General features: G+C 57.5%; 62 protein-coding genes (2 of these 62 only partly in view). 24 read left to right on the forward strand and 38 right to left on the reverse strand.

The annotated features are described in order from the left end of the window. Window positions 1-313, reverse strand: the 5' end (the start) of a protein-coding gene (locus HW561_RS17720) for a TIGR03862 family flavoprotein (protein WP_235962969.1). The gene continues 836 nt to the left of window position 1, outside the view; 313 of the gene's 1149 nt are visible here — the first part of the coding sequence; the start codon lies at window positions 311-313; the stop codon falls past the left edge of the window. A gap of 78 nt (window positions 314-391) precedes the next feature. On the opposite strand from HW561_RS17720, the gene HW561_RS17725 reads away from it, so the two are divergent. Beyond that, window positions 392-700, forward strand: a complete 309-nt coding sequence (locus tag HW561_RS17725; RefSeq protein WP_176866772.1) for an HNH endonuclease — start codon at window positions 392-394, stop codon at window positions 698-700. Here the strand turns inward: HW561_RS17725 and HW561_RS17730 are convergent, their stop codons facing one another. Genes HW561_RS17730 through HW561_RS17740 form a run of 3 tightly spaced genes read right to left on the reverse strand, consistent with a single transcriptional unit; the run spans window position 701 to window position 2783 of the window. Continuing rightward, window positions 701-1438: a VOC family protein gene (locus HW561_RS17730; protein WP_176866703.1), complete on the reverse strand. Its 738-nt coding sequence runs from the start codon at window positions 1436-1438 to the stop codon at window positions 701-703. It abuts the gene before it with no gap. Continuing rightward, the gene (locus tag HW561_RS17735) at window positions 1435-2043 is read right to left on the reverse strand and encodes an enoyl-CoA hydratase/isomerase family protein (protein ID WP_176866704.1); all 609 of its coding nucleotides are present in this window, start codon (window positions 2041-2043) and stop codon (window positions 1435-1437) included. Before HW561_RS17735 ends, HW561_RS17730 begins: the two co-directional genes overlap by 4 nt. Beyond that, entirely contained in the window at window positions 2040-2783 is a 744-nt protein-coding gene (locus HW561_RS17740; RefSeq protein WP_176866705.1) for an SDR family oxidoreductase, read from the reverse strand. Before HW561_RS17740 ends, HW561_RS17735 begins: the two co-directional genes overlap by 4 nt. A gap of 140 nt (window positions 2784-2923) precedes the next feature. On the opposite strand from HW561_RS17740, the gene HW561_RS17745 reads away from it, so the two are divergent. Continuing rightward, a complete protein-coding gene (locus HW561_RS17745) occupies window positions 2924-4447 on the forward strand; it encodes a DUF2125 domain-containing protein (RefSeq protein WP_176866706.1) in 1524 nt (507 codons plus the stop codon). Window positions 4448-4496: 49 nt separating this feature from the next. Here HW561_RS17745 and HW561_RS17750 read toward each other — a convergent pair whose 3' ends face one another. After that, window positions 4497-5177, reverse strand: coding sequence for an FkbM family methyltransferase (locus HW561_RS17750; RefSeq protein WP_176866707.1), 681 nt, complete (start codon window positions 5175-5177; stop codon window positions 4497-4499). Between the two features lie 224 nt (window positions 5178-5401). On the opposite strand from HW561_RS17750, the gene HW561_RS17755 reads away from it, so the two are divergent. From HW561_RS17755 to lpxK, 4 genes are read left to right on the forward strand one after another with little or no spacing between them, the layout of a single operon-like run. Beyond that, the gene (locus tag HW561_RS17755; RefSeq protein WP_176866708.1) at window positions 5402-6748 is read left to right on the forward strand and encodes a TldD/PmbA family protein; all 1347 of its coding nucleotides are present in this window, start codon (window positions 5402-5404) and stop codon (window positions 6746-6748) included. After that, entirely contained in the window at window positions 6735-7535 is an 801-nt protein-coding gene (locus HW561_RS17760; protein WP_176866709.1) for an inositol monophosphatase family protein, read from the forward strand. The genes HW561_RS17755 and HW561_RS17760 overlap by 14 nt, the downstream gene beginning before the upstream one ends. Beyond that, on the forward strand, window positions 7532-8767 hold the full coding sequence (locus HW561_RS17765) for a 3-deoxy-D-manno-octulosonic acid transferase (RefSeq protein WP_176866710.1): 1236 nt from the start codon (window positions 7532-7534) through the stop codon (window positions 8765-8767). Before HW561_RS17760 ends, HW561_RS17765 begins: the two co-directional genes overlap by 4 nt. After that, window positions 8754-9752 carry a tetraacyldisaccharide 4'-kinase gene (lpxK, locus tag HW561_RS17770; protein WP_176866773.1) on the forward strand — a complete coding sequence of 333 codons (999 nt, stop codon included), beginning with the start codon at window positions 8754-8756 and terminating at the stop codon, window positions 9750-9752. The genes HW561_RS17765 and lpxK overlap by 14 nt, the downstream gene beginning before the upstream one ends. A gap of 41 nt (window positions 9753-9793) precedes the next feature. On the opposite strand, the gene HW561_RS17775 is transcribed toward lpxK, so the two are convergent. Continuing rightward, the gene (locus HW561_RS17775) at window positions 9794-10456 is read right to left on the reverse strand and encodes a DsbA family protein (RefSeq protein WP_176866711.1); all 663 of its coding nucleotides are present in this window, start codon (window positions 10454-10456) and stop codon (window positions 9794-9796) included. 14 nt (window positions 10457-10470) lie between these two features. Then, entirely contained in the window at window positions 10471-10977 is a 507-nt protein-coding gene (locus HW561_RS17780; RefSeq protein WP_176866712.1) for a DUF721 domain-containing protein, read from the reverse strand. 105 nt (window positions 10978-11082) lie between these two features. Here HW561_RS17780 and mutY point away from each other — a divergent pair, with 105 nt between their 5' ends. Together mutY and HW561_RS17790 are read left to right on the forward strand one after the other, a co-directional pair. Beyond that, the gene (gene mutY / locus HW561_RS17785) at window positions 11083-12114 is read left to right on the forward strand and encodes an A/G-specific adenine glycosylase (protein WP_176866713.1); all 1032 of its coding nucleotides are present in this window, start codon (window positions 11083-11085) and stop codon (window positions 12112-12114) included. A 60-nt stretch (window positions 12115-12174) separates the two neighbouring features. Next, a complete protein-coding gene (locus HW561_RS17790) occupies window positions 12175-13311 on the forward strand; it encodes an alkane 1-monooxygenase (RefSeq protein WP_176866714.1) in 1137 nt (378 codons plus the stop codon). 85 nt (window positions 13312-13396) lie between these two features. Here HW561_RS17790 and HW561_RS17795 read toward each other — a convergent pair whose 3' ends face one another. From HW561_RS17795 to HW561_RS17810, 4 genes are all read right to left on the reverse strand, one after another. Further along, entirely contained in the window at window positions 13397-14779 is a 1383-nt protein-coding gene (locus HW561_RS17795) for an adenylate/guanylate cyclase domain-containing protein (protein ID WP_176866715.1), read from the reverse strand. 146 nt (window positions 14780-14925) lie between these two features. Next, a complete protein-coding gene (locus HW561_RS17800; RefSeq protein ID WP_176866716.1) occupies window positions 14926-16029 on the reverse strand; it encodes a site-specific DNA-methyltransferase in 1104 nt (367 codons plus the stop codon). A 106-nt stretch (window positions 16030-16135) separates the two neighbouring features. Continuing rightward, complete coding sequence (locus HW561_RS17805) at window positions 16136-16753, reverse strand: ribonuclease HII (protein ID WP_176866717.1); 618 nt, start codon at window positions 16751-16753, stop codon at window positions 16136-16138. Between the two features lie 107 nt (window positions 16754-16860). Then, entirely contained in the window at window positions 16861-17322 is a 462-nt protein-coding gene (locus HW561_RS17810; protein ID WP_176866718.1) for a hypothetical protein, read from the reverse strand. Window positions 17323-17497: 175 nt separating this feature from the next. On the opposite strand from HW561_RS17810, the gene HW561_RS17815 reads away from it, so the two are divergent. The 3 genes from HW561_RS17815 (at window position 17498) to HW561_RS17825 (ending at window position 20139) form a co-directional block, all read left to right on the forward strand. Beyond that, window positions 17498-17785 carry a hypothetical protein gene (locus HW561_RS17815; RefSeq protein WP_176866719.1) on the forward strand — a complete coding sequence of 96 codons (288 nt, stop codon included), beginning with the start codon at window positions 17498-17500 and terminating at the stop codon, window positions 17783-17785. Further along, window positions 17757-18458, forward strand: a complete 702-nt coding sequence (locus HW561_RS17820; RefSeq protein ID WP_176866720.1) for a winged helix-turn-helix domain-containing protein — start codon at window positions 17757-17759, stop codon at window positions 18456-18458. Before HW561_RS17815 ends, HW561_RS17820 begins: the two co-directional genes overlap by 29 nt. Before the next feature lie 106 nt (window positions 18459-18564). Beyond that, window positions 18565-20139 (forward strand): DUF427 domain-containing protein, encoded by a 1575-nt coding sequence (locus tag HW561_RS17825; RefSeq protein WP_176866721.1) that lies wholly within the window; start codon window positions 18565-18567, stop codon window positions 20137-20139. Between the two features lie 145 nt (window positions 20140-20284). On the opposite strand, the gene HW561_RS17830 is transcribed toward HW561_RS17825, so the two are convergent. The 6 genes from HW561_RS17830 to HW561_RS17855 form a co-directional block, all read right to left on the reverse strand. Further along, window positions 20285-21049, reverse strand: a complete 765-nt coding sequence (locus HW561_RS17830) for a DUF1217 domain-containing protein (protein WP_328803303.1) — start codon at window positions 21047-21049, stop codon at window positions 20285-20287. 29 nt (window positions 21050-21078) lie between these two features. Continuing rightward, window positions 21079-21480 carry a flagellar biosynthesis repressor FlbT gene (gene flbT / locus HW561_RS17835; protein ID WP_176866723.1) on the reverse strand — a complete coding sequence of 134 codons (402 nt, stop codon included), beginning with the start codon at window positions 21478-21480 and terminating at the stop codon, window positions 21079-21081. Further along, on the reverse strand, window positions 21480-21854 hold the full coding sequence (flaF, locus tag HW561_RS17840; protein WP_176866724.1) for a flagellar biosynthesis regulator FlaF: 375 nt from the start codon (window positions 21852-21854) through the stop codon (window positions 21480-21482). The genes flbT and flaF overlap by 1 nt, the downstream gene beginning before the upstream one ends. Window positions 21855-21932: 78 nt before the next feature. Then, on the reverse strand, window positions 21933-23180 hold the full coding sequence (locus HW561_RS17845; protein WP_176866725.1) for a flagellin: 1248 nt from the start codon (window positions 23178-23180) through the stop codon (window positions 21933-21935). 209 nt (window positions 23181-23389) lie between these two features. After that, a complete protein-coding gene (locus HW561_RS17850; RefSeq protein ID WP_176866726.1) occupies window positions 23390-23749 on the reverse strand; it encodes a flagellar export chaperone FlgN in 360 nt (119 codons plus the stop codon). Beyond that, window positions 23739-24014, reverse strand: coding sequence for a rod-binding protein (locus HW561_RS17855; RefSeq protein WP_176866727.1), 276 nt, complete (start codon window positions 24012-24014; stop codon window positions 23739-23741). Before HW561_RS17855 ends, HW561_RS17850 begins: the two co-directional genes overlap by 11 nt. 111 nt (window positions 24015-24125) lie before the next feature. On the opposite strand from HW561_RS17855, the gene HW561_RS17860 reads away from it, so the two are divergent. From HW561_RS17860 to HW561_RS17870, 3 genes are read left to right on the forward strand one after another with little or no spacing between them, the layout of a single operon-like run. Continuing rightward, a complete protein-coding gene (locus tag HW561_RS17860; RefSeq protein WP_176866728.1) occupies window positions 24126-25373 on the forward strand; it encodes a flagellar hook-length control protein FliK in 1248 nt (415 codons plus the stop codon). Between the two features lie 3 nt (window positions 25374-25376). Then, window positions 25377-26039: a flagellar hook capping FlgD N-terminal domain-containing protein gene (locus tag HW561_RS17865; protein WP_176866729.1), complete on the forward strand. Its 663-nt coding sequence runs from the start codon at window positions 25377-25379 to the stop codon at window positions 26037-26039. A 25-nt stretch (window positions 26040-26064) separates the two neighbouring features. Then, on the forward strand, window positions 26065-26961 hold the full coding sequence (locus tag HW561_RS17870; RefSeq protein WP_235962970.1) for a phosphotransferase family protein: 897 nt from the start codon (window positions 26065-26067) through the stop codon (window positions 26959-26961). A gap of 5 nt (window positions 26962-26966) precedes the next feature. On the opposite strand, the gene HW561_RS17875 is transcribed toward HW561_RS17870, so the two are convergent. The 5 genes from HW561_RS17875 to HW561_RS17895 form a co-directional block, all read right to left on the reverse strand. Next, complete coding sequence (locus HW561_RS17875) at window positions 26967-28268, reverse strand: NAD(P)/FAD-dependent oxidoreductase (RefSeq protein WP_176866730.1); 1302 nt, start codon at window positions 28266-28268, stop codon at window positions 26967-26969. Next, window positions 28265-29083 (reverse strand): ABC transporter permease, encoded by an 819-nt coding sequence (locus tag HW561_RS17880; RefSeq protein ID WP_176866731.1) that lies wholly within the window; start codon window positions 29081-29083, stop codon window positions 28265-28267. Before HW561_RS17880 ends, HW561_RS17875 begins: the two co-directional genes overlap by 4 nt. Then, on the reverse strand, window positions 29080-29970 hold the full coding sequence (locus HW561_RS17885; protein ID WP_176866732.1) for an ABC transporter permease subunit: 891 nt from the start codon (window positions 29968-29970) through the stop codon (window positions 29080-29082). The genes HW561_RS17880 and HW561_RS17885 overlap by 4 nt, the downstream gene beginning before the upstream one ends. Continuing rightward, a complete protein-coding gene (locus HW561_RS17890; RefSeq protein ID WP_176866733.1) occupies window positions 29970-31097 on the reverse strand; it encodes an ABC transporter ATP-binding protein in 1128 nt (375 codons plus the stop codon). Before HW561_RS17890 ends, HW561_RS17885 begins: the two co-directional genes overlap by 1 nt. A gap of 75 nt (window positions 31098-31172) precedes the next feature. Continuing rightward, on the reverse strand, window positions 31173-32258 hold the full coding sequence (locus HW561_RS17895) for a polyamine ABC transporter substrate-binding protein (RefSeq protein ID WP_176866734.1): 1086 nt from the start codon (window positions 32256-32258) through the stop codon (window positions 31173-31175). A gap of 140 nt (window positions 32259-32398) precedes the next feature. Between HW561_RS17895 and HW561_RS17900 the strand changes: the two genes are divergently transcribed. Both HW561_RS17900 and HW561_RS17905 read left to right on the forward strand, forming a co-directional pair. After that, entirely contained in the window at window positions 32399-33082 is a 684-nt protein-coding gene (locus tag HW561_RS17900) for a GntR family transcriptional regulator (RefSeq protein WP_235962971.1), read from the forward strand. A gap of 75 nt (window positions 33083-33157) precedes the next feature. Next, window positions 33158-34555: an aspartate aminotransferase family protein gene (locus HW561_RS17905; protein ID WP_176866736.1), complete on the forward strand. Its 1398-nt coding sequence runs from the start codon at window positions 33158-33160 to the stop codon at window positions 34553-34555. 51 nt (window positions 34556-34606) lie between these two features. On the opposite strand, the gene HW561_RS17910 is transcribed toward HW561_RS17905, so the two are convergent. Both HW561_RS17910 and HW561_RS17915 read right to left on the reverse strand, forming a co-directional pair. Continuing rightward, window positions 34607-35923 carry a lytic murein transglycosylase gene (locus HW561_RS17910; protein ID WP_176866737.1) on the reverse strand — a complete coding sequence of 439 codons (1317 nt, stop codon included), beginning with the start codon at window positions 35921-35923 and terminating at the stop codon, window positions 34607-34609. Window positions 35924-35985: 62 nt separating this feature from the next. Beyond that, window positions 35986-36699, reverse strand: coding sequence for a helix-turn-helix transcriptional regulator (locus HW561_RS17915; RefSeq protein WP_176866738.1), 714 nt, complete (start codon window positions 36697-36699; stop codon window positions 35986-35988). Between the two features lie 83 nt (window positions 36700-36782). Between HW561_RS17915 and HW561_RS17920 the strand changes: the two genes are divergently transcribed. Beyond that, window positions 36783-37481, forward strand: coding sequence for a glutathione S-transferase family protein (locus HW561_RS17920; protein WP_176866739.1), 699 nt, complete (start codon window positions 36783-36785; stop codon window positions 37479-37481). Further along, window positions 37478-37864 (forward strand): DUF1801 domain-containing protein, encoded by a 387-nt coding sequence (locus HW561_RS17925; RefSeq protein WP_176866740.1) that lies wholly within the window; start codon window positions 37478-37480, stop codon window positions 37862-37864. Before HW561_RS17920 ends, HW561_RS17925 begins: the two co-directional genes overlap by 4 nt. Here the strand turns inward: HW561_RS17925 and rnr are convergent. Genes rnr through dapE form a run of 3 tightly spaced genes read right to left on the reverse strand, consistent with a single transcriptional unit; the run spans window position 37855 to window position 41888 of the window. Further along, the gene (gene rnr, locus HW561_RS17930; RefSeq protein WP_176866741.1) at window positions 37855-40113 is read right to left on the reverse strand and encodes a ribonuclease R; all 2259 of its coding nucleotides are present in this window, start codon (window positions 40111-40113) and stop codon (window positions 37855-37857) included. The two genes, HW561_RS17925 and rnr, sit on opposite strands and share 10 nt — an antisense overlap. Before the next feature lie 56 nt (window positions 40114-40169). Next, window positions 40170-40745 carry a TIGR04282 family arsenosugar biosynthesis glycosyltransferase gene (locus tag HW561_RS17935; RefSeq protein WP_176866742.1) on the reverse strand — a complete coding sequence of 192 codons (576 nt, stop codon included), beginning with the start codon at window positions 40743-40745 and terminating at the stop codon, window positions 40170-40172. 3 nt (window positions 40746-40748) lie between these two features. Next, window positions 40749-41888 (reverse strand): succinyl-diaminopimelate desuccinylase, encoded by a 1140-nt coding sequence (gene dapE, locus HW561_RS17940; protein WP_176866743.1) that lies wholly within the window; start codon window positions 41886-41888, stop codon window positions 40749-40751. A gap of 208 nt (window positions 41889-42096) precedes the next feature. Here dapE and HW561_RS17945 point away from each other — a divergent pair, with 208 nt between their 5' ends. Beyond that, on the forward strand, window positions 42097-43155 hold the full coding sequence (locus tag HW561_RS17945) for a transporter substrate-binding domain-containing protein (protein ID WP_176866744.1): 1059 nt from the start codon (window positions 42097-42099) through the stop codon (window positions 43153-43155). On the opposite strand, the gene HW561_RS17950 is transcribed toward HW561_RS17945, so the two are convergent. The 5 genes from HW561_RS17950 to HW561_RS17970 all read right to left on the reverse strand — a co-directional run bounded on the left by HW561_RS17950 (window position 43152) and on the right by HW561_RS17970 (window position 46789). Beyond that, entirely contained in the window at window positions 43152-43496 is a 345-nt protein-coding gene (locus tag HW561_RS17950) for a hypothetical protein (protein ID WP_176866745.1), read from the reverse strand. The genes HW561_RS17945 and HW561_RS17950 overlap by 4 nt on opposite strands. 58 nt (window positions 43497-43554) lie before the next feature. Continuing rightward, on the reverse strand, window positions 43555-44181 hold the full coding sequence (locus tag HW561_RS17955; RefSeq protein ID WP_176866746.1) for a LysE family translocator: 627 nt from the start codon (window positions 44179-44181) through the stop codon (window positions 43555-43557). 109 nt (window positions 44182-44290) lie between these two features. Next, a complete protein-coding gene (dapD, locus tag HW561_RS17960) occupies window positions 44291-45118 on the reverse strand; it encodes a 2,3,4,5-tetrahydropyridine-2,6-dicarboxylate N-succinyltransferase (protein ID WP_176866747.1) in 828 nt (275 codons plus the stop codon). Window positions 45119-45227: 109 nt separating this feature from the next. Continuing rightward, window positions 45228-45827, reverse strand: a complete 600-nt coding sequence (locus HW561_RS17965) for a GntR family transcriptional regulator (protein WP_176866748.1) — start codon at window positions 45825-45827, stop codon at window positions 45228-45230. 44 nt (window positions 45828-45871) lie between these two features. Next, complete coding sequence (locus tag HW561_RS17970) at window positions 45872-46789, reverse strand: threonine/serine dehydratase (protein ID WP_176866749.1); 918 nt, start codon at window positions 46787-46789, stop codon at window positions 45872-45874. Between the two features lie 79 nt (window positions 46790-46868). On the opposite strand from HW561_RS17970, the gene HW561_RS17975 reads away from it, so the two are divergent. Then, the gene (locus HW561_RS17975) at window positions 46869-47711 is read left to right on the forward strand and encodes an LOG family protein (protein WP_176866750.1); all 843 of its coding nucleotides are present in this window, start codon (window positions 46869-46871) and stop codon (window positions 47709-47711) included. Between the two features lie 3 nt (window positions 47712-47714). Beyond that, complete coding sequence (locus HW561_RS17980) at window positions 47715-48815, forward strand: cystathionine gamma-lyase (protein ID WP_176866751.1); 1101 nt, start codon at window positions 47715-47717, stop codon at window positions 48813-48815. Here HW561_RS17980 and HW561_RS17985 read toward each other — a convergent pair whose 3' ends face one another. After that, window positions 48816-49199 carry a hypothetical protein gene (locus tag HW561_RS17985; protein ID WP_176866752.1) on the reverse strand — a complete coding sequence of 128 codons (384 nt, stop codon included), beginning with the start codon at window positions 49197-49199 and terminating at the stop codon, window positions 48816-48818. 161 nt (window positions 49200-49360) lie between these two features. Here HW561_RS17985 and HW561_RS17990 point away from each other — a divergent pair, with 161 nt between their 5' ends. From HW561_RS17990 to HW561_RS18000, 3 genes are all read left to right on the forward strand, one after another. After that, window positions 49361-50287 (forward strand): DnaJ C-terminal domain-containing protein, encoded by a 927-nt coding sequence (locus HW561_RS17990; RefSeq protein ID WP_176866753.1) that lies wholly within the window; start codon window positions 49361-49363, stop codon window positions 50285-50287. Further along, window positions 50284-50628: a hypothetical protein gene (locus tag HW561_RS17995; RefSeq protein WP_176866754.1), complete on the forward strand. Its 345-nt coding sequence runs from the start codon at window positions 50284-50286 to the stop codon at window positions 50626-50628. The genes HW561_RS17990 and HW561_RS17995 overlap by 4 nt, the downstream gene beginning before the upstream one ends. Before the next feature lie 84 nt (window positions 50629-50712). Continuing rightward, window positions 50713-52371, forward strand: a complete 1659-nt coding sequence (locus HW561_RS18000) for a U32 family peptidase (protein ID WP_176866755.1) — start codon at window positions 50713-50715, stop codon at window positions 52369-52371. A gap of 3 nt (window positions 52372-52374) precedes the next feature. Here the strand turns inward: HW561_RS18000 and HW561_RS18005 are convergent, their stop codons facing one another. The 5 genes from HW561_RS18005 to HW561_RS18025 all read right to left on the reverse strand — a co-directional run. Next, window positions 52375-52995: a cytochrome P460 family protein gene (locus HW561_RS18005; protein WP_176866756.1), complete on the reverse strand. Its 621-nt coding sequence runs from the start codon at window positions 52993-52995 to the stop codon at window positions 52375-52377. A gap of 326 nt (window positions 52996-53321) precedes the next feature. Then, window positions 53322-54509 (reverse strand): 23S rRNA (adenine(2503)-C(2))-methyltransferase RlmN, encoded by a 1188-nt coding sequence (gene rlmN / locus HW561_RS18010; RefSeq protein ID WP_176866757.1) that lies wholly within the window; start codon window positions 54507-54509, stop codon window positions 53322-53324. A 78-nt stretch (window positions 54510-54587) separates the two neighbouring features. After that, on the reverse strand, window positions 54588-54965 hold the full coding sequence (locus tag HW561_RS18015) for a lysozyme inhibitor LprI family protein (protein ID WP_176866758.1): 378 nt from the start codon (window positions 54963-54965) through the stop codon (window positions 54588-54590). Between the two features lie 140 nt (window positions 54966-55105). Continuing rightward, window positions 55106-55273: a hypothetical protein gene (locus HW561_RS18020; RefSeq protein ID WP_176866759.1), complete on the reverse strand. Its 168-nt coding sequence runs from the start codon at window positions 55271-55273 to the stop codon at window positions 55106-55108. Window positions 55274-55454: 181 nt separating this feature from the next. Next, a protein-coding gene (locus tag HW561_RS18025; RefSeq protein WP_176866760.1) for an invasion associated locus B family protein crosses the window boundary here: on the reverse strand, window positions 55455-55839 show its 3' portion. 149 nt of this gene lie beyond the right edge of the window; the window shows 385 of its 534 coding nt (coding positions 150-534); its start codon lies beyond the right edge, outside the window — the gene reads right to left on this strand; its stop codon occupies window positions 55455-55457.

The following is a 55839-nucleotide window of genomic DNA, read 5'->3' on the forward strand; positions in this document are numbered from 1 at the left end:
ATCGCGCCAACCACGCCCGCAATAACGGAGAGGCTTTCATCGCCGTTGGAAACACCCGCCCCGTAGATCCTGTGAACAACGTTTGCCCGAGACCCCGCGCCCACTCTTGAACTGCTTGGGCATCCCAGTCGGCGACCATTGGGTGCAGCCAGTCAGCAGCCTCGTCATATGACTGGATCAGGGTCTCAAACGGTTCGTCTTTTGTCAGGTTCAGACCCGATTTCCCGGCCATCAGAAACTTACGCGCGACCGAGGGTTTGGCGTCTGCCACGATGACTGAATGACCAACATTAGTGAGCTCTTCAGCGGCCATCAAACCAGCTGGCCCCGCCCCGATCACCACTGCCTGCACCATTTTCGCCCTCTTGCCTTAACCGCCCATTGGCGCAAAATTCCCAACACCACGACGAACAATGATCCGATCTGCCCGCTTTGTGACCGCCCGATCCCGGACGGATCCCGCAGCCTGCATCATCTGATCCCAAAACTCAAAGGAGGCAAGGGTGGACCCACCGTCCTATTGCACCAGATCTGCCACAAGGAGGTTCATGCCACACTGACCGAGGCAGAACTGGCGCGCAATTTCAACACTGTACCAGCCCTGCGCACCCATCCCAGACTTGAAAAATTCCTGTGCTGGGTCCGTAAACGCCCGCCCGGCTTCCGATCGAAAGTGCCCGGAAAACGGCGCGGACGCTGATCAGCCCGGCAGGACCGGATCACCAAATGCATCTCGGAGCGACCTCGTCAGGCCCTGAATCTCGATCCCCTGATAGTCCGGTACCGGGGCAAACTGCGCGTCAGCCACATGCTGAAATTCCAGCGTGGTATACGGGCGTTTCCACAACCATTCTCGGTTCTCCACCGCCCACGGATCGGGATTGGGCAGCACATCGTCCGTGAAGGCATAGAAATGCAGATCAAAGCCATAGGGGTCAACATCCTGCATCGACAACAGTGACATTCCCAACGCACGACAGAACGTGTCCTCGACAGCAATATCTCCGGTGCGCAGCGTGATCTGTCCAATTCGCGCCTGCGCAAACGGGTCTACCGGTCCAGCGGCTTGCTCAGGACGGTTACCTTCAAAATCATGCTGCAGCAATTCAATAACAAAGCCTTCAGGATCACTCAGGTGGCACATATACCCGATATCCAGAAACTGCCGTGGTGCGCTGACCTCCACCCCATGCTGTCGAAGAAAAGCCGCCGCCATATCCACGTCGGGCAGCGTGATACCGATCTTCCAGTAACGCTGCCCACGATCATGCGTGTATCCACCGCCGCCTGGCATCAACAACAGGTCTGCATCGTTCCCATCATAGCCGACCCGGCGATTCGGGCCTTCCGCGTGCACCGTCATGCCAAGGGCGTCTCGATAGAAGGCGGCCAGACGCTCGGGGTCGGCGACACGCAAGCGCAGAGCGGACATCCTCATGCACACAACTCCGCGATTCCAGCCGCAATATTTGGGTCCGCGTCCAGACTGTCGGCTACCAGATCGCGCGCCGTTTGCATCAGGATCTCGGGCTCGACGATACGATCCACCAGGCCAAAATCATATGCCTCCTGCGCCATGATCTTCTGCCCGGCCATCAGGATCAATTTGGTTCGAGCGGGTCCAATCAAGGCGGCGAGACGCTTGGGATCAGAAGGTTGCGGCAAAAAACCCAGCTTCATTACCGGGTAAAAAAACTTGGCCGACGGCACCGCAATACGAAGATCACACGCCAAAACCATACCGTTCGCGCCGCCCGCCAGTGTTCCGTTCAGGGCCGCGACCGTCAGGCATGGAAGCGCGGCGATGGCGCCGGACAGCCGCTCCCACAGATCCGACGTCGCAAGACCGGCGCGAGCCTCGTCCAGATCGGCGCCGGCGCTGAAAACTTTTCCGGCACCGGTCAGAATCAGGGCGTGCGCCTCGGTCGCGGTCTCGGCAATCCCGACAAGCTCGGCCAGCATTGCCCCGGTCAAGGCGTTCGCTTTTTCGGGATTGCTGATCGTGACAGTCCAAAGGCCATCCGATTTGGTCAGTTCAATCAAGTCAATCCGATCCTTTCGCGAATCTCGTCCTGTCTGAGGGATATTTCGGTGCCCAGAAACGCATCCGCATCCTCGGAACACATCCACAACAGCGCGCGCGCAGGCCAATCGGCCGGAATGTGATCATCCCAGTCCAGTTGGCTGACCGGATTGATACCACTGGCCTTGATGACCCGTTGCATATCGGTCGCCACCGTTCCAGGCGACAGGCCCATTGCGCGGATACCATGATGCCCCTCTTCCAGATGGAGGCATTCCGTCAGCATCTTTGCCCCTGCTTTTGAGGCACAATAGTGGCTCCAGGCTTCAACCGGGTTCGATGCCGCGCCAGAGGATATGGTCAATACGGTTCCACCGCCTGCAGCCCGCATCACCGGCAATGCCGCGCGCATGCCATAGAACACACCTTTGAGGTTGATATCGATCGCCTGACTCCAAGCTTCGGTATCCGCGTTGGACAGGTGAAAGATCGGCTCGATCACCCCGGCGTTTCCAATCAGAACGTCCAGGCTGCCAAAGTGGTCCACGCAATCCGCGACGGCCTGCTCGACTTGCGCAAAGTCACTGACATCACACGCCAGCGCGATGGCATTGTCACCCAGCGCCGCCGCCAATGCATCTATCTGATCGCGGCTGCGGGCCACCAGCGCAACATTGGCACCGGCTGCGGCAAAAACGCGCCCTGCCTCGGCACCAATCCCGCGACTGGCACCTGTTATGAGTACCGTTTTTCCCTGCATTTACCCCTCCTCCTCCGTTGGTTCAGAACTCGAGTAAACCCGTACCGTGTAAACGGGGAATTGGTCCACCCCTTGCCCCCTTGACGATACCCGCCACAAGCCCGACCATGCGCAGCAAATTTATCAAGAAGGGTTACCTTATGTCTGTTTTTTTTCGCCGCAGCTGTGGCGCAGTCTTGGCTTATGCCGTTGCCACGCAAGGGGCGTTGGCTGACCTGACCGCAAATGAAGTCTGGACCGACTGGCAGAGCTATTTCGGCGCGATGGGTTATACGATTACCGGCGACGAGAGCACTTCAGGCGACGTTACCACGATTTCCAACATGACCCTTTCGATGGAATTGCCTGAAGATGACGGGCAATTCCAGATGGTCATGCCGGAAATGACCCTGACCGAAAACGGTGATGGCACGGTAAACGTCGGACTACCCGAGAACTTTCCACTGACGGTATCCGGTCAGGCAGACGGAGAAGAATTTGCAGCCAATGTCCTTTATTCTCAGAGTCAGCTGAACATGGTCGTGTCCGGATCACCCGAAGACATGACTTATGATTACACGGCCGACAAACTGGGCATAGTTCTGGATTCGCTTGAGGTGGATGGCGAACCCTTGCCGGATGGTACTCTGGGCGTCAGCATCGAAGCCAACGATCTGGACGGCAGTTCGCGGATGCGCACTGGTGAAAACCGCAACGTTACCCAATCCTTCAATGCCGCTGACATGGCATACAACATCACTTTCAAAGATCCGGAAACGGACGAGTCCGCCCTGATCGAAGGTAAGTTGGATCAACTGGCGTTCGAAGGTGAAAACATCATTCCCAAAGACTTCGATCTGTCGGATCCGAAAGCCTTCTACGAGGCTGGTTTCGCGTTTTCGGGCAACTTCACCTACGCTGCGGGCACCACTGACATCAGCGGCGTCAGCGAAGGCGAAGAATTCTCGATGGCCAGCACGTCCGAAGGGGGACGCTTTGCCGCCAGCATCGATGCCGAACGCATCGCCTATGACCTCGAACAAAGCAGCACCAAACTGGCTGTCACGACTGCCGACCTGCCCTTTCCGATCGAAGTTGCAATGGCCAATGCCGGTTTGAAATTCGAGTTCCCGGTTCAGCAGTCGGAAGAGGTACAGCCCTTTGGCTTTGCCATGAACCTGACGGATTTCACCATGTCCGATGTCTTGTGGAGCATGTTCGACCCGGCAGGCACCTTGCCGCGTGATCCGGCGACCATTGCACTGGACACCACGGGTACTGCCAAGGTCTTGATGAACATTTTCGATCCTGAGGCCGCTGTTGCACTGGAAACATCAGAGTCCGCCCCGGGTGAGCTGCATTCGCTGAAAATCAACGAATTGCTGGTCTCGCTGGTCGGAGCCAAGCTGACGGGTGATGGCGACTTTGCGTTCGATAATGCGAACACCGAAGAATTCGACGGTCTGCCAACGCCCTCTGGTGTGGCGAACCTGCAGCTGGTTGGGGCAAACGCGCTGATCGACAAGCTGATCGGTATGGGGCTGCTGTCAGACAACGACGCCCTGGGTGCCCGGATGATGATGGGCATGATGGCCGTTCCGGGTGAAGAACCCGACACCCTGAATTCGACCATCGAATTCACAGAGGACGGCCAAATTCTGGCCAATGGCCAACGCCTCAAGTAACGATGTTTGGGGGAGGCCGCGTATCGTGGCCTTCCCTGCCTCTTGGCGCCTACCGCCGACCGATGCGCCGAAACAGAACCGAGCCGCCTGAACTGACCCGCTGATCATAGGCAAAGCCCAGATCGGACAAGGCGTCGAAACAGGCCTTGATGCCGCGCAAGCCGATCTTGCGCGTGTGCACCTCAAGATAGACTTTTTGCACGTTCACCAAATCTGCACCGTCGAACAGGACCTTTTCTCCGCCTTCAATATCGACGATCAGGGTATTGGCGTCAAACTCCCGCAACAGGGTCGAAAGGTAATGTTTGGGAACGTCGACCTCTTTGACATATTCAGGTTCGGGGTCCAGTGAAGACGACCAGAATGGCTCGCGCACATAGAAATTGGCCGTTCCCAGCGTCTGCGTATCACTCAGCGCAACAGCATTCAGAACATCGACATTGGACATGCCGTTGGCCTGATGCACACGCCCGATGAATTCGCACAAGGTTGGATTGGCCTCGATACACATGGCGTTTCGAACACCCAGCTGCGTGACCAGAAACGAGGAAATGAACCCGATCCCAGCGCCCAACTCGACCACCCGGTCCTTGGGGTCGATGAACTTCGGCAGACCGGTCACCTCGTCCTTTTCGTAACGCTCCGCAAGGATGGATCGTTTGACCTGAGGGGTGATGATCTGCGGATCATTGGGAATGCGTACACCACGCAGTGTAAAGTGATCTTGCATGTGTTGTTCCTGCCCGATTGTCGTGCCCGGTCCGAGGCTTGTCAGTAGCCACTTTGGGTTTACTACCTCAGTCTCAACGCGAACGCAGCCGGTTTTGTGTCATTTCCCGCAAACTCCCGTTTGACTGTCATTTTTGCCCGAATGGCCGCATGCACAATCCAGTCACAGGTCTTGCGGCACGGACTGTCCAAGGCTAGGTCCAATACAGTCAACCCGGAGGCCCCATGACCCGTACACCAGAAGACATCAGCCACCAATTGCTGGACGCGGCCCGCAACGCAGGCGCCGACGCAGCGGACGCCATCGTGCTCGACGGATCATCGGTCTCGGTCGAAGTACGCGGCGGCGCGCTGGAACATGCGGAACGCTCTGAAGGGGCCGATCTGGGGCTGCGGGTATTTCTGGGCAAACAACAGGCGATTGTATCAAGCTCGGACAGCCGGCCTGAAACAATCCAAACCATGGCGGAACGCGCTGTTGCCATGGCCCGTGAAGCCCCTGAAGACCCATTTACCGGGCTGGCCGAGAGCGGTCAACTGGCCCGGGACTGGGATGTGCAGGCACTGGAGCTGTTTGATCCATCCCCCGAACCTTCTGCCGACTCATTGATGCAGGACGCGCTGCGCGCCGAGGCCACAGCGCTCGCGGTGCCGGGTGTCTCGCAAGTGTCTGACGCAGCAGCAAGCTATGGCACACACCGGGTACATCTGGCGGCCACAAACGGGTTTTCCGGAGGGTATGAGCGCAGCAGCAGATCAACGTCTTGTGTTGCGATCTCGGGCGAAGGAACCGGGATGGAGCGTGACTATGATGGCGACGCCCGCACGTATCAATCCGACCTGCGCAGCCCCGAAGAAATCGGGCGGACCGCGGGTGAGCGTGCAGTGGCACAGGTCGGCGCGCGCAAGCCTGCGACGGGCAGTTTTCCTGTTATGTTCGACGAACGGATCTCGTCTTCGCTGATCGGGCATCTACTGGCGGCGGGTAATGGCGCGGCCATCGCACGCGGCGCATCATGGTTGACCGATTGTCTGGGGCAACAGGTTCTGCCCGAACATCTGTCACTGATCGAAGACCCCTATCGCCCGCGCATCTCAGGCTCGCGCCCCTTCGATGCCGAGGGTCTGCCGACCCGCCGCCGGGCAATAGTCGAGAACGGGGTTCTGACCGGTTGGACGCTGGATCTGTCCAGCGCACGCCAGCTCAAGATGCAATCGACTGGCAATGCTGCGCGCGGTGTTTCGGGGCCTCCGTCACCCAGCAACTGGAACCTGAGCCTGACACAGGGCGACCAAACTCGCGCCGACCTGCTGCGCGATATGGGCACCGGGCTGCTGGTGACATCGATGATCGGATCCACGATCAACCCCAATACGGGTGACTATTCGCGTGGCGCCTCGGGGTTCTGGGTCGAGAATGGCGAGATCACGTACCCGGTCAACGAATGCACCATCGCAGGTAATCTGCGCGATTTGCTGAAACGGATCATCCCGGCCAACGATGCGCGCCCATATTTGTCTCGCATCGTTCCGTCGTTGCTGATCGAAGGAATGACACTTGCTGGCAACTGACCTGCCCCTGCTGATCGATGCTGCCCTGGAGGCCGGTAAGATCGCCACCCGCTATTCGGGGACCGAGGCACAGCGTTGGGATAAACCCGACGGTGCAGGACCGGTGACCGAGGCGGATCTGGCCGTCAACGCGATGCTGGAACAGCGTCTGCCATCCGCGCGTCCGGGCTATGGCTGGCTGAGTGAAGAGACCGAGGATTCATCGGACCGGTTGTCCCGGGACAGCACATTCATCATCGACCCGATTGATGGCACCCGCAGCTTTGCCGAAGGCGCGCGCACATGGGCGCATTCTCTGGCCGTCGCGGACCACGGCGAAGTAACCGCAGCCGTCATCTATCTGCCCATGCGCGATCTGCTGTATGTTGCTGCCAAGGGTCAGGGGGCAATGCTGAATGGTCAACCGATCAAAGCGTCGAGGCTCTCTGGCCTGAGCGAGGCCGAGATTCTGGCGGCCAGACCGAACCTTGAGGCACACCACTGGCGTCAGGGCCAGGCCCCCGCCTTTGGCCGGGCCTATCGGCCGTCGCTGGCCTATCGCATGGCCTTGGTCGCTCAGGGGCGGTTCGATGGGATGCTGACATTGCGATCCAGTTGGGAATGGGACATCGCGGCAGGCGACCTGATCATTCGCGAGGCGGGCGGCGTTTGCTCGGACCGGACGGGGCAGCCGTTGAAGTTCAACAATGCACATCCGCAACTGAATGGCGTGATCGCTGCTGGTGCGGAAATCCACAGCCAATTGTCTGAGCAGCTGGACCCGGACGGGCCCGGGATCGGCAAATGAGCAAGCCTCGCTCTCTGAGCCTGGCAGCCTATCGGGTGTTGTCCTGGGGCGTGCCAGCCGGGACAGGTCAACCAGACCTGCCCCGCCCCGAGGGCGAGCTGTTGTGGATTCACATCGCAACACCTGACCGCCTGCGTGCTGTAAGTGATTTCTGTCGTCGGGTGCAGCAAATCCGTCCCGGGCTCTCAGTATTGCTGACCGCGCCGCCCAATGCCGATCTGACCCAATGGGCGACCAGCACCTTTCCGATGATCAATCTTCCGGCGGAACAGACCGGGGCCGCGCGCGGATTTCTGGATCACTGGCGCCCGAATATGGGACTTTGGGTCGGCGGTGGTCTAATGCCCAACGTCATCACGCGCGCCGAAGAACGTGGTATTCCCATGATCCTGATCGAGGCACAGCTGGACGTCACCGCCGGCCGGGGTGCGCGCTGGCTGCCCGACATCACCAGATACACGTTCGATTGCTTTCGCACGATCCTTGCAACCACTTCGGAAACTGCCCGCCAGATCAGACGCCTTGGCATCCCGTCAGCAAAGGTCTCCGAAGCACCACCCCTGCAAATCAGCCCCAATCCCAGCCCCTGGCCCGAAGATGAATTGATCGAAACCAATCACACGCTCGTCGGGCGACCCGTCTGGCTGGCGGCTTGGGTTCAGGACAAGGAATTCATCTCAATTCTCAGCGCGCACCGGCAAGCCCTGAGGATGCTGCCCCGGCTGGCTCTGGTGCTACATGTTGCTGACATGAACGAAGCGCGGCCCCTGCACCGGAGACTCGAGTCGATGGATCTTCGGTGTGCCAACTGGGACTCGGGCGGATTGATCGAAGACACCACACAAGTGATCCTGTCCTCCGATCCCGAGGATTTAGGCCTGTGGTACCGCATTTCAGCAGTTACTTTCATGGGGAGCTCGCTTGAACGTGGCGCAGGCGGGCAAGATCCGTTGGAGTCGATCGCGCTCGGCTCGGCCATCATTCATGGTCCTTTTGTGCATCGTCATCGGGACCTGTATGATCGCCTGAAACAGGCTGACGCAGCGCGCACGGTCAAAACGGCAACCGAACTGGGCGATGCCGTCGTAGAGCTTTTAGCCCCGGATCGGTCGGCAGATATGGCGCTGGCGGGATGGCGGATGATCACCGAGGGCGCGCCTCAGGCTGACCAACTGATCGATATGGTACAGGAAACGCTGGACCAGCGGAGTGCAGATGATGCGAGCACCTGAGTTTTGGAATACAGCCCCTGACCAGTTGGATCTGCGGGCGCGATTGCTGGCCCCGTTGGGGCAGATCTACGCCTCGGCCACCGCGCGCCGGGTGGCATCAACGACAGGCGTCAAACCTGATGTTCCAGTGATCTGTATCGGCAATCTGAATGCAGGTGGAACCGGCAAAACCCCAACTGTAATCTGGACCGTGGAACAGCTCCGCAATGCCTGGCACGAACCACATGTCGTCACGCGCGGCCATGGCGGATCATTGGACGGGCCTGTTCGCGTCGACCCGGCCAAACACACCGCCGCGCAGGTGGGGGACGAGCCGCTGTTGCTGGCGATGTTTGCCGATGTCTGGGTCGCCAAAGACCGTGCCGCCGGAGCACAAGCCGCAGTCGCCGAAGGGGCGACAGTGATCGTTCTGGATGACGGGTTTCAGAACCCCGCAGTCGCCAAGGATTTTTCCATCATCGTGGTGGATGCCAACCGTGGGTTCGGAAACGGGTTGTGCTTGCCCGCAGGCCCACTACGCGAACCCGTCGATGTGGGCATGCAACGCGCCGACTTGGTTCTGTCGCTGGGCGATGCGTCGGCTCAGGCGCAATTTGCCGATTGTTGGGGTGCAAAGCTTGGGGGCCCGCATGCCACCGGGACGGTCGCAGCCTTGCAAACGGGCATGGACTGGACTGGCACTAAGGTCCTTGCTTTTGCAGGTATCGGGCATCCGGAAAAATTCTTCCGCACTCTCCGCCAACAAGGGGCAGAGCTTGTACGCGCTGAGGCGTTGGACGATCACCAGCCATTGACGCAGGCATTGATGACCCGTCTTGAGAACGAAGCGCAGCTGCTGGGTGCGCAGATGGTAACCACCGAGAAGGACGCCGTGCGCCTGCCGCCAACCTTTCGCAGCAAGGTGATTACTTTACCAGTTCGTCTTCAGGTGGCTGATGCCGAAAAGGTCAAGGATATGCTGCTGAAAGTCGCGCCTTCGCCCTGAAGGTACTGGCCGACCCCGCACAGGATCGGCCAGAAACAGCTTTAGCTGCCCAGTTCGTCTTCGATCAGCTTTTTGAAGTCTTCGTAAGACTGGTTGTCGACTTTTTCCCCATTCACGATGAACGACGGGGTCGCCTCGATGCCGTCACGCTCGGCGTTTTCCTGATACCAGGCAACCAGTGTCTGCGCACGGGTGCCATCCTGCAGGCAGGCTTCAAGCTGATCGTTCTCGATCCCGGCCAGACGCCCGATTTTACGCAACTCATCCACGATCTCGTTCGGACCACCAGCGCGGCTCCATTCCGACTGACCCTGGTAGATCAGATCAGTGATACCAAAGAACTTCTCGGGACCCGCACAGCGCGCCACCATCGAGGCCCACAGGCCATAGCGGTCAAAGTAAACCTCGCGGTAGGTGAACTTGACTTTACCAGTGTCGATAAAGTCCTTCTTGAGTTGTTTATACGCCCCAGTATGGAAATTGGCACAGTGCGGGCAGGTATAGGATGCGTATTCGATGATCTCGACCGGAGCATCCTCGGCGCCCTGAACCATATCGACCACGGTCGACGTATCCAGATCAGCCTCCTGCGCCTCGGCACTGCCGATCAGCGAATAGGCGGGGGTGGAGTTTGACAGCGACAGCCAATAGCCGCCAGCGGCTACGGCGACAGCCGCACAAATTACGGTTGCAATACGGCTCATTACTTGGCCCTTTCTCAGCGTTTATGCTTGGATAAAACGTTGCGGCCCAGACGTTCAAGGGCTGCGCGCAAATCACCGTCGTGAACGTCGCGCGACACATTGTCAGCCTCGGCTGCTATTTCGGGTGCTATTTCGGGTTTCGCTTGTTTCGGTTTGTGATCGAAACTGGCCTGCCCCTCGGCAAATCCTGTCGGAGCGGTCTGGGTGATCCGAATACGGCTGATGGCGTTATAGCCATAGACCGCGTTAACCTTGCCGCGCAGCTGTTCCTTTTGCATCTCCAGCATTGGTGCTTGCGGGCCGGTGGTCAGAACAGTCAGCGTTGCGCCAATCCCACCCTTGCCATAGCCCACGTTTACCGGGCGCGCGACTGCAGCGGTATCCTGTCCGACAATCTCGGCCCAATGGGTCAGCAGGCGTGAAACGGCAAAACCTCGGCTTTCTCCGGCGCGCCGAATCTTATCGTTCAGCAAGGTTGCTGTGCGTTTGAACCCGCGGGTGGATGAACGTCTGCGCTGCATCTGGTTTCCAACTCCTGCGCCGCTATTGTAATGGGCATGAAGACAGGCGCCAGCGAAACCCGACAGGGAGATAGATAAAACTTGCGTGACACCGGTGAACTTGACATGAGCTCTGCCCTGCTCGGGTGGTATGACCGCAACGCCCGCGAGATGCCGTGGCGGGTTGGCCCGGCTGATCGCGCTGCGGGGGTGCGGCCTGACCCTTATCGTATCTGGCTGTCCGAAGTCATGTTGCAGCAGACCACTGTTGCAGCCGTGCGCGACTATTTCGTCCGGTTCACAACGCGCTGGCCAGACGTTACCGCTCTGGCTGCCGCACCGGATGATCAGGTCATGGGAGAATGGGCTGGGTTGGGCTATTACGCGCGCGCCCGAAATCTGTTGAAATGCGCCCGAGTCGTTACCGATGAGCATGAGGGGCGCTTCCCCGATACCTATGACGCACTTCTCAAACTACCGGGGATCGGCCCTTATACGGCTGCTGCGATCTCAGCCATTGCTTTTGACCAACCCGAAACGGTTCTGGATGGCAATGTCGAACGGGTGATGGCGCGACTTCACGACATTCATGACCCGCTGCCCGGATCGAAACCTGTTTTGAAAGAAAAGGCCGCAGGGTTCACACCGGACCACCGCCCCGGAGACTATGCGCAGGCTGTCATGGATTTGGGAGCCACCGTTTGCACGCCCAAATCCCCGGCCTGTGGCATCTGCCCCCTGTGCGACCCCTGTCAGGCTCGGGCAGCTGGAACACAGGCAGATTTGCCGCGCAAGACGCCCAAAAAACCCAAACCGACCCGGTTTGGTCACATCTACATCGCTCAACGCCGGGATGGTGCCATGTTGTTGGAACGCCGACCAGACAAAGGCCTACTGGGCGGCATGTTAGGTTGGCCAGGGTCCGGCTGGTGCGAAGACCCGACCGAGGCCCCTCCATTTCAAGCCAAATGGCGTATCTTGCCCGGAGAAGTACGACACACCTTCACTCATTTCCATCTGGTGTTGCGAATCTGGACGACCGAACTGCCGGAACAAACGGCACCAGATGGCTTAAAAATACTGGACAAACACGCCTTCAATCCTAGCGATCTGCCCACTGTGATGCGCAAGGCCTATGACCTCTGGCGGGGACAATAAGTCCGCTGTGCAATCGCTTTGGACAAAGCTAATCTGCGCGCATCTGCTCGGAGCACCAAGATGATCGCATCAGACACAGTATCCCGTTGGCAATCGGCCTTGCCCTTCTGGGTTTCGATCCTGTTGATTCCGTTGATCTGGACCACCGCTGTCACCGGTGGTTGGTGGGTACTGCTGGTGCCACTATCGACCTGGTGGGCCTTTGCGATCCTGGATCGCTTCACTGGTTTGAACCTGCAGAATGCGGACCCGAACACCCCCGATGACAGGCTGAAATGGTACATCCTGCTGACCAGATTATGGGCGCCGATACAGTTCGCAACGCTTTACGGCCTGATCTGGTATGCGACCCATTTCGATAATCTCTCGACACCGGGTAAAATCGGACTGTTCTTTGGAATGGGAGTGATATCCGGCACGATCGGCATCAATTACAGCCACGAGCTGATGCACCAAAAGGGCCGTTTCGAACGCTGGCTGGGCGATATCCTTTTGGCGATGGTCTTATATTCGCATTTCCGGTCTGAACATCTGTTGGTGCATCACCGCTATGTCGGCACACCACGAGACCCAGTAACAGCGCGTTACAACGAGGGCTTTCACAGGTTTTACCCCCGCGTTCTACGGCAAAGCCTGATCTCGGCATTCCGGGCTGAACGGGACAAACTGGCCCGAAAGGATCGTCCTTGGACTGATCGCGCGAACCCGTTCTGGCGCTACTGGGGTCTACAGGGCGCAATGTTGTTGTTGGCGCTGCTGATAGGCGGCTGGACCGGGTTAGGGTTGTTCCTGTTGCAGGCTGGTGTCGCGATCTGGCAACTGGAACTGGTCAATTATGTCGAACATTACGGCCTGACCCGCAAACATATAGGGCAAGGGAAATACGAGCATGTCCTGCCGCGCCATTCGTGGAACGCGTCGCACAAGGCGTCAAACTGGTTGCTGATCAACCTGCAACGCCATTCTGATCATCACTACAAGCCAAACCGCCGCTTTCCTCTGCTGCAACATCATGCTCAGGACTCGGCGCCGCAACTGCCCCATGGCTATCCGGTCATGACTTTGGCTGCAATGTTCCCCCCCCTGTGGCGGCGGGTCATGAATCCGCGAGTTCGGGCTTGGCGGCGTCAGTACTACCCCGAAATCACGGACTGGCATCCTTACAACAAGGCGCTGAACCCCAAGCCTGATGCGTGACCGCAGCGCGCATCCGCGCGCTGCCCGGCCCAACGCGAAGCATCACATCTGTTGATGCGGTGCTGACCGGCGGGAGCCTTGGTTTTCAGGTCGTCCACACATCCATCGGGCTTTCGACACCACGCACAGTCTGAGCGGCGCGTTGGGCGAACCCTTCCGTCAAATCCCGTTCCTCTGGCACTTCCGTCAGCGCTTGCGCCCGTAACACATCGCTGATCACAACACGCACGCCAAAATCACGCGTCATCGCCTCAAGCTTGGCGGCGACATTCACCGCGTCACCGATCACGGCAAATTCCAGTCGATTGGCGCCAATATCACCCAAAACCACCGACCCATAGTGGACACCGATGCCCACATTAATCTCAGGCTCACGAGCCCGGCGACGTTCAAGGTTCCAGCGTTCGATTACCTCCACCATCGACCGCGCACAGGACAGCGCATTTGACGCGTCCAAGGGCGTCGGGACCGGAGTGCCAAAAGTCGCCATCAACCCATCGCCCAAATACTTGTCCAGCGTGCCATGGTGACGGAACACTTCGGTTTCCATGCGGGCATGAAACCCGCGCAAAACCTCGATCACGTCGTACGGATCGCGCCCTGCCGCAAACTTTGTGAAACCCACAATGTCGATGAACAAAACGGCGACGTTCTCTTTGCGCACCTGTTTCAGCGGCTCGTCATTCTGGCTGAGTTCCTCGACCACATTGGGCGAGAAATACCGCGAAAGATTTGCCCGTTCTCTTTCCAACCCAGCGTTTGTCATCAACAAACGATTCAGCCGTCGCATTGAAACACCCAAGGTCACTGCGACCATCACGAATACGATGACCTGTTGGATGCGTTGCGGCACCATAAAGCTGTTGGGGTCCAGCAATTCCGCAATGTCCGGATATCCTTGCAGTGCTTCGGCAACCTGTTTGCTGATACCCGGTATCGGGGCCGCCACCCACCATGCGATAATCCATCCGGCAGTCCACATCATTGCCGTCCACGATCCGATCGCAATCACCGTTCGCCAGGAATACGCAAGTGTCCCTGCGGCCAGAATGATGAAGAAATACTGGAAGTTGTCGAACCGGTACTGCATCGCCAAAGGCCGCACATCGTCACTGAACGGATTGGGCACAATCATCCCCGACGTCATGATCAGAAGATCCACAAAAATGAGGAGTAGCTCCAAACGTGACTGCCCCACCTGACCGGCGCGGCGGATCAGCCAGCCATTTGCGCAAATCAGCAGCAGGATAAAGTGATACCACAAAACATCCCACTGGGGGTTCAGAAAGATCAGCAAAACCCCGGTCAGCGCCATCGCGATCCAACGCGCGCGCACGGCCAGTTCCAAGCCCTCGCGCTTGTGCCGCTCTAACGCCGCTTCGGTGTATTTATTCTCGACGTCATACTTGTCGGGTTGAGTAACAATGAACCTGTCAAAACGGGATTCGCTTGCTGTGGCATCTGACATCGCTGATGCTCCCTCGTTGCAGTGCCGTACGGGATTCGCCCCACATCCAAACATCCCAAGCGGGAAAACAAAAGGCCCCGCCGAGATCGGCGGGGCAAGGCGTAGTGCCTTGTGTCAGGCCACAGGCACCGGCGGTATTCTGTAAATCAGTTATGCATCTCTGCGCGGATCTGCTGGCGCAGGATATCGATCGGCACTGTCTTGCCATCCCGCTTGAAGCACCAATAGGTCCAGCCGTTGCATGACGGCGCATTTTCCAGATGCGCCCCAACCTGATGGATCGAGCCTTTGACGTTGTCACCCACCAACGTACCATCGGCGCGCACCTTAGCCTTGTGACGCTGATTCATGGAATACAGTTCCTCGCCCGGCCGCAACATGCCGCGTTCAACCAGCTGGCCAAACGGAACGCGCGGTTCAGCGCGTTTGCTGGCGCTGACCTCCAACGCCTCGCGGTCGAATTTGCGGACCTTGGAAATCCGCTTTTCAGCGACCTTGCGATAGCTTTCTTCGCGCTCGATCCCGATGAACTCACGGCCCAGCATCTTGGCGACGGCGCCCGTCGTGCCGGTCCCGAAAAACGGGTCCAGAATCACGTCGCCCGGATTGGTCGATCCAATCAGAACACGGTGAAGCAAAGATTCGGGTTTCTGCGTCGGATGCGCTTTGTCGCCGTTTTCATCTTTGAGGCGCTCATGCCCCGTGCAGATCGGCAGCACCCAGTCGCTGCGCATCTGGATACCTTCGTTCAACGCCTTCAGCGCCTCATAGTTAAACGTGTATTTGCCGCCCTCGGATTTCGAGGCCCAGATCATCGTTTCATGCGCGTTGGTGAATCGCTTGCCACGGAAATTCGGCATCGGGTTCGACTTGCGCCAAACCACATCATTCAGAATCCAATAACCTGCGTCCTGCAGCGCCGAACCAACCCGGAAAATGTTGTGGTAAGACCCGATCACCCAGATCGCCCCGTTGGGCTTCAGCAGACGGTGCGCAGCTTTCAGCCACGCGCGCGTGAACTGGTCATAAACGCCAAAGCTGGAAAACTGATCCCAGTGGTCATCAACCGCGTCCACCTGGCTGTTATCCGGGCGGTGCAACTGGCCCTTCAACTGAAGGTTATAGGGCGGATCCGCAAAAATCAGGTCCACTGACGCCTCGGGTAGACTGTTCATCACCTCGATGCAGTCGCCGGATAGAATCGTGTTTAAAGGGAGCGCTGTTGCGCCCTTTGTCTTTGTCGTTGTCATTTTACTGCCTCAAAATCCACGGCGCTTTTGCGCTCATTTGGTTGAGACTAGGATGAGTCAAAGACGATTCGCCGTCAATTTCTTTTTTGAATCAGCAACTTACGATTTACTCTTGATACAACATGTTGTGGACGGGTTTGAACGAACGCCTATGATGTGGGGTCACACCCAGATTTTGCAGCGCTTCCCTGTGTTGTTTTGACGGATAGCCGGCATTGGTTTCCCACCCATAGCCGGGATGCTGTTGCGCCAAATCCACCATCAGCTGATCGCGCCAATTTTTGGCAAGGATCGACGCAGCCGCAATGGACACAGATCGGGCATCTCCTTTGATCACAGCCTCGGATGGGATCGTCAGGCCACGCGGGATCATATTTCCGTCGATCAGCAGAAAATCAGGGGCCGGGTTCAACGCAGCCACCGCCCGCTCCATGGCCAGATGTGATGCCCGCAAAATGTTGATCTCGTCAATTTCGGCGACCGAGGCCTCTGCAATGGCAAACTCCGCCCGCTCGCGCACCGCGATATCCAAGGCCATCCGGCGCTTAGCAGTCAGCTTTTTGGAATCGTTCAGTCCGGTGGGAATATCCTGCGGGTCAAGGACAACGGCGGCGGCCACAACCGGCCCTGCCAGTGGACCACGCCCGACCTCGTCCACACCGGCGATACGGACGTGACCTTGCGCGTGCAGCGCCTGTTCAAGTTCAAAATTTGGCAATGTCATACAAACGGCAAACCGTGTTTCCGTTCGCATCGCAAGAAAAAAGAGAGGGCAACTTGTGCTGCCCTCTCTCGCGACGCTTCTGCGGCGCTGCTCCTGCTCGAGAACGATTACTTGTAAACGACGTGGTATCCTTGCTGGCGCAGGCAGGCGGGCTCATAGGCGCGCTTGACCTTTTTGCCGTTCCAGAAACCGACTTTGCACTGTTGCGGCAGGCTATTGGCGTGTTTGTAGTGCTTTTTCAGGCATTTCGTCCCAAGCAACGAACGCTGCCCGTACCCCTTAAACGTACGCAAGCATCGCTGCGGCAGGTTATAACGCGCCACGTGTTGCGGCAGTGGGCGAACAGGGTACTGATCAACCGTTGGAGCGGTGTAGACCGGAGCCGGGGCACGCGTTACGCGGTTCTTTCGTTTCTCTTTATTGTAGTAATGAACGCCTGCGCCAATGATCGCGATAGCCGCAAGCCCACCCAAAACATCCTTGGCGTCCGCCGCCCGCGCCTGTGACGCCGAAACGCCGGTGATAGTGATGGCCGTTGCTACGATCAGAGCGATAAACTTCCGGTGCATGATGCATGTCCTTTCGGATTTTGAGGCGATCCGGACAGGACCGCAAATTCGATACAGCAACACTGGGGGCGGCACCCTCAGACAAGCAATAACGTCCGGTTGTTATCCGATATCAGGACCCGCAAACCCCTTGGGATATTGAATATCACGCAGACTCATGCGCAGGATGCGGCCTATGAAACAGATCCTCTCTTCTCTGGCCCTTGGGGCCCTGATATCCCTAGGCTCTGCTGCATCAGCGGCTGAATGTTACGCGGATTACAAGGCTAAGCAGGACAACCCTCTGCGCCTGCACTACGGCGTCATGCAGGTCTCGGCCTGTGACAAAGGACAAGCCAAGCAAGAGGTCGGCCAGCGCTTGCAAGCATCGGGTTGGACCCTGTTGAACGTACTGTCCGTCTTTGGGCCGGAAGGCTTGGATCAAAGGAAGGCCAATGCCGGAAAATTCTATCTCCGTTTCTGAGGCGCGCCGCTCTGGCGTTCGTCTGGCTGGGTTCGGCATCGCCGCAATCGTTGCGATCCTGATCACCGCCGCCATTTTCCTGTTCTGGACCTTGCCCGACGCCAACGCCTTCAATGCCCGGGTCGAGCGGTTGTTTGTCGAAAGCGATCTGACCTCGCAGGCCGAAATCCGTTTGCTGGAGATCCTTGCACAATCGGGTACGGCCTTTGGCGATACTTTGGCCAGTTACCGAATGGTGATTTACGTCTTGCTTGTGTTCGCCTGCGCCATGCTGATCTCGGCGCTGGTATTTCTGGTGATGCTGGTGCTGCTGAACCGACGCATGGCCCAGATCGAGCGCACGGGCATTCAGGTCACATCCCTGTTGATCAGCCGCGAAGAAAACACCGTCTACCTCAACAACATGGACTTCAAACTGACGCCAGCTGCGATGGAAACCCTGTCGGCCCTGGCCGAATCCCGGTTGGATGACGAAGTCCTGTCCGGCGCTCAGATCGAGGCCGTGATATCGGGTCGGGACGCTTCCGATTGTGACGAGGCCGCCGGTGCCACGCGGATCAAGCGGCTGCGCGATGCATTGGGAAACCAGATGGTCAGCGAGTTGTTGGTCAAGAATATCGCAAAAAAGGGTTACATGCTGTCTATCGAAAAGAACGTCATTCAAATGGTTTGACCATTCGGCTAACAACGCGCGCATTCGAAAAATTCCGCGCCGCCCCTCTTGGAATGACCGCATCAAAGGCCCACTCTAAAGAGACTCAAGGCAAGGGAGGTCGATCATGAACGTCCACGCCGCACCAAAGATCAAAGGTTATGGTATTTCCGTTGAACGGTTAGAGGGCAAAGTTGCCGTTTACCGCGATGACATCCTTTTGGCCGAAAGCGACAACGCCAAGGTGATGTACGAAACGCGTTTACCGCCGACTATTTACGTTCCACGCAAGGATGTATGCGTGGATCTTAGCGAAGAGACCGATTTACAGACATTTTGCCCGTTCAAGGGCACGGCCACCTATCATGACGTCGACCTACTGGATGAGCGGTTAGCCAATTCCGTCTGGGCCTATGAAGAGGCACTGCCCGAAAGCGCCGACATTCAGGGCTGTATCGGCTTCATGCCCAGCGCCTATACCTCCATCGATCTTGGGAACAACACCCTTCGCGAGCCCGACGACGGTAATATCAGCGGTCCGCTGATCGATTGGCTGATGCGCGGCGCTTCGGCGGCCAACACACCTGAGGCATTCACCAAAGCCCTGGCAGAAAAGATGCTGGAACACGGTATCGCGATTCAGCGCCTGAGTATTCTGGCCTGGTCTCTGCATCCCCTGATCGCTGGCAAGCACTATATCTGGGAAAAAGATCTGGCAGAAATCCTGACCCGCGCGCCAACATACGAAATCTACGACCACCCGGCCTTCATCAACAGCCCGTTGCGCCATGTGTCGAACGGTTTGGGCGGTGTTCGTCAAAGGTTGAATGACGAAAACCCACACAACAGTTTTCCCATCATGGAAGACCTGCGGGCCAAGGGGGCGACGGACTATGTTGCCATGCCTCTGCCGTTTTCGGACGGGCGAACCAATGTGTTGACCCTGACCTGCGATCATCCGGATGGGTTCACGACGGAAAATCTGGGGCTGGTCTTTGAATGCTCTTCTGTGATCGCCCGATATTACGAAGTGTTCATGCAACGCGAAAACGCACAGGTGTTACTTGAAACCTATGTCGGCAAACGCTCTGGCGCGCGTGTACTGGGCGGTGAGATCAGGCGCGGAGACGGCGATGAAATTGATGCCGCGATCATGTTCTGCGACCTGCGTAATTCGACCAGTTTGGAGGAACGACTGGGTCGGGCCGAGTATATCACTCTGTTGAATGAGTTTTTTGAAACCGTCTCTGGCATCGTGCACGGCAATGGTGGTGAGGTTCTGAAGTTCATTGGGGATGCTGTTCTCGCGGTCTTTCCATCAATCAATGACGACCCGATTACCGCGCGATCCAATGCGCAACACACGGCAATCGAAATTGTCGAAAGATTGGGGGAACTGCGCGAGGCAGGTACCGATGTCCACTGTGATTGTTCGATTGGCGTCGCTTACGGGCGCGTGACCTATGGCAATGTCGGCTCGCGCGAACGATTGGATTTCACTGTCATCGGACAGGCCGCGAATATCGCTGCCCGACTGGGTGAATACGGTAAGGCAACCGGTCACCGAATTGTCGTCTCGGAAGATATCGTGCCCGTCTGCGCCAACGCACTGCCCTTGGGAGAGGTCAATCTGTATAACGTGTCGCAACCCGTTACCTCCTACGCGTTACGCACCTCGGCAGATGATATCCTGAACGGTTAACACGACCGCCATTTCTACACATGGCACCCCAAATTCGGACTTTGAGCCGGATATCCATCGGGCTGGTGTAGCACGCATTCGGCAACACTTGCGTTTCACGGTTACGCGCACAGACATCCACGCCCCCTGCATATAACTGTTTCGGCTAGCTGACGGCGCCCAATAAAACCAAAGCGGTTTGCGCAGGGGATATGGTGTTTTGCAGCTGTGCGATTTGACTGCGCGCCAAATAGGTGTCCGTCAGCCGCCCGACGGCCTCCTGATCGGCGAACTGAGCCAGATCATCAGATCCAGTCAGCTGAAACAATCTGTCTTTGAATTCCGCCAACTGCGTATCGATATCCAATTGTGCAAATGAAGAAGGCAGCCCAAGCGCGGTTTCCATCATACTACGAAGCGGCGGTAGCCCCATCAGATCGAACCATTTCGTATCGACACTCGAATTCCCTTGGGCCAAATCGGTCAATGAATGCTGTGCATAGAGCGAGATACGCATCGATGCGTCGGATTCTCCAACCGAAACCTCGAACTGTGCGACCAGGTTATCCTCAGCAATCCGCTCCATATTCGTCACAAGAGCAGTCTTTCTGACCTCGCCTGGACCAAACCCAAAGGCATCTGAAAACGCGCGATACCTTTTGTCTGACAGACGATTGGACAGTGCATCTTGGGCGTTTGTGCCATCCTCCAGGATTTTCTGGATAAAGAATCGATTGTCCAGATCGCCCTCTAACCCAAAGGCACCCAGCGCAACTTGTAGCAGGCGCCGATCCGAAACCAGTTCCTCTGCGGTTTGCACCTTACTGATGTTCTCCAGAAAGTACTTGGTCTCTCTTTCATTGACGTTCGAGGACGAGAACGTCTGGAATTGTGCGTCATACGTTCGCTGCAGAAATCGCCAGCCGACCACTCCTCCTGAAGGTATGACAGGCTGAAAGATCATTGTTGATAGGCCATCAGCCGCTCTTCACGCGGCAGAAGAGATCGCAGAGATTTTAGGCATTTATAGTATTGCTCGGCCACCAATGCGTCCGTTGCTTCGGACAGAACACGACGACTGTCTGCATCCGTGAAGACTTGGCTCAGCTCTTCAACCCGGCGTAACAGTTGCTGGCGGGCCTGATCCGGCTCTGTATCGCCGGACAGGACCAACTGCGCTGCATAACACACACGGCGGACCGGTGTATTCACTTCGTCCGGGTGGATCGCATCCCTCAGCCGAAGAACATTGGCCTGCGGCGTCATGATCGAGAACCGGCTGCGGCGATCCCCATTTTCAATCACGACACCGTTGACCAGAACTCTCTCTTTTGGGGCAAGTTTCAGGACCAACCCGCTCATCACGCGGTTCCCATCTGGCGTAGACCGCGCAAAACTGCGGTGTTGATTTCAAGCAATGGTTCGACCGGGGCGTTATTGCCCAGAACCTGGCTGCTGTGCTGTTCAGTAAATTCCGCCAAGTAGAAGATTCGGGCCCGCAGATCGTTTGGCAATGCGTTATCCGAATCTGACACTCCGGTCGCCAGTACCGTCCAAAGCCTGCGATTCTCGTGCAGTGCCTGAACAAACGCGGCAAAATCCGTTGTTTTTTTGGCGGCTGCCGCCTTGAGCCGACGCGTAATCTTCGAAATTGCTTCGTATTCCGTATCGCGGGGTGTGCGTGTCGGAGCGGCAGTCTGCGCGTACGCGCGGTGAGCAAGCGTTTGCGGTGTCACTTGAAATCCTTCCAATGGGCCGTCTTCATGCGTTCACGATGGGGGCGGGAAAAAACGCGCCCCCACCAGGTTCGAAACTTAGCGGAACAGCGACAGGATAGATTGCGGTGCCTGGTTGGCGATCGACAGTGACTGGGTGGCCAGCTGTTGCTGAACTTGCAGGGCCTGCAAGCGAGCCGAGGTCTCTTCCATATCGGCATCAACCAAAGCGCCAATGCCCGATTTGAACGAGTCGGTCAGGTTGGAGACGAAGTTCTGCTGCGTCTCGATACGACCTTGCGCCGAACCAAATGCTGCCGCGGCATCAATGGACGTGCCGATCAACGTCTCAATGGTACCAAGCGCGGCCGCCGCACCGGCATCACTGGAAACATCAATCGAGCTCAAAGCACCGAGACCGCCGGAACCCGCGTTGGTGAACTGAGCCGAAACGGTAACGTCACGATCCGCATCAGCGCCAGCCGTCGCCGTCCCTGTGACGAAAGACAAATTTCCCGGCGAAGCCGAGTCATAGTCGATCGCAACACCGGTAATACCGAGTGCATCAATCTGGTTCTTCAGCCCGACTGCAACAATGGCATCTGTATACGCGGCGTCATATGTGCCCGAAGGATCCAGATCACCGTCCTGCACCGTATAGGACGCGACTTTATCTCCAATCGTGATCGAGATCTTATCCCCGGCCGCAAAGTTGTCGGTGCCACTGTCGATCACGACATCACCACTGCCACCGGTTTTGTCCATGGTGAAACCGGATGCATCATTGTCGGTTGTCGCGTTATCTGAACCTGCCAGTACGCCCTTGCTGACATAACCACCGGTAGACAAGTCCTGACTTGCAACCGAAATCGATGACGAGTTCACGTTTCCGGAGCCGTCCCGGTCAAGCGACGACAAAATCGAAGCAGTGCCTGCGGAACCATCCACCAGATTAAGGCCGTTGAACTGCGCCGCACCAACCACCGAGGCAATCTGATCACGCAGAGCGGTGACGTCATCGTTGATCTTGCCCCGATCAACGTTGTCCTCCTGCGCCGCGACGATCTTTTCCTTCATCTGGGTCAGCAGGTCGGTCACTGTTTCCGAGGCGTTACGCGCCACGGCAACCGTCGATTCACCCAGGGCGAGGCTATCCTTGATGGCATTGAACCCTTTGACATCTGATTCCATCACTTTGGAAATCGCCCAAACAGCAGAATTGTCTTTCGCGGTGGCGACATCCTTGCCTGTGGAAATCGCATTCTGGGTCATTTCCAGGTTCTTGTTGACAGACTTGAGGGTTTGCAGCGCAACCATCGCGCCGTTGTTTGTCAGAATACTGGACATAGCTTTCATCCTTTTCCGTTTGGGCCCTTTACGCCCATGTTCACCCCGCAACGTTCGCGGGCCTTGGTGTCTTTCTGACCTGTGCGACGTGCCATGTGGTCGTTCGCGCCACCTGCTGTTTCAGGTGCAAGACCACTTTTGGGCCCGATCCCCTAACGGAGTGCTAAAACGCCCGAACCGGAAATTTCAGATTTGAATCAAACCCCGGCCTATGCCCGTTTTTCCAGCTTTGCATGGCTGCGAACCGAGAATCCGCTGCGTTGCCCATCTGCGCCGTAGGTACTGAATTCCTGCCTGACCCGGCGCAATTCGGCCATGCGGCCCGCAACGGCACGAACCCCTTCGGCGGCACTGTTCAATAACGCCTGATTGCGCTCGACCTTTTGCTGAACTCGAATCAGGTCCTCACTGTCCAAAACCTGCAAGTCGTTGATCGCTCCGATCAGCTTTTCCTTTTCGGGCACCATATGGGTCAATCGATCCAGGTCGCCTTCGACAAGCGCAGCGCGCTCCAGTTCCAGAACCTCTTCCAGGGATTTAAGCAGGGTCGTGTCGCGCTCAGTCGCCATTGGTTTTCTCCATCATTGATTTGAACAGAATCTCAGACAAACCAACGCCGCCAGACTGTGCCAGTTGCTGCGCCTGTTGCTGCACAAGGAATGAAGCGAACTGATCCTCACCCGCACCACCCCCAAAGGATTGACGTGTTTTGCCCAACCCTGCTGATTTCAACATTTCGGCCAGAAACGCTGCCTCAAGCTCAACAGCCGCAGCCTGCAATCTGTCCGAAGTTGTTGGTGTCTGAACCACTGAGGGAAGTGCTGAAACTTGCATTTATTTCTCCGAAATTTACGTCGAACTTTCTTGATCAAAGATGATAGCAGTTAAAATAAACGTAACTTCCTGCAGGCAGTTTCCCGGTTAGACACACGGAGCCGGAGCAAAATGCCCAACTCGCTTATGCTGGCGACAACAACGCCAACCACAACCGCCAAAGCTGATACCAGCCAACGGGATCAACGCGATTCCAAGGGATCGATGAATTTCCAGGATGTTCTGAATCAGGAGGCGACTCCAAGCGAGACAGAGACCGAGATTGAAATCGAGGAAACGTCGGGCATCGCGCCTGAGCCGGAGGTCGAGCTTGTAGATGTCGAGGTCGCACCCAGCGAACAACTTGACCTGATGGCCGGTGCGCGAGCGGACCAACCGATGAGATCCGTTGAGGGCACGAATATCATGTCGCCCGACCCCAACCATGCGCCAGAAATTGGAACACTGAATCCGGCACCTCTCAATTCTACCGACATCTCGCTGGAAATTGCGCCTGACAAAGACCAGCAACAGGGTCTGGTTAAGGTTGATCTCTCGATTCCGACCGGTTCACGCCATCCAACGCCCGTACTTGCGACCGATAAAGGGGTCCACCCTCAGATGTCCGCGAAAATTCGGCCCGAGATTGGTGCTCCGGAGGGGAAAGCACCTGCTCAACAAACCCTCTCCGCTGCGCCTGACGCAAGACCGGCAGTCACACCACCTGCAAAGGAAATGGCACAAACAGATGGCCTGCAACCATCTGTCACCCTGCCGGGTCCTCGACCCAAACCTCAATTGCCGGAACGAGGTCCAACAGTGGCGCAGATACAATTGATGGCCTCTGCCAAATCCACCGAAACAGAAAAGACCGCACCAGTGCCGGAGGCAGAGGGTCTATTCGCCGCCAGAGATGAACCGACGCTTCAGTCTGCGCGCGATACGGCGCCTCAGTTGAATGCGACAACGGCAACTGCCCGTACAGAAGTGGCGCGGGCCATCGCCAACCAGATGGCCACTGCCATTCATTCCCGGCCAGGGTCCGGAGTTGTGGAAATCGCCCTGAATCCGGAAGAGCTGGGTCGGGTGTCCATTGTGCTCAACAGTCGAGAAGACGGGTTGCATCTGACAATCGCAGCCGAACGCCCCGAGACGCTGGACCTGATGCGACGGCACATTGCTGATCTGACCGCAGAATTCCAGAAATTGGGTTACGGCGAATTGTCCTTTGATCTGGGAACATCGCCGAATCCACACCATGACGACACCGACGCACGGGCTGGGTCGTTCTTTGAACCGGCCTCGGACGAACACGACACTCAGACCGCCCCCGCCCTTCAACGAACGGCCCCTGGCAGGGGCATTGATATGAGGCTTTGACGCATGATCACCGCTACCTCTTCCGCTCAAAACACGGCTCAGGCACAAGCTGCCGGGACGTCGCAGGCATCCGCCGTCACTTCGGATTTTGAGACGTTTTTGCTCATGATGACGGCACAAGCGCAAAATCAGGACCCGTTGGAACCAATGGATTCTTCGCAATACGCGTCGCAACTGGCGCAGTTTTCGATGGTGGAACAGCAAGTTCAGACAAATGATCTGTTGTCGGCGCTGGCGACAGCGATGGGCAGCATCAATCTGGACGAGTTGGCCAGCTGGGTCGGCATGGATGTTCGGTCGGCTTCGGCTTTTCACTTTGATGGTCAGCCTGTGACCGTGTTCGCCCAACCCGATCTTGCAGCGGACGCGACTACTCTGGTGATCCGCGATGGCGAAGGGGCCGAAATTGACCGCATCACAGTGCCAGTAACAGATACGGAGTTTGTTTGGGCCGGTACGGACGCAGATGGGAATCCTCTGGCTGCGGGGAATTACTCGGCGACACTGGAGAGCTATAAGGATGGTGAACTGCTGTCCGAGGAACTGGCGTCAGCCTACAATCGCGTTGTCGAGGCGCAGGTGGGGGATGACGCCATTCTACTGACTCTGGAAGGTGGTCAAGTTGTTTCGGCAGGTCAGGTTACGGCGATTCGAACTGGCACTTGATCTGCCGGGGCGGACGGGCCAAACCTTGGCAAATCCCGAGTCGCCCCATGAATTGGAACAGCCGCTGTCCACCCTGCCCGTCCCGCCACCAGACCTTGTTGAACAACTCTGTGCCCGGGGGTTGGTCGTTGAAGGGGCGTTGTTTGAAACACTGTATGGCGGGCGCACCAATCAGGTGTGGAAGATATTGGGTGGCGATAGCGATAAAGTCCTAAAGCTCTACCGCGCTTCCCTGCGCAATCCATTATTTCGCAACGATGCGGCGCTTGAGGCCAGGTGCCTGCAGGCACTTGAAATCACCGGTTTTGTTCCACGGTTGCGCGCGACAGGTCGGCATCATAACGGCAGTTGGGTGTTCTACGACCATGCGCCGGGATCGCCATGGCGGCAGGAACCTGAGGGCGTTGCTACACTGCTGCGCAAGCTGCATACGCTTGCGGTGCCGATCTCAGTCCCGAACGGATGCAATGGCAGCGCTGATCTGGCACTGCATGGACAAGAGATTCTGGACAGTTGCACATCAGAGACACGCCACAGGCTGGCCAAACTACGCCCTACGGAATTGGTCCACCCAACGAAACACACCTGCCTGATTCACGGTGACCCGGTAGCCGGTAACATACTTGTCGCGGAAAGTGGCATGACCCTGATTGACTGGCAATGTCCCGCTATCGGTGACCCTTGCGAAGACCTCGCCTTGTTTTTGTCTCCGGCCATGCAACGACTATACCGGGGGTCACCTTTAACTCAGTCTGAAGAAAATCAATTCCTGTCGGCCTATGGGCAACCTGAAATCATCGACCGTTATCAGACACTGCGACCCTGGTTTTGCTGGCGCATGGCAGCCTACTGTCTGTGGCGCATCGAAAACGGGGCTTCTGACTATGCGGAGGGTCTGCAATTGGAATTGGACGCTTTTTAGCAGTGTCAGATATCAGCCAATGCCATAGCAGCATACGCTGGAGGCATGATCGCGCGGCGCAATCGGCCAAAGGGAAACCGTCCGGGAACCTGTGTCATCGCCGCTGGCACTTCACTGTCTTGTCCCAGCGCCAACCGCGCCAACGCCCGGCCGCTATAGGTACCCATCGCCACGCCGTTTCCGTGATATGCAAATCCGGCAAACAGACCCGTCTGTTGCGGGACCGGGCCGACAAACGGCATCAACCCCCGAGACAAGCACACCATGCCTGACCAGATATGTGTGGCTTCCACCCCGGACCACTCGGGAAACATGCGTCTGAAATCCCGCTGTACCCTTTGTCGAATTGCGGCCTCGGACCGGGATGAGGACCGCAGCCCGCCCCGCATTCCGAACAGAAACCGCCCATCCGGCATCAGTCGAAAATAATGCAGAAGGTTGCGCGTGTCATAACACATCTGATCCGAGGTCCAGCCCTGCGCCAACCGCTCAGATTGGGATAGCGGGCGGGTCACCAGAACGGTGGATTGTGCTGGCATGTAGCGCCCGGACATCCAGATCGGGATGTCGTCACTGGAATACCCATTGGTACAGACCAGAACGACTGAAGCTTTGATGCGACCATTGGGTGTGTGCAGCAAAAAGTGCGGACCCGACTTTTGAACTTCCAAAACCGAGCTTTTCTGAAAAAACTCTGCGCCCAGCGATTTGGCGACTGCGGCGAGGCCAAACAAGTACTTTCTTGGGTTCAGACCAAACCCTGTCGACGTAGAATAGCCGCCGTGAAACGGACCACCGATGCCCAACCTGGATAAATCACTACGCTCGTGCAGCATACCGGTTTCATCGCTATTTCGCCGCAACTTCTCCATTGCCCGCCGGGAATGCGCAAGTTGGGTTTCGCCATTTGAATGAGTATCGGCGTCAATCTGATGCGTTGCCAGCAATTCGGAGACCAAGTGGACTGCATCCCTTTCAGCCTTTGCATACGCTCCAGCTTCGGCATCACCGAATCGGCGAACCAGTGCTCCATGATCCAGCTTTGATCCACCCAGACAACAGAACCCGCCATTGCGACCCGATGCACCCCACCCCGGCGTTTCCGCCTCGAAGACTGCGACTGAAGCGGAACTTTCAGCCAGACGCAGCGCAGCTGAGACACCGGTGAAACCGCCGCCTATGACGGCGACGTCAATGCTCAGCTCGCCTTGTTGCACCGGCCAGTTCGGGCTGGCGATTGTTTCATCCCACCAACATCCGTCTCGCGGACCGGGGCCGTACGCGTAGTCTGAAAATACCCGCTTCATTCCGCGCGGGCCGCGGCCATTTCATCCTGCCGCTGACGAACCATAGCGCGCTTGGTGACAAGCGACGCCGTGATCACCCCGACGGTAACGACAGCAATCATGATAGTTGAGAGCGCATTGATTTCAGGACTGACACCCAGCCTGACAGCCGAAAAGATCTTGATCGGTAGGGTCGTGGCAGATGGCCCCGAAGTGAAGGACGCGATCACCAGATCATCCAGCGACAGGGTAAAGGCCAACAGCCAGCCCGAAATCACGGCAGGCGCAATGATCGGCAACGTCACTAGGCGAAAGGCCTGCGCCGAAGAACAGCCCAAATCCAGTGCCGCCTCTTCCAGTGACTGATCAAAGGTCACAAGGCGCGAAGAAACGACGACCGACACGAAGCACATCGAAAAGGTCGTATGTGCAAGAACGATGGTCAGAATACCCCGGTCCAGTCCGATACCAATGAACAACAACAGCAGAGACAGGCCGGTGATCACCTCGGGCATGACCAAAGGTGCGTAGATCATGCCGGAAAACAGCGTGCGGCCAAAGAACCGCCCGCCGCGCACCAGAACATAGGCGGCGGCCGTCCCCAGAACAGTCGCCAGTGTTGAAGAGAGCACTGCAACACGCAATGTGACCCAGGCGGCTTTCAGGAACGCCTCGTTCTGCACCAGCTCTCCGTACCACTTGGTCGAGAACCCGGCCCAGACGGTGACCAGCTTACTTTCATTGAAGCTGAAGATGATCAGAATGATCATCGGGATATAGAGGAAAGCAAACCCCAACGTCAGGGAAACCGTGTTGAACCAGCTTAGCCTGCTCATTGCTCGGCCTCCGTCTGTTTCTGCTGATTGCGCTGGAACAACACGATCGGGACGATCAGGATCAGCAACAGAACGATCGCCACAGCGCTGGCAACGGGCCAGTCGCGGTTCGAGAAGAATTCCTCCCACAACACCTTGCCGATCATCAATGTACCGGAGCCGCCCAGCAACGAGGGGATTACGAACTCACCGATCACCGGGATCATCACGAGAAAACAACCGGCAATGATGCCAGGTCGGGACAGTGGGATCGTCACCAGCCAAAAGGCTTGCAAACGCGAGCACCCCAGATCCTCGGCCGCTTCGATCAGCGACCCGTCCAGTCGTTCAAGCGCAGAATAGATCGGCAGGATCATGAAGGGCAGATAGGTATAGACGATACCGATATAGACTGCCGTCGGCGTGTTCAGAATGGTCAGCGGGGTCGAGATGATACCTGTCCACAACAGCAACTGGTTCAGGTACCCTCCCTCACTGAGAATGCCCATCCAAGCATAAACGCGGATCAGGAATGAGGTCCAGAAGGGCAGGATCACCAGCATCATCAATGTCGGGCGCCATTCCTCTGGCGCGCGAGCCATGCCATAGGCGAACGGATACCCGACCAGCAGCGTCAGCACCGTCGAGATTACGGCGATCTTGACGCTGGACAGGTACGCTTTCCAATACAGATCATCCTCTGCCAGCCAGACGAAATTCTCCAGATCCAACTGACTGAAGAAATTCCTGATACCGGCCCAGCCCTCAGACAGATCCAGCGTCGGCAAATAAGGCGGAATCGCAAGAGCGCTGTCTGACAGCGAAATCTTCAGTACGATGAAGAATGGCACCATGAACAGCGCCAACAGCCAGACATAGGGTATGGCGATCAAAAGGACGCGGCGCATCAGTTCGCCAACAGAACCGCAGCCGTCGCTGTCCAGGACAGCCAGACCGGGTCTTCCCAGGTAAAGGACCGACGCGAGATGCGGCGGGTATTGGCCGTCTGCGCCTTGATGATCGTGCCGTTTGCCAACTCGACATAGTAGGTGGACAGATTCCCCAGATAGGCGATGTCATGCACTTTGCCTTGAATGGCATTAATGGCGTCTGCTGGCCGCTCGGCCGAAATCGTCACCTTCTCGGGGCGGATCGCCAGATGGCAGGATTGGCCGTTCGACACTCCGGCAGAGGATGTTGCGGTCAAAGGAGCTTGCCCCTCGGCCCAGTCGATTTGAAAAGCCTCATCCCCGGTTGCCGTCGCGCGTCCTTCGATGATGTTCACATCGCCAATGAAATCAGCGACGTAGACCGAGTTCGGGTTTTCATAAATGCGGTCCGGCGTGGCTACCTGCTTCAGTTGGCCCTGATCCATGACAGCGACCCGGCTGGCCACAGTCATCGCCTCTTCCTGATCGTGGGTCACGATCACAAATGTGGTGCCGGTCTTTTCCTGAATATCCATCAGCTCGAACTGGGTGTCCTGCCGCAGTTTTTTGTCGAGCGCACCCAATGGCTCATCCAACAACAGCAGTTTTGGCGCCTTGGCCAGTGACCGCGCAAGCGCCACGCGCTGACGCTGACCGCCCGAGATCTGATGCGGTTTGCGTCGGGCGAATTGCTCGAGCCGGGTCAGGCGCAGCATCTCTTCGACGCGCGCCTCAAGATCAGTCTTGGGCATGTTGTCCCGCCGCAGGCCAAAGGCGATGTTGTCCCAGACACTCAGATGCGGGAACAGGGCGTAGGACTGGAACATCATGTTCACTGCCCGCTTGTTGGGCGGGACCGGATCAATGTCCTGACCGCTTAGCAGAATATGCCCTTCGGTCGGGGTCTCAAACCCGGCCAGCATCCGCATCATTGTGGTCTTGCCACAGCCCGATGGCCCAAGCAGCGCAAAAAACTCACGCTCGAATATATCCAGCGACAGATTGTCGATTGCAGTAAAGCCTCCAAAACGTTTGGTGACGTTCTGGAACTGGATCAATGGTTTCGCCTGTGGGTCTTCCCACGGCGCAAAAACGTCAGAGTTCAAAGCGGCCCTCGCATGTCGGTTTGGACAAGGAATGCACTGGGCGGAGTTGGCGCCGCCCAGCGCGGGATAATCAGGTCAGGTGCCTGACTTGATCTTGGTCCACATGCGCGTCACGACACGCTGGGTTTTCTGCGGATAGGGGCCTTTGATATAGGTGTTATCCATGGCCTCCTGAGACGGGTAGATCGCGGGATCTTCAATCACTTCGGCCTCCAGAAACTCCTGAGCCGCCTTGTTTCCGTTTGCGTAATAAACATAGTTCGACGCCGCAGCCATGTTCTGCGCGTCCAGCATGAAGTTGATGAATTTATGTGCGCCCTCTGAGTTTGGCGCATCAATGGGCACGGCCATCTGATCGAACCACATCTGCGACCCTTCCTTGAACGCATTGTAAGCGATTTCTACCCCGTTATCCGCCTCATCGGCGCGGTCGCGTGCTTGCAGGATATCGCCAGAATACCCGACGGCGACGCAGATATCACCATTGGCCAATGCGTTGATGTATTCCGAGCTGTGAAACTTGGTCACATAAGGCCTGACCGCGGCAAACACCTCTTCGGCTTTGGCAATGTCAGCCTTATCATGTGAATTGGGGTCCACGCCCGCATAGAGCATTGCCGCAGGCACCATCTCGTCCGGCGCATCCAAGAAATAGACGCCGCACGCAGACAGTTTTTCCATGTTCTCCGGGTTAAAGATCAACTCCATCGAGTCGATAGGCGCATCTTCACCCAGAACTTCGGTAACCTTGCCAACGTTCACACCCAACCCGGTCGTGCCCCACATATAGTTGACCGAGTGTTTGTTGCCGGGATCGAATTGGGCAACACGATCTGCGATGACATCCCATGCATTGCCAATGTTTGACAGTTTCGAGGCATCAAGTTCCTGAAACGCGCCGGCCTGAATCTGACGGCTCATGAAGCTGCCGGTCGGCACCACCACGTCATAACCGGATCCACCCGCCAGCATCTTGGTTTCCAGAACTTCGTTACTGTCGAAAACATCGTAGATCAGGGTCAGACCCGTTTCTTCCTCGAATTTGTTCAGCAAGTCTTCGTCAATGTAGTCGGACCAGTTGTAGACACGCACCTCTTCGGCGAGTGCTGCCGAAGTCCCCAATGCGATGACCGCTGTCAGTGTCAGCGTTTTGATTGTCATATTCTTCTCCCTGCAATTGTACGGGTATTCTCCCGTTTTTTTAGATTTGATCAAGTTTTGCGTTTTCCCCCGATCCGGCGTATGGTTTCATGAGGTTTGACACCTGGCTAGTCAGGGCCAGCCGAAATAGGATGAACCAATTGGAATTGATCGAGAATAGGGCCTCTGCAGCAACGTCAACGGGCGATAAGCGCCCGGCTCATGAGCAGGTTTATCAAGCACTCAGATCACAGATCCTGTTTGGAGAGCTGGTCCCCGGTCAACCTGTCACGATTCAAGGTCTGACTGATTCACTGGGTGTTGGCATGACCCCAGTTCGCGAAGCGATTCGCAGGTTGATTTCAGACGGGGCGCTGATTTTTCAGGGCAATCGCCGGGTCAGTGTGCCGCTTTTATCCACGGGCGATATTGAAGAGATGATATTCGCCAGAAGGGCAATAGAATCAGAACTTTCAAGGCGGGCAACGGGAAATTTGCAAGCTGCGGATATTGACCATCTGGAACGCATTGATCGCCATCTGGATCGCACTATCGCTGACGGAGATGTCAGCGGGTATCTTAAATTGAATCAGGCCTTCCATGAGACCCTTTACGCACACGCAAATACCCCGATTCTGAGCGATCTCGCCGAGAGGCTGTGGCTGAGATTTGGCCCTTCATTACGGGTCGTATGTGGACGATTCGGCACCCAGAGCCTGCCAGATCGGCACAAAGAAATTATAACTGCACTGCGCAACGGGGACGCCGAACAGGCCGCAAGGGCAACGATACAGGACATCGAACAAGGAATGGAGTTGATGGCAGAGGCCCTCACCTCAACCTGACTCAGTGCGATTCGATTGACAGGTTGAAATTTGATCATATTGTGGCCGCCAACCGCTTATGCAGGAGAATCCCCAATGTCCATCATCACCAATCACGTGCCGACCGACGAACTGCAGGCACTGGATTCAGCACATCACATGCACCCGTTTTCAACCAATGATGAGCTGGGCAAGGAAGGGGTACGCGTCATCACCCGCGCGAACGGCGTTTACCTGACCGACAGTGAAGGAGAGGACATTCTGGACGCCATGGCCGGGCTGTGGTGCGTCAATATCGGCTATGGTCGCGACGAACTGGCAGATGTGGCCGCGCGTCAAATGCGCGAGCTTCCGTATTACAACACCTTCTTCAAAACGACCCATGTCCCGGCTATCGCACTGGCTGCCAAGATTGCCGAACTTGCGCCCGGCGATCTGAACCACGTCTTCTTTGCCGGTGGCGGGTCTGAGGCAAATGACACCAATATCCGCCTCGTGCGCACCTATTGGGCTGAAAAGGGTCAGCCCGACAAGAACATCATCATCAGCCGCCACAATGCCTATCATGGCTCGTCCGTGGGATCGGCCTCGTTGGGTGGAATGGCCGGCATGCATGCGCAGGGTGGCATTCCGATCCCGGACGTCCATCACATCAACCAGCCTGACTGGTGGGCCGAAGGGGGCGACCTAACCCCCGAAGAATTCGGTCTGACCCGTGCGCGAGAACTGGAAGAGGCCATTCTGGAATTGGGCGAAGATCGCGTGGCCGCCTTTATCGCCGAACCTGTGCAGGGTGCGGGCGGTGTGATCGTCGCGCCTGACACGTACTGGCCAGAAATTCAACGCATCTGTGACAAGTACGATATCCTGCTGATCGCGGATGAGGTGATCTGCGGCTTTGGCCGAACCGGAAACTGGTTCGGCTCCGAAACCGTGGGAATCAAACCGCATATCATGACCATCGCCAAGGGCCTCAGCTCGGGCTACGCACCCATCGGCGGCTCGATCGTCAACGATGAGATTGCCAAAGTGATCGGCGGCACCGAATTCAACCACGGCTACACCTATTCCGGCCATCCGGTCGCGGCAGCCGTAGCGCTGGAAAATCTGCGTATCCTCGAAGAAGAAAAGATCGTGGACCATGTGCGCGACGTGACCGCCCCTTACCTGAAAGAAAAGTGGGAAGCACTGACAGATCACCCGCTGGTGGGTGAGGCCAGGATCGTCGGCATGATGGCGTCCATCGCATTGACGCCAGACAAGGCAAGCCGTGCCAAGTTTGCGTCAGAGCCGGGGACTGTCGGCTATATCTGCCGGGACTGTTGCTTTGCCAACAATCTGATCATGCGCCATGTGGGGGACCGTATGGTCATCTCTCCACCACTGATCATGACACCCGCAGAAATCGACGAGATGTTCGTTCGAATCCACAAGTCTCTGGACGAAGCGCAGGCTGAAATTACCCAGCAAGGATTGATGAAAGCCGCGTCCTGAATGTGCAACCAGGTTGGATTCGGGGCGGTCTGTTCAGGCCGCCCCTTTTCGTTATCGCATCCGCTGCAACAGCATCAGAGTGGCATAGCCATCCGGAACCAATCCTTGCGCCACCTGATAAGCCCGCACAGCGTTGGTCGTGTTGGGGCCTATGCGCCCGTCGATGCTTTGCGTGTCAAACCCGGCCTGTGTCAGACGTGTCTGCAGCTCTTTGCGTTCGGTGAAGCTCAGCACCCGGTCACCACGCGGCCAATCTGACTGAAACGGGTCATGACCCTCCAACCGGTCAGACAGATGGCCAATACCGATTACATAGGCATCTGCACCATTATATGTCTCGATCACCCCAAAGTTGTCGAAGATCATCAGCGCAACGCCCTGCCCACCTGCTGGCAGCAAAATCGCGGCCTGGCCATGATCAGGCACAGGATTGCCGTCCTGACCCACCACACCGCGCGTGGCCCATTCAGATGGCATCAGAGTAATGTCCCGCTTGGCCGTGGAATAATCGAACCCGTCCGGCAAGCGCACTTCGACCCCCCAAGGTTGACCCCTGGTCCAACCGTGCCGCGCCAAATACGCCGCCGCCGAGGCCAGCGCATCCGTCGGGTCATCCGACCAGATATCGCGCCGCCCGTCGCCGTCGAAGTCAACCGCATGATCCAGATACGAGGTCGGCATGAACTGCGTATGCCCCATCGCTCCGGCCCAACTGCCGGTCATGGCTCCGGCACTGACGTCCCCTGCCTGAATGATCTGCAAGGCCGCAATAAGCTGGGTCTCAAAAAACTGCGCCCGTCGCGCGTCAAAAGCCAGCGTGGCCAGTGACCGGATGATCCGATTGCTACCCCGGTATGACCCGAACGAGGTTTCAAGCCCCCAAATCGCTGTCACAACTTCTTTCTCTACACCGTACTGCTGCTCGATCCGTTCCAGCACCTGCCTGTGCTGCGACAGAGCGGCCCGCCCGTTGGAGACCCGCGTGCCGGATACAGCTGAATCCAGATACTCCCAGATCGGGCGTGAGAACTCAGCCTGATTGCGATCCCGTTTGATGACGTCCTTGTCGTAGGTCAGGTCGGTCAACGCTCTGCTAAGCGTTGCCTGTGACAGGCCTTGCTGAATCGCCCTCTCCTGGAAAGCCCCCAGCCACAACTGAAACCTCGCGTTTCCTGTCGCCGCCACCCGCAACGCCTCAACCGAAGGTCGCGGCACTGGGCGAACCGAGACGGTCACGTCTGCCGACGCCAATTGTATCGTATTGTCCAAAGGCCTGCTCTCGGGCCTCAGTGAGTTGCCTGTGGTATCCGCCTGCACGACGGATGCCCACAATGCGGCGGTCATAACGCCACCTATGCATTTGCGCATTCCGTTTTTCCTGATTACTGCTCAATCTCAGGATAGCGCAAAATCGACAATTCACAAAACGTTCAGCTTGGCTTCTCGTTCTCTTGCGCTTTGCGTTCTGCGTGGATGCCGGCCAGAGCTTCACGCAACATAGGTACGCGATTTGGCCGAAAGCTTTGATCTGTAACCAACATCTCCTGCATCCGATCAAGACGAAAGACACGGAAATCCTGCCTCAGGTGACACCAGCTTAGCAACACGCTCGAGCGATCCATGTAAACGATGCTGAGCGGATTCACTCGCCGACGTGTCGCGTCACCTTTTGCGTCGACATAAGAAAACTCAATCGCACGCTCATCCCAAGCGGCCTGGCGCAATGCGGCCACTTGGATCGTAGGAGTCGCTGGCCGTTCAAATCGCGTGGCCGCCAGAACAGCATGGCTTAACCTGTGTGACTGGCGCTGCGGCAATCGCCCCTGCAATTTGCGCAGCGCCGCACTTGCCGCATCTGACAGGGCAGGGTCACCGATCACCTGAACCTCGCGCAGGCCCAGAACCAATGCCTCAAGTTCATCATCGGTAAAGCCCAACGGCGGCAGCGTTGCGTCTTCGATGAGGGTAAAGCCAAACCCCGCCTCTCCGTCGATGACGGCACCAAGCTCACGCAAGGAATCGATATCCCTGTGGATCGTACGGGACGAGACGCCCAAATCCTGCGCCAATTGAACCGAAGTTTTGGGCGACGGGCCAGAGCGCAAAGCTTGCATGAGCTGGAACAGACGGGCGGTGCGGGACATAATGTAATCTAGATTACCCCTAATGACAGAAACTGTCATTAGCCGACAGTACTCATCTGACATCCCCAATGATGGAGCATCAGATGCTGACTCTTCTCACCTACCCCTCTGCCTTCGGTCTGTTCAGCGCCAGCCCGTTCTGCGTTAAAACCGCCTATATGCTGCAACGGTCCGGTCAGGCCTGGCAGCGATCCGACATGCTGGACCCCCGTAAAATGCCGCATCAGAAACTGCCGGTCCTGCGCACACCCGAACGGTTGGTGCCGGACAGTGATCTGATCCGCGATTGGCTGGAACAGCAGGGCATAGACTTCGATCAGGGTTTGACAGATATGCAAAAGGCCCAATCCCGCGCGCTTATCCGCATGGCCGAGGAACACCTGTATTTTCAGATCGTCCTTGATCGCTGGGACAATGACGAAGTCTGGCCGATCCTGCGTGACACATTCTTTACCGAAATTCCTGCATTGATTCGCAAGCCGGTCTCGAATTCAATCCGCAAATCCGTCCTGAAAGGATTGGACGCACAAGGTATCCGCCGTTTCACATTAGCAGAACGACTGGAGCGGGTTGAACGGGATCTCGAGGCGATTTCTGCCTACCTGTGGCAATCGCCTTACCTGCTTGGGGATCACCCGACCTCGGCCGATATGAGCGTCGGGCCAATGCTGGCGGCGATGCGGGCAACTCCCGCAGATACATCGCTGACCCGGCGCATCAAACAGGATAACCTGCTCAGCAGTTATGTGGATCGGATGGAAAAGGCGTTCCCTTTGACATGAGAGAATTTAATGACCCCAAAGTCGCTGCAGTCTTTGACGCGTTTTCACAGGACACGAAAACAGGTGTTTTGGCCCTGCGCGATTTGATCATCGACACGGCTGACCATCTGCCCGCTGCACAGCCGTTGCAAGAGGCTCTGCGGTGGGGTCAGCCGGCTTATCTGGCGCCAAAGGGGTCAACAATTCGGCTGGGCGAACACAAGTCCGCCCGGTTCGCACTCTTCGTCCACTGCCAAAGCCGCCTGATGGGTGATTTCACCTCAGCTTTTCCGGGCGAAGACCGGATTGACGGCAATCGCGCCATCCTGTTCGACCACCCGGACCAGATTGACGAAACACGCCATGGATGGCTGATCGCCCGGGCGCTGACCTATCACCTTTGACGGCGTTTGCGTTCGACCTTGCGTTTGATCTTGTCTTTCTTGCGTTTATGGCTGGCGGTCTTGCGTCGCGTCGAGCGTCCCGCCGGGCTTCGACCACGCGGCAAGGCCTGATCCTCAATTGACAGCAACTCCAGTTCCAGCCCGCCAGTGACGGGAGTTGCCTCGGTCAGCCGCACGGTGACACGTTGGCCAATGGCGATAGTCAGACCGGTGTCCGAGCCCATAAGCGTTCCAGCCTCGGCGTCAAAGTGAAAGAATTCGCGCCCCAGCGAGCGCACTGGCACCAGCCCATCGGCCCCGGTTTCATCCATCTTCACGAAAGCCCCAAATCGGGCGATACCACTGATCCGTCCCGCGAACTCATTACCGACCCGTTCGCTGAGATAAGCGGCCAGATAGCGATCCGTCGTATCCCGCTCAGCCATCATCGAACGCCGTTCCGTGTCCGAGATATGCGTGGCAGTTTCTTCCAGGCGATCGATCTCTTCTACACTCAACCCATCCTCGCCCCAGTTATGGGCGGTGATCAACGCGCGGTGCACAATCAGGTCGGCATAGCGACGAATGGGCGAGGTAAAATGCGCATAGTTGCGCAGCGCCAAGCCAAAATGGCCAAAATTCTCAGGGCTGTAATAGGCCTGCGCCATCGACCGCAACGTGCTGAGGTTGATCAGCTCGGCATCCTCGGTCCCGGCCGCAGCGTTCAGCAGCGCATTCAGGTGACGTGTCTGCAGCACCTGCCCCTTGGCCAGGTTAAGGCCAGCCGCCTGCGCCGTTTCCCGCAGGCTTTCCAGTTTCTCGGGTGCGGGTTCTTCGTGCACCCGGAACAACAGCGGGCGGCGTTTGGCGATCAGGGTTTCAGCAGCCGCGACATTGGCGAGGATCATGAACTCCTCGATCAGCTTATGCGCATCCAGCCGGTCGCGGAACGCAACACTTTCCACCTCGCCTGTCTCACTGAGGACAATCTTGCGTTCGGGCAGATCCAGATCCAGTGGCTGCCGTGCGGCTCTTGCCGTTTTCAACGCGGCGTAGGCAGCATAGAGCGGCTTCAGAACCGTCTCAAGCAATGGTCCGGTACGGTCGTTCGGATTGCCGTCAACGGCGTCCTGCACTTCGGCATAATGCAACGACGCCGCCGAGCGCATCAAACCGCGCACAAAGCGATGACCGATCTTGTTGCCATCTGCGTCGATCTGCATCCGAACGGCGACACAGGCGCGTGGCACGCCTTCATGCAGGGAACACAGATCGCCCGACAGCCGGTCGGGCAGCATCGGCACCACGCGATCCGGGAAGTAGCTGGAATTGCCCCGCTTGCGCGCCTCACGGTCCAGCGCGGTGCCGGGGGTCACATAAGCGGCAACATCAGCGATGGCGACCCAGATCACGTGCCCGCCGGGATTCTTGGGGTCCTCATCCGCATGGGCATAGCAGGCGTCATCATGATCACGCGCGTCTGACGGGTCGATGGTCAGCAGCGGCATGTCGCGCAGATCTTCACGCCCCTTCAGACCAGCAGGCTTGGCCCTGTCAGCCTCATCAATCACCTTGTCCGGAAAGTCATCCGGAATGCCATGCTGGTGGATCGCAATCAGCGACACCGCCTTTGGCGCGGACGGATCACCCAGACGTTCAACAATACGCGCACGGGGCAAGCCCATGCGGTTCTTGGGTCCGGCCTGTTCGGCCTCGACCAACTCGCCATCTTTAGCACCCAGTACGGCCCCGTCGGCAACCTGCCATTCGGTCTGACCAGCCTTGTCGATGGGAACGATCCGTCCTCCTTCGGCGCCTTTGCGGAATATCCCCACGATACGCTTCGGGTTGGACCCGATACGGCGGATCAGACGCGCCTCGTAGTTGTGATCTTCTTCATGCACCACTGTCAGGCGGGCCAGAATGCGGTCACCCTCGCCCAAGGCCGGATCGCTGGCGCGCGGAATGATCAGCACGATGGGCTCAACCCCTTCGCCGTGCCATTCCAACGGACGCGCGAACAGATCACCATCGGAATTGGGCGCTTTGACCTGCAATACACTGACAGGCGGCAGGCGATCAGGATCGCTATAGCTGCGCTTGCGCCTTTCCAGATGCCCTTCGGCCTCAAGTTCCTTGAGGATACGCTTCAGGTCGATCCGAGCGGCGCCCTTGATGCCAAAGGCCTTGGCAATGTCGCGTTTCGAGGTGAGAGTGGGGTTCGCCGAGATCCAGTCCAGGACCTCCTGCTTGGTGGGGATGCGTGTCATACCTTCGGCCTAGCACGGCGATGCGACCGCGTCATGACCAAAAACGGCGATGAGGGTCAGCTGTTCAGATCTGCAACTGTGTCCACATCGCGCAATTGGTCAATAAAAGCCACACGACATCCCGAAACTGAGGCCAGCGTATCAGCAAGCGCATGTTCTGTAGACCAACGCACATCGCGAAACATCCCCGATGGCAGCGCTCCATAGCGCTGAGCGCCGACCAGCCAATAGCCGCCATCTGGTGCAGGACCAAACACCATCTGGGATCGGCCCAGCGCCTCAAAAGCCCGGGCAATATGGCTCGGTGTAATACCGGGAATATCCGCTCCAATCAGGCAAACCGGCCCTTTTGGAGCGACGCGCAGCATCCGCCCCATGCGATCCCCCAAATCGCCGCGCCCTTGCGCCACGCGGGGCAGATCCGCTGGCCAGATTCGGCTACGCAACCCTTCCCGATCCGGCGACACTGCCAGCACAACCTGCCAACGCGAATCGCGCAGGCGGCGGATCAGCGACCGGGTCTGATGCCGGAACCACCACGCCGCACCAACCATGCCGATATCGCGCCCAAGCCGCGTTTTCACCCGACCCGGATGGGGTTCCTTAACCATGATGACCAGAGTGCGCTGCATGGATCAGGCGAAATAATCCGCCAAGATACGGGTGTAAATCGCCTTGAGTTGTTCGATATGCACCACTTCAACGCATTCGTCGACCTGATGCATCGTGCGACCCACCAAGCCGAACTCCACCACCGGGCAGTGGTTCTTCACGAACCTCGCATCCGACGTACCGCCGGTTGTGGACATGTCCGGCTGAATTCCAGTTTCGGCTTTGACAGCTTTTGCCACCAGTTCCGACAAGGGCCCCGGAGGCGTCAGGAAGCTTTCACCGGAAATCTTAATCTTAGTGTCGATTTCGACGCCATAGGTCTCTGCCACTTGGTTCGCCTCAGACTGCAGCCACTCGCTGAGACTCGCACCAGAATGCAGATCGTTGAACCGGATGTTCACTGCGCCGCTGCATTGGGCCGGGATGACATTTGTTGCGGTATTTCCGGTATCGATCGTCACAACCGCCAAAGTCGACGCATCAAAATGCGCGGTCCCTTGATCCAATTCGTGGCTAGCCAGCCGGTCCATAAGCCGTGCCATCGCGGGCAGCGGGTTTTTGGCGCGGTGAGGATAGGCTGAATGCCCCTGCACACCCGTTACGGTAAACCAAGCCGTCATCGAGCCACGTCGACCGATCTTCATCATCTCACCCATATGGTTCGGACACGTGGGCTCGCCCACCAGGCAGACAGACATACGCTCCTCTGTCTCTGCCATGTAGTCCAGCAAAGCCGTTGTGCCATCCAGCGCATCGCCTTCTTCATCGCCGGTGATCGTCAGAATGATTGCCCCGTCTGGTGGCGTGTCGTGCACCAGATCGATCGCTGCCGCTGCAAACGCTGCCACGCCAGATTTCATGTCTGTCGTCCCGCGCCCGTACATCACCCCATCCCGCATCTCGGCCCCGAATGGCGGCATGGTCCATGCGGCCTCATCCCCGATCGGAACAACGTCCGTATGACCGTTGAATCCAAAACTGCGCGCATGTCCTTTCGGCCCCCATCGGGCGAACAGATTGCTGACGCCACCGCGGTCCACGCGGGTACATTCGAACCCCGCATCCGACAGCAGCGCCTCAAGCAGCACCAAAGCCCCTCCCTCTTCGGGTGTGACCGATGGGCAACGGATCAGATCCGCCGTCAATTGAACTGGATCGGTCATTTGGGGCCTCTCAGAGTATGTTACGCTCGGGTTCGCGCACAGATTCAACGAATTGGCCGGATTGCCAACCCCAATCGGGAAAAATCATCATGCCAATTCCCTTACATCATGAATTGAAGCGCCAGGAAAACCTGAGGCTTGACCCCGCGACGACCTTGCCGTGCCACACACATTCGCGTTACAGGGCCGCGAAACAGGTGAATTGACCATGACGCGCGCTTTCTTCGCATTGATTTGCCTGACTTTCGCCGTTCTCGCACAGCAAAGCCAGGCCCAATCCCTAACGGTCACAACAGTGACCCGCCCCCCGTTTTCCTATGTCGAGGACGCGGTCGAGACCGGATTTTCGATGGATCTGCTTGCCGCTTTGGCCGGGTCTCTGAACTGGGATTACTCGGTCAATCGCGTCGATACATTTGCCGATATGCTGAATGCTGTGCAGGATGGGTCTGCGGATTTGGCGATTGCCAATATCTCGATCACCGCCTTGCGCGAAACGCAAATGGATTTCAGTCAACCTATCTTTGAGGCTGGGCTGCAGATCATGGTACCGTCGGACGCTGCGCGGCGGCCATCACTTCTGGGGGCCCTGCTGTCCCAAGAGCTGTTCATCGCCATCGGCCTTGCCTTTGCCATCCTTCTGGGTGGTGGCATGCTGATGTGGGGGTTCGAACGCCGCGCCCAACCCTATTTCGATCGCAACCTGAACGAAGCCTGGTTCCCATCGTTCTGGTGGGCGCTCAATCTGGTGGTGAATGGCGGCTTTGAGGAACGGATGCCGCGCACGCCATTTGGCCGGCTTTTGGGCGTTGTGCTGGTTGTCTCGTCCCTGTTCATCGTATCGGTGTTTACCGCCCGCATCACGTCGGTGATGACGGTGGATGCAATCACGGGCAACGTAAACTCTGTGAATGACCTATATGGCAAAAACGTCGGGACAATTTCGGAATCTACTGCTGCGAGCTTTCTGAATCGGCGTGAGATCGAATTCACCGGATATTCAGGGCTGAACGACGTGCTGGACGCGTTCAAAGCAAAAGATCTGGACGCGGTGGTCTTTGACGCACCCATCCTGTCCTACTTCACTGCACATGAAGGTCGCCGGATTGCAACCATGACAGGCGGGATATTCCTGCGGGAAAACTATGGCATCGCGTTCCCGACCGGGTCACCGCTGGTTGAGGACGTGAACCAAGCCCTGCTGGCGCTGCGCGAAGATGGCACCTATGATGAAATCTATCGCAAGTGGTTCGGATCGCGGAACTAGGCCTGTTCTTCGTCACCGAAAAACGGCGTCATCTGCGCCACGATCACCGCATTTTCATCCAGCGCCCGCTGCATCAACGCACGCTCATCAGGGTCGATATCATGACCCTGTGCCTCGCGTTCGGCCAGAGTGCCGTAACCCGTCACGTCCAGAGGCGCAGTATCTGCCTGTTTCAGGATAGCCACGGTTTCACGTACGGCTTCGGCCTCATCCACCCCGCTGGCAAAGCACATCAGGGCCGCGCCGGTCGCGCCTTTGGGCAGACCGTCTCCGTCTTTGCGACCAATCTGGACCAGAAGAGTATAGACTTGCTGGCGCGAGGGTTTCTTTTGCTTTTCCATGGACCCGGCCTTAGCCGCGTGACCCGCTTTGGTCAAGCGCCGCCCAATCCGAACCCAGTTAACGCTCGGCCGTGGCCAGTTTAATCGCCAGCGCGACAAAAATCAGACCAGACGCACGGTTCAACCAAATCTGAACAACAGGCGAGCCCTTCAGCAAGCTGCCCAGCGTACCCGCGGCAAAAGCGACCGCACCAAAGACACCAACGGTTGCAAGGAACATCAGCGCACCAAGCTGGTAGAACTGCCCTATGATCGGGCCGTTTTGCGGATCGACGAATTGCGGCAGGAAGGCCAGCATGAAGATCGTGACCTTGGGGTTGGCGATATTCATGATCAGCCCGCGCAGAAACAGTTTTCTCGAAGCAACACGCGGTATTTCTGCTCCGTCGAATTTAGTATCCTGCGCATTGAATGCCTTCCACGCGAGGTAAACCAGATAGGCAGCGCCTGCATATTTAAGGGCGGCGAAGGCGGTTTGTGAGGTCTGGAAAATCACGGCAACGCCAAGGGCTGCTGCTGTCGTGTGCACAATCAAACCTGATGCCAAACCTAAGGTCACGATCAATCCCGACATCCGGCCATAGAGGGCCGATTGAGTCATGACAAAGATGTTGTCCGGCCCCGGCACCGCAGCCAATGCAATCGCAACGCCCAAAAACAGGAATACGACATCCGCAGGGATCATGGCTTACCTCATTGGTTCTGATCGGGTATTTCTGCGAAATTCAACGCAGTTTGGCCAAAAAGGCTGCGATCCCGGAACGCAGCCCCTTCTTTCCTCAATTGGATAGGGATCAATCCCGCAGCAGCTCGTTGATGCCGGTTTTTGAGCGGGTCTTTTCGTCCACCCGTTTCACGATCACCGCGCAATAGAGGCTGACGTTGTTCTTGGACGGCATCGAGCCGGACACAACGACAGAATAAGGCGGAACCTCGCCATAGGTGACTTCGCCGGTTTCGCGATCAACGATCTTGGTGGACTTGCCGATATAGACGCCCATGCCCAAAACCGAGCCTTCGCGGACGATGCAGCCTTCGACCACTTCGGACCGGGCACCGATAAAACAGTTGTCCTCGATGATGGTCGGGCCAGCCTGCATAGGTTCCAGCACGCCGCCGATACCAACGCCGCCTGACAGGTGCACATTTTTGCCGATCTGGGCACAGGACCCGACAGTGGCCCAGGTGTCGACCATCGTGCCTTCGTCAACATAAGCGCCAAGGTTCACGAAAGACGGCATCAGAACCACGCCTGGCGCGACAAAGGCAGACTTGCGCACTACACAGTTGGGCACAGCACGGAAGCCAGCGGCGCGCCACTGGTTCTCACCCCAACCGGCGAACTTGCTGTCCACCTTGTCCCACCAGCCGCCGCCCTGCGGACCGCCCGACTGGATTTCCATGTCTTTGATGCGAAAGCCCAGCAGAACCGCTTTTTTGGCCCACTGGTTCACATGCCAATTGCCAGTCTCCTGCTTTTCCGCCACACGCAGAGAACCGCTGTCCAACGCGTTCAACGTGTCTTCGATCGCTTCACGCTGCTCGCCCGTGGTTGCGGGGGTGATCGTGTCGCGTGCCTCCCAGGCGGCTTCGATGGCGGTTTCCAGTTGCGCATTGGACATGGGGTGTCTCCCTACAGAATCTGTTCACGTTGATTTGGCCTATACGCAAGGTGAACCCACGGCGCAATGCGACGTAGATGGGTCAGTTTGCGGCTGCAACGGAAAGTAATCAGCTTGCACGCCGGATATGGCGGGTCAGAATTGCCGTGGCCACTGCCGCATCCTTGCGTTTCAGGGCCTGAACAATGGCCGCATGATCCGTATCCACACGTTGCATCCATTTCGGACGCCAATGCGCAAACAAGTGACGCGCGCTGGCGATATGCAGATCATCAATTGCATGCAGAAGACGCGGCAATCCGCAGGGCGTCAGGATAGCGCGGTGAAAGGCACGGTTCCGCGCCTCCCATTGCGGCATGGTTTGCGCCTCATCACAGGCGATCCGAGCGTCATCGGCCAACTTCAATACCGCCGGCGACATATTCTGCACCGAATGCTGCAACGCCAGAGGCTCCAACGCCACCCGCATCTCGATCACTTCGCGCACCTCGGCCGGGTCCAGTGCGGTAACACGCATCCCCCGGCGCGGTTCGCTGTGGGCAAGACCGTGCGCTTCGAGCCGCAACAGCGCCTCACGCACCGGCACGTGGCTGGTCTCAAAAGCACGCGCGATATGATCCTGCCGCAGCTTTTCACCTGCACCCAGTCCGCCGGTGATGATTTGCTGGCTCAGGTCTTCGTAAATGGTGTCGGCAATTGTCGCGTTCATAGATTATAGATAAAAACGATAACCCATTTCCACAAGGCAATAATTCACCCTGCAAGCGGGTCTGGCGCAATGTTTCCCCCACACACCAATACCGCCACCCGCTCGCCCGGGTCTGGCTGATATGCGCCCGACATCAAAGCCGCCAAAGCGGTTGCACCTGCCGGTTCGACCAGAATGCGATGCGCTTGCCATAACGTCTGTTGCGCGGCTGCAATAGCCTCATCGGGGACCAGGACCGAGTTCACTCCCTGCGCCAGATCAAAGCAAATCCGTCCTATCTGACGCGCACCCAGCGCATTGGCGGCGATACCGGATACGGACACATCCACCGGCTCCCCGGCGCCCAAAGCAGCGTGCAGTGCGCATGAGGTTTCAGGCTCGACCGCGACGACTTTGCGCGCGCCCTGAAACCACGCCAACGCCCCGGCGATCAACCCGCCGCCGCCTACCGCAATCAGGACGGTATCGGCCTGCAATCCCTGTGCATCCCATTCGGCAAAACAGGTGCCCTGCCCAGCCACGGTCGCTGGCGCGTCATAGGCGTGGATCTGCATCGCGCCGGTTTCTTCCTCATGGATACGCGCCATGGTCAGTGCGTTGGCGTATTCTCCGGAAACGACACTCAGATCCGCGCCAATCTGTTCGATCAGGGCGATCTTGGACGGGCCTGCCAGCTCGGGTACGAAAATCTTGGCGGGATGGTCCAGCGCCCGCGCCGCAAAGGCCGCAGCCGCGCCGTGATTGCCACCGGATGCCGCCACAACGCCCGCCTGCGGCACTTCCATGCTCAGAAGGGTATTAAACGCCCCACGCGCCTTGAAGCTGCCGGTGTGTTGCATATGCTCCAGCTTCATCTCGACCGGATAATCCAATCCAACCACGCGACTTTCCATAACCGGCGTCACCTGCGCGTGACCCGCGATGCGATCTGCTGCGGCCTTAATTTCCGATTTCCAATTCATTCTTGTCTTTCCGTGACTGGCACTCTGCCTGCGAACCCTATAGCTGTTTGGAAAACACGCAAGCAGGGATCGTTTACCCATGAGAGAAGACCGCCTCAGCCCCTTTCGCGACGCGCAGACCGACCGTTCAACCGCGAGCGAAGTGCCGGATACACCGCAAACCCGTTCGCCCGCCTATCGTCTTGCCTTTGCGGACGAGGACTTCCTGTGCCGGGATGAGTTGCGCCCGGTGCGCTTGCAGCTGGAATTGCTGAAACCCGAGATGATCATGACCGAGCGTGAAATCACCTCGACCATCGTGATGTTCGGCGGCGCGCGCATTCCAGAGCCGTCGCAGAAACACACCGCACGGACGGAAACGCTGGCCGGGCTGTCCGCGTATTACGACGAAGCGCGCGAGTTTGCGCGACTGATGACCGAGAAATCAAATGAAACCGGCTGCCGCGAAAACGTGATCGTCACTGGCGGTGGCCCCGGCGTAATGGAAGCCGGAAACCGTGGCGCGCAGGATGCGGGCGGCTGTTCCATTGGCCTGAATATCGTGCTGCCACACGAGCAAGCACCGAACCTATACGTGACGCCGGACCTCAGCTTTAACTTCCACTATTTCGCCATTCGGAAAATGCATTTCCTGATGCGCGCACGCGCCATCACCATCTTTCCCGGTGGCTTTGGCACCATGGATGAACTGTTCGAATCCCTGACCCTGATCCAGACCGGCCGGATGGAGCGTGTGCCCTTCCTGCTGTTCGGCCGCGCGTTCTGGGAAAAGGTCATCAACTGGGAGGCATTGGCAGACGCGGGCACCATATCGGACGAGGATTTGGACCTGTTCCGCTTTGTCGACACCGCGCAAGAAGCGGTCGAGATCATCGAAAACTGGGAGCCCGCGCCCCCACGCGACGAAATTCCGGGGCGCTGAGCAATGACGAGCCCAAAGGCTGGAGAGATGCTTCACCTGCGCGGCAATGCTCTGGGCAAGGGTGACCCCGTGGCGTTGCCATTGACCCAAAGCAGCATGTTCCACCTGCCCGGAGCACCGGACGGTCATGCCACCTATGGGCGTGTCGACAACCCTACTTGGGTTCATCTGGAGCATGTTCTGTCCCATCTGGAAGATGCGCCGTGCCTGAGTTTCCCGTCCGGAATGGGTGCGATTTCTGCGGCGTTGTTCGCAACTGTCACAGCCGGATCGCGCATCCTGATTCCGTCTGACGGGTACTATGTCACGCGCCTGTTGGCGGATCGGTTCTTGTCCCAGCTTGGCGTATCCGTCGAGGAACGCGCGACAACCGAATTCACCGATGGCGGGTTCGACGGCTTTGATGTGGTTTTTGTGGAAAGCCCCTCGAATCCCGGTCTGGATATGATCGATCTTGCCGCGGTCGCTCGCGACGTTCGCGCGGCTGGTGGTATCACCATTGCCGACAATACAACGCTGACACCTTTAGGACAGCGACCACTGGATCTGGGGATCGACGTCGTTGTCGCCTCGGACACCAAGGCAATGGGTGGTCATTCCGATCTGCTGATGGGTCACGTGGCCAGCCGCAATGATCAGGTCATGGAGCGGGTCGAAGAATGGCGGCGGGTGTCCGGCGCGATCCCCGGCCCGCATGAGGCCTGGCTGCTGCATCGCGGATTAGAGACGCTGGATGTGCGGTTCGACCGTATGTGCGGTTCGGCACAAATTCTGGCCGAACGGCTGACGGCGCATGACGCTGTGAAACAGATCCGCTATCCCGGCCTGCCTGACGATCCAACTTACGCTCTGGCGCAAGCTCAAACCGCGCGCTTTGGCTTCCTGCTATCAATCACGCTGGAAGATGAGGCCAAGGCCGAACAGTTCATCAACACCTGCCCATTGCTGCGCCCCGCCACGTCTTTTGGCGGCGTTCACAGCTCGGCCGAGCGACGTGCGCGCTGGGGAGACGACGTCGACCCCGCCTTTATCCGCCTGTCTGTCGGGTGCGAGCCGGTGGAAGAACTGTGGCAGGCGATCGAGGCCAGCCTGAACGCGCTGTAACTATTTCTTAGGCTCGCGCAGCTCTTTGAACACGTAGATCGGCAGAACAACACTGGCGATCAACGCCCCCAGCCAAACCAGCAATGTAGCGGCGAGAAGGTTGGAAATACCGCCAACAGTCAGCCCAGAAGTGATCAGGTCGGTCGCCAGCAGACCCACAAACGTCACCACCAGCGCGATTCCCCCCTTCAATGCAGGCATGTTCTTTTCACCAATTTTCAGGATGAGGGGTTCTGCAATCACCTGAATCACGGTGAAGACGATCACCACCACGATGAACGAGATCGGCTTGATCGCAAACCCGGACAGAAGCAGCGAAGCAAGCAACAACCCAATTGCATTACCAGCCAGCAGGGCCAAAGCGGATTTTATTCTGCGCGACATGAGACGATCTCCGTCAATTAACAGTTCGATACATGCAGATGTTATCAGATCAGCGGGAATTGGCGAGATATTTCAAATGCCTCTTCCTTTTGACCGGTTGAAATCGCATGATAAAACATATTCATAAAGATCAGATCTGCCCCACGACCTGCGAGAGTGAGATGAGCGACGATCCCTATTCAGCCCTCGGCGTTTCCAAAGATGCCAGCGCTGCCGATATCAAAAAAGCCTATCGGCGCATTGCCAAGGAATGCCACCCCGATCTCAAACCCGGCGACGCTGAGGCCGAAGAAAAATTCAAGGCCGCCGCCGCCGCCTACGATCTGTTGAAAGACCCCGAGACCCGCGCGCGTTATGACAACGGCGAGATTGACGCCTCGGGTCAGGAGCGTCCGCAACAACAGTATTACCGCGACTATGCAGAAGCTGCCGGGAACCCCTATCGCTCGGGTGCTACCCATGGCGATCCGGACGATATGTCCGACATTTTTGCCGAATTCATGCGGGGGCGTGGTGGTTACGATCAGCAACGCACCCATCAGTTTCACGCACCCGGTCACAACCTCAACTACTCGCTGCAGATCAGCTTTCTGGATGCGGTATTTGGGGCCAGCCAGAAACTGACTCTGCCCGATGGTGACCGGATCGAGGTGAAAATCCCCGCCGGCATCACCAATGGTCAAACCATACGGCTGCGCGGTAAAGGCGCACCGGGTTACGGCGAAGGCCCCGCAGGGGATGCGTTGGTCACGGTTTCAGTCGCAGATCATCCCGTGTTTGACCGTCAGGGAGACGACATCCACATCACGCTGCCCGTCACGATTGACGAGGCGATCCTCGGCGGCAAGGTTGCTGCCCCAACAATCGACGGCGGTGTGAATGTCAGCGTCCCAGCAGGCACCAGCAGCGGCAAGACCCTGCGCCTGCGTGGCAAAGGCGTCAAGAAACGCGGATCGTCAGAACGCGGCGATCAACTGATCGAATTGACCGTCGCCATGCCCGACAAAATCGATGACGAGTTAAAGCAATTCATGGAGACTTGGCGCGAAACACACCGCTATGATCCACGCAAAGGAATGTCGTCATGACCCGCACGCTGACAGAAGAGGAACTGGTCGCAACCATTGCCCGTCTGACATCTGATCGTTTGACAGAGTACCTTGCCGCAGAAATCGTGATCCCCGAGCAATCGGAACAGGGTTTGGTGTATCAACGACTGGACGTCGCCCGGCTGGAGCTGGCTTGCGAGCTGCACGACCAATACGACATGGAGGCGGATGCGCTGTCGATGATGATCTCATTGATCGATCAGATGCATTGTCTGCGCGCCGAGTTACGCGAGGTTCTGAATGCGGTCGAAGCACAACCTGACCCCGTGCGGGAGAGACTGGTCGAAGTGATCGGCACAGCGCGGTTCAGTCGCAGCTAGGCCTTCGTGTCATAGCGGGTTTGCCCTTCTGGACTCGGTGAAACTGTCTTAGAAGGCGGCATTGATCCAGAGCCCGGTGTGCCCATGACCCAATCCAGATCCGAATTGCTGATGCCTGCGGGCAATCTGCGCAAATTGAAACTTGCGATCCTTTACGGGGCGGATGCGGTGTATCTTGGCACGCCGGACATGTCGCTGCGCACCAAATCCGAGTTCTCGCTGAAAGACGTGATCGAAGGCGTTGAATTCTGCCACCAGCACGGGCGGCGCGCCTATCTGACGCTGAACCTGTTTTCGCACAACAAAGACATCCCGAAGCTGGACGAATACATCGACACAGTGCGCAAGGTGCAGCCCGACGGCCTGATCATCGCCGACCCCGGCGTCTTCCAATATGTCCGCGAGCGCGCACCAGAACTGCCGCTGCATATCTCGACCCAGGCCAATATCTGCTCTTGGCTGTCCGTGAAGTTCTGGCAGGATCAGGGCGCTGAACTGGTGGTTCTGGCCCGCGAAGTCTCATACCCTGAACTGGTGGAAATCCGCGAGAAGTGCCCCGACATAAAGTTGGAGGCGTTTGTTCACGGCGCCATGTGCATGACCTATTCGGGCCGATGTTTGCTGTCGAATTTTATGGCCGAGCGTGGCGCCAATCAGGGCAATTGTGCCAATTCCTGCCGCTGGAACTATGGCGTGAAACTACGGCTGAAGGACGGCACACATCAGGAACTGCGTATCACTGAAGAAAACGCCGACCTGTTCGAGTTTCTGCTGGAAGAAGGCTGCCGCCCCGGCGAGTTGATGCCCATCGAAGAGGACGATCGTGGCTCGTACATTCTGAATTCCCGCGATCTGTGCATTATGCCGAAGTTGGATGAATATCTGAAGATCGGCGTCGACAGTCTCAAGGTCGAAGGGCGCGGCAAGTCGGAATATTACGCCGCCATCGTCGCCCGAGCCTATCGCATGGCCATCGATGATTATCACGCGGACCCCGAGAACTGGGATCCAAAGCCTTATATGCGCGAACTCGAGACAGTCGGCAACCGGGGCTATACGCTGGCCTTTCACGAAGGCCGGTTAACCAACTACGCCCATGATTACGAGCACACCGCCGCAATCGCCCAGTGGGAATATGCGGGGCTGGTGACCGAAGTGACCGAAGACGCCTTTCTGGTTGAGGTAAAGAACAAACTGGAACCGGGCGACGTGCTGGATTTTGTCTCACCCATCGCACGCGAAACGGTTCTGCTGCGGGTTTACGATTTTGAACGTGCCTCGGACGGCGCGCGGCTGGATGTGGTGCATGGCAGCACGAAAACCGTCATCCGCCTGCCCTTTACCCTGTTCGACCACGAAGACCCTGATGATCTGCGCGCCCGTTTCCCTGCCTTTTCCGTCCTGCGCAAAGAACGCGCGCTGACCGACGAACACTGGAGCCGTATCCGCTTTGACAAGCTGGTGCAGGGGCTGGAAACCTCAGGGCACAAAAACCCGACAGCCTATGCCCGACGGCGCGATGATCTGGTCGAGAAAATCGGCAAAGACGGCAATGAACGCCGCTTCAAAACCAACCGGATCGGCACCGATGGCTGCTGCGGCAAGGGGTGCAACGGGTGCCTGATCTTCTGGCAAGATGAAAAATACACTGCAGCGCGCCAGGTTCTGTCCAGACGCAAACAGGGTGAGCAGCTGAGCCGGGCCGAAGCAACGGCCCTGAAACTGCCCGATCAGGCAGTCTGACGATCAGTTTTTGACCTGATATTCCTCGGGCACGTAAAAGGTATAATCGCGATCAGCGACAGCCTCATGGCAAACATGGCAATAGGCGACCGCCGACGCGCGAAAGCCCGTCGTGTCACCAAACAACGACCCGTCCGGCATGACCATGATGTAACGCCAGTCCGCGGTCTCGGGGCTGGCACCTGCGGATAACTTCTGCATCACGAACAAGGCGCCGGGATAAATCTTGCCCTCATCGGTGACGGTCATGCTGTCCTTGGCCAAAACCGAACCCATCGGCAACACCTCACCCTCTTGCAGGGTTGCGTAGTTATGCGCCATGCGATTGGCATAGCTGTTCACATAGCGCTGACCATGGGTCGCAGAGATATAGGGCGCATCATTGAACAGCGGCCAGCTTTGATAGTTCAGGATAATGTCCAACTGCGCCGTGCCATAACCACGCGCCATGCGCCGGGTCAGCGCCTGGTAGTGCTGTTGTGCCTCGTCCTTGGACAGATCAGCCGGGTTTTCAATGGCCAGATGCGCATCCTGATCGTCAGCCAAAGCCATGCCACCAATAGCCAAAAGCCCAAACGCAATCGCCATTGCATTTCGGATTTTCTGCTGAAAGTTCATACTCATAATGCTGACCCACCTGAAAATCGTTCGCCTAAGCGCCGCATACCGGGGCGAGAATAATAATAGCGGCCGTAAAATAACTTGCCAGAACTGACCCGGTAATCTCACTGCCTTGTGCATAAAATTGAGAGTCCGCACCCGGGGCCAGACAGGTCAAAACATAGCAAATCGAGCATGTAAAATACAGCGGTTGAAACATTAATAATGCGACCACAACCATAGCGATTCAGAAAAGAAATTAAATCGCCAGCCTTCAACGCGCTTTCCGGTCCTCGGGCATTGAAAGTCAGTGACGTTTCTTGAAACTCAAAATTGCCAGATCGGTCGGGCTAGCCGTTCATTCCCGCCTCGGCCTCGATCTGCTTGCGCGATTTGCGGGCGCGTTCGGTGGCTGATTTCAGTTGACCGCACGCCGCCATGATATCCTCACCCCGCGTTTTGCGAATGGGTGACGCATACCCGGCCTGATGGATGATATCCGCAAAGGCCCGGATTCGATTGTTCGAGCTGCGCTTGTACGGCGCGCCGGGCCATTCGTTGAACGGGATCAGGTTGATCTTGGCCGGAATCTTGTGACGTTTGATATGGTCGATCAGACGATGCGCATCTTCGTCACTGTCATTCACCCCATTCAACATCACATACTCAAAGGTGATCCGCTCGGAATTTGATACCTTGGGATAGCTGGCCAACGCCTGAAGCAATTCTTCGATGTTCCAGCGTTTGTTGATCGGCACCAAAAAGTCGCGGGTCTCGTCTGTGGTTGCGTGGAACGAGATTGCCAGTAGGCAGCCGATTTCCTGTGCCGTACGGGCAATTTCGGGCACAACGCCCGAAGTGGACAGCGTGATGCGACGGCGTGACAGGGAAATCCCTTCGGGGTCCATCGCGATCTTCATCGCGTCACGGACATTTTCAAAGTTGTACAACGGCTCGCCCATGCCCATCAGAACGATGTTCGACAACAGGCGGGTGTCATCCTTGCGCGTGCCCGGTACAGGCCATTCGTCAAGATCGTCGCGTGCCATCATCACCTGACCGACGATTTCCGCAGCCGTCAGATTACGCACCAGCTTTTGCGTGCCGGTGTGACAGAACGAACAGGTCAGCGTGCACCCGACCTGAGACGAAATGCACAGCGTGCCCCGGTCATCCTCGGGGATGTAGACAACCTCGACCTCATGTCCGCCGGCAATGCGGACCAGATACTTGCGGGTTCCGTCCTCGGAGATCTGACGGGTTACGACTTCGGGGATTTCAACGACAAAATTCTCAGCCAGCTGGGCGCGATAGGCTTTGGCCAGATTGGTCATCTCGGCAAAGTCGCGCACGCCCCATTGATAGATCCACTGCCATATCTGGCCGGTCCGCATCTTGGCCTGTTTTTCTGGCGTGCCATGTTCGATCAGCACTTCGCGCAGACGGTCGCGGGTCAGACCGACGAGGTTGATTTTCCCCTCGGGCAGTTTCCGGGGGATTGTCATGACATCCTGGGTGATCGGCGCTTTGGCTGACATTGGTTTTTCTCAGAGATTCCGGGTTGGGATGCGCCTCTATATAGGAACGCGCGCAAAGATCAAAAGGAATCGTACCAATCAATCTGCAAAGCGCAGCAACTCATCCACACGCGTACGCCCCAAATTGACCCTGCAGGATGTAATCGCAATACCGGTCCCGGACCCGCCGCCGAACGAGGCGCCGACCGCCGCGCATTGCGCGTCACGGTATCCAACCCATGCGGTCTGCGCCGCCTCCAGCGCCGGTTGCGCTTCGGTGCGTCCGGTTACACCATCCAGTTCTGCGGCCGTTTGCATGGCAAAACCAAAGCTCTCTTCCAGCGCGGCATTGACCCGCTCTTCCATCTGCGCAACGCAGGAGCCGATTTCGACCTGTGAACTTGCGCCGGAACATTCCAATGCCGGGTCTGCCAGTGCAGCCGCTGGAAACAAAAGGATAAGTACTGCCCTGCGCATGGTCCGTGTCCCCTGTTGGTGGCGTGACGTGTAACCTTGGCGTAACACAGTTTTATCACCGGCCCAATTCAAACCCAGCCGCAACGGCTGCGCCACTGCGGCTGGAACTACGGTTCAACACATTGACCTGAAGGAGTTGGCTAGTTCACTGCCGGCGGAACGTAGCAATCTGCCGCATCCAGTGTCTTGACCGGGTCTTCCGGGCCACATTGTTCGCCAGTGATCGGATAGCTCTCGCTACTTTTTTCACATGCGCTCAGCACTGCTGCGGATATCAGCAATAAAACGGCAAGAGATTTGTTCAGCATTTGACTGGCTCCTTCTATACTCCTGAACCGATTAGTTCAGACGCTGAAGAAAAACGCCTTGATACGGATCAAATGCTCAGGCGGACGTGGCGTAAGGGCGGCATCGCGACAACATGGACGATCCGTCACAACAAAAAAGCCCCGCCTGATGACGGGGCTGTGTGTGTCTGGGCGATAACGCTTAGTTAGTGCAGCGTTTCTCGGCGTCCTCAATTGCTGCGGTAAAGCCCAGCAATGAGAATGTGTCTTTGGTTTGCGTCCCACGCTCGGACCTGGCCGTCAGAACGGCTTCGGTGCCCCGCTTCATGGCGGTGACGATCTTGGAATCATCCGCAGCGGTTGCGGGCCACGCCCACTCACCTTCGGTGAACAGCTCGAACTCGTTGCCATCAACCGTCAGATTCACGGTTGATCCCGGCGCAAAGGGATAGCCACCAGTGAACGTGAGCTGCCCTTTGACCTCGGCGTTGGGGCGGTAGAACACGAACAACAGAATGTCACTGCGCCGCACCGACACGACGCGGCCCCCGCGCGTGTTCACGGTTTCCTTTGGCGCCGACACACTC

Origin of the sequence: Ruegeria haliotis, assembly GCF_013377785.1 — a bacterium.
Lineage (GTDB): Bacteria > Pseudomonadota > Alphaproteobacteria > Rhodobacterales > Rhodobacteraceae > Ruegeria > Ruegeria haliotis.

What these genes read in the sequence shown, in the direction of transcription:
- HW561_RS17935 (WP_176866742.1), bottom strand. Translation starts at nt 40,745, where the DNA reads ATGCAGCGCACTCTGGTCATCATGGTTAAGGAACCCCATCCGGGTCGG.
- HW561_RS17775 (WP_176866711.1), bottom strand. Translation starts at nt 10,456, where the DNA reads ATGAGCCGTATTGCAACCGTAATTTGTGCGGCTGTCGCCGTAGCCGCT.
- HW561_RS17920 (WP_176866739.1), top strand. Translation starts at nt 36,783, where the DNA reads ATGCTGACTCTTCTCACCTACCCCTCTGCCTTCGGTCTGTTCAGCGCC.
- HW561_RS17790 (WP_176866714.1), top strand. Translation starts at nt 12,175, where the DNA reads ATGATCGCATCAGACACAGTATCCCGTTGGCAATCGGCCTTGCCCTTC.
- HW561_RS17975 (WP_176866750.1), top strand. Translation starts at nt 46,869, where the DNA reads ATGAGAGAAGACCGCCTCAGCCCCTTTCGCGACGCGCAGACCGACCGT.
- HW561_RS17740 (WP_176866705.1), bottom strand. Translation starts at nt 2,783, where the DNA reads ATGCAGGGAAAAACGGTACTCATAACAGGTGCCAGTCGCGGGATTGGT.
- HW561_RS17800 (WP_176866716.1), bottom strand. Translation starts at nt 16,029, where the DNA reads ATGACAACGACAAAGACAAAGGGCGCAACAGCGCTCCCTTTAAACACG.
- HW561_RS17795 (WP_176866715.1), bottom strand. Translation starts at nt 14,779, where the DNA reads ATGTCAGATGCCACAGCAAGCGAATCCCGTTTTGACAGGTTCATTGTT.
- HW561_RS18015 (WP_176866758.1), bottom strand. Translation starts at nt 54,965, where the DNA reads ATGCGCAGGGCAGTACTTATCCTTTTGTTTCCAGCGGCTGCACTGGCA.
- HW561_RS17910 (WP_176866737.1), bottom strand. Translation starts at nt 35,923, where the DNA reads ATGCGCAAATGCATAGGTGGCGTTATGACCGCCGCATTGTGGGCATCC.
- HW561_RS17750 (WP_176866707.1), bottom strand. Translation starts at nt 5,177, where the DNA reads ATGCAAGATCACTTTACACTGCGTGGTGTACGCATTCCCAATGATCCG.
- HW561_RS17850 (WP_176866726.1), bottom strand. Translation starts at nt 23,749, where the DNA reads ATGGCGACTGAGCGCGACACGACCCTGCTTAAATCCCTGGAAGAGGTT.
- HW561_RS17925 (WP_176866740.1), top strand. Translation starts at nt 37,478, where the DNA reads ATGAGAGAATTTAATGACCCCAAAGTCGCTGCAGTCTTTGACGCGTTT.
- HW561_RS17995 (WP_176866754.1), top strand. Translation starts at nt 50,284, where the DNA reads ATGACCCGCACGCTGACAGAAGAGGAACTGGTCGCAACCATTGCCCGT.
- HW561_RS17820 (WP_176866720.1), top strand. Translation starts at nt 17,757, where the DNA reads ATGCCGGAAAATTCTATCTCCGTTTCTGAGGCGCGCCGCTCTGGCGTT.
- HW561_RS17915 (WP_176866738.1), bottom strand. Translation starts at nt 36,699, where the DNA reads ATGTCCCGCACCGCCCGTCTGTTCCAGCTCATGCAAGCTTTGCGCTCT.
- HW561_RS17990 (WP_176866753.1), top strand. Translation starts at nt 49,361, where the DNA reads ATGAGCGACGATCCCTATTCAGCCCTCGGCGTTTCCAAAGATGCCAGC.
- HW561_RS17845 (WP_176866725.1), bottom strand. Translation starts at nt 23,180, where the DNA reads ATGTCCAGTATTCTGACAAACAACGGCGCGATGGTTGCGCTGCAAACC.
- HW561_RS17965 (WP_176866748.1), bottom strand. Translation starts at nt 45,827, where the DNA reads ATGAACGCGACAATTGCCGACACCATTTACGAAGACCTGAGCCAGCAA.
- HW561_RS17860 (WP_176866728.1), top strand. Translation starts at nt 24,126, where the DNA reads ATGCCCAACTCGCTTATGCTGGCGACAACAACGCCAACCACAACCGCC.
- mutY (WP_176866713.1), top strand. Translation starts at nt 11,083, where the DNA reads ATGAGCTCTGCCCTGCTCGGGTGGTATGACCGCAACGCCCGCGAGATG.
- HW561_RS17825 (WP_176866721.1), top strand. Translation starts at nt 18,565, where the DNA reads ATGAACGTCCACGCCGCACCAAAGATCAAAGGTTATGGTATTTCCGTT.
- HW561_RS17905 (WP_176866736.1), top strand. Translation starts at nt 33,158, where the DNA reads ATGTCCATCATCACCAATCACGTGCCGACCGACGAACTGCAGGCACTG.
- HW561_RS17765 (WP_176866710.1), top strand. Translation starts at nt 7,532, where the DNA reads ATGAGCAAGCCTCGCTCTCTGAGCCTGGCAGCCTATCGGGTGTTGTCC.
- HW561_RS17755 (WP_176866708.1), top strand. Translation starts at nt 5,402, where the DNA reads ATGACCCGTACACCAGAAGACATCAGCCACCAATTGCTGGACGCGGCC.
- HW561_RS17745 (WP_176866706.1), top strand. Translation starts at nt 2,924, where the DNA reads ATGTCTGTTTTTTTTCGCCGCAGCTGTGGCGCAGTCTTGGCTTATGCC.
- HW561_RS17855 (WP_176866727.1), bottom strand. Translation starts at nt 24,014, where the DNA reads ATGCAAGTTTCAGCACTTCCCTCAGTGGTTCAGACACCAACAACTTCG.
- HW561_RS17950 (WP_176866745.1), bottom strand. Translation starts at nt 43,496, where the DNA reads ATGGAAAAGCAAAAGAAACCCTCGCGCCAGCAAGTCTATACTCTTCTG.
- HW561_RS17885 (WP_176866732.1), bottom strand. Translation starts at nt 29,970, where the DNA reads ATGCGCCGCGTCCTTTTGATCGCCATACCCTATGTCTGGCTGTTGGCG.
- HW561_RS17970 (WP_176866749.1), bottom strand. Translation starts at nt 46,789, where the DNA reads ATGAATTGGAAATCGGAAATTAAGGCCGCAGCAGATCGCATCGCGGGT.
- HW561_RS17895 (WP_176866734.1), bottom strand. Translation starts at nt 32,258, where the DNA reads ATGACAATCAAAACGCTGACACTGACAGCGGTCATCGCATTGGGGACT.
- HW561_RS17945 (WP_176866744.1), top strand. Translation starts at nt 42,097, where the DNA reads ATGACGCGCGCTTTCTTCGCATTGATTTGCCTGACTTTCGCCGTTCTC.
- HW561_RS17730 (WP_176866703.1), bottom strand. Translation starts at nt 1,438, where the DNA reads ATGAGGATGTCCGCTCTGCGCTTGCGTGTCGCCGACCCCGAGCGTCTG.
- HW561_RS18020 (WP_176866759.1), bottom strand. Translation starts at nt 55,273, where the DNA reads ATGCTGAACAAATCTCTTGCCGTTTTATTGCTGATATCCGCAGCAGTG.
- HW561_RS17980 (WP_176866751.1), top strand. Translation starts at nt 47,715, where the DNA reads ATGACGAGCCCAAAGGCTGGAGAGATGCTTCACCTGCGCGGCAATGCT.
- lpxK (WP_176866773.1), top strand. Translation starts at nt 8,754, where the DNA reads ATGCGAGCACCTGAGTTTTGGAATACAGCCCCTGACCAGTTGGATCTG.
- rnr (WP_176866741.1), bottom strand. Translation starts at nt 40,113, where the DNA reads ATGACACGCATCCCCACCAAGCAGGAGGTCCTGGACTGGATCTCGGCG.
- HW561_RS17880 (WP_176866731.1), bottom strand. Translation starts at nt 29,083, where the DNA reads ATGAGCAGGCTAAGCTGGTTCAACACGGTTTCCCTGACGTTGGGGTTT.
- HW561_RS17805 (WP_176866717.1), bottom strand. Translation starts at nt 16,753, where the DNA reads ATGACATTGCCAAATTTTGAACTTGAACAGGCGCTGCACGCGCAAGGT.
- rlmN (WP_176866757.1), bottom strand. Translation starts at nt 54,509, where the DNA reads ATGTCAGCCAAAGCGCCGATCACCCAGGATGTCATGACAATCCCCCGG.
- dapE (WP_176866743.1), bottom strand. Translation starts at nt 41,888, where the DNA reads ATGACCGATCCAGTTCAATTGACGGCGGATCTGATCCGTTGCCCATCG.
- HW561_RS17865 (WP_176866729.1), top strand. Translation starts at nt 25,377, where the DNA reads ATGATCACCGCTACCTCTTCCGCTCAAAACACGGCTCAGGCACAAGCT.
- dapD (WP_176866747.1), bottom strand. Translation starts at nt 45,118, where the DNA reads ATGTCCAATGCGCAACTGGAAACCGCCATCGAAGCCGCCTGGGAGGCA.
- flbT (WP_176866723.1), bottom strand. Translation starts at nt 21,480, where the DNA reads ATGAGCGGGTTGGTCCTGAAACTTGCCCCAAAAGAGAGAGTTCTGGTC.
- HW561_RS17780 (WP_176866712.1), bottom strand. Translation starts at nt 10,977, where the DNA reads ATGCAGCGCAGACGTTCATCCACCCGCGGGTTCAAACGCACAGCAACC.
- HW561_RS17875 (WP_176866730.1), bottom strand. Translation starts at nt 28,268, where the DNA reads ATGAAGCGGGTATTTTCAGACTACGCGTACGGCCCCGGTCCGCGAGAC.
- HW561_RS17815 (WP_176866719.1), top strand. Translation starts at nt 17,498, where the DNA reads ATGAAACAGATCCTCTCTTCTCTGGCCCTTGGGGCCCTGATATCCCTA.
- HW561_RS17810 (WP_176866718.1), bottom strand. Translation starts at nt 17,322, where the DNA reads ATGCACCGGAAGTTTATCGCTCTGATCGTAGCAACGGCCATCACTATC.
- HW561_RS17955 (WP_176866746.1), bottom strand. Translation starts at nt 44,181, where the DNA reads ATGATCCCTGCGGATGTCGTATTCCTGTTTTTGGGCGTTGCGATTGCA.
- HW561_RS18000 (WP_176866755.1), top strand. Translation starts at nt 50,713, where the DNA reads ATGACCCAATCCAGATCCGAATTGCTGATGCCTGCGGGCAATCTGCGC.
- HW561_RS17985 (WP_176866752.1), bottom strand. Translation starts at nt 49,199, where the DNA reads ATGTCGCGCAGAATAAAATCCGCTTTGGCCCTGCTGGCTGGTAATGCA.
- HW561_RS18005 (WP_176866756.1), bottom strand. Translation starts at nt 52,995, where the DNA reads ATGAGTATGAACTTTCAGCAGAAAATCCGAAATGCAATGGCGATTGCG.